The following is a 57,671-nucleotide window of genomic DNA, read 5'->3' as shown; positions in this document are numbered from 1 at the left end:
GGTTGTTTTTAACAAGGTAAAAATAGGATTTTTACTTTAATGGTCTGTTGCAACTTATTTTTTTTTCATTTACTCTATACTTCACTGCCACACAGGCAGCTTAGAAAATCCAGCTTGATATGTCTAAGAATCGCGAGCTCTTCACTGCCACACAGGCAGCTTAGAAAATCAAACAATGTATTCAATGTTAACCCCATATCTTCACTGCCACACAGGCAGCTTAGAAAATTCATGGTGGCGATACCTTCGCGCATATCCCCTTCACTGCCACACAGGCAGCTTAGAAACACCAACTGGCTATCTTCGTAAATCTCAGAGACTTCACTGCCACACAGGCAGCTTAGAAACTGAGCAGGTGCTGCTTCATATGTTCTGTTTTCTTCACTGCCACACAGGCAGCTTAGAAAAACACCATCAGCCATTGAGCGTGTTATAGTTTCTTCACTGCCACACAGGCAGCTTAGAAAAAAAGTGTCAAACGGAGCTGCGGTATCTTCTTCTTCACTGCCACACAGGCAGCTTAGAAATGAACGCGATATTAAACAAAAGTTTCTCTGCTCTTCACTGCCACACAGGCAGCTTAGAAAAGTTTCAACAATGCAGTAAACACTATCTAGAGCTTCACTGCCACACAGGCAGCTTAGAAAGCGATTAACAGTGCGAGGGATGACGTTCTCGTCTTCACTGCCACACAGGCAGCTTAGAAAACCCATCAAACGTTGGTCATTTAATAGAGAGCCTTCACTGCCACACAGGCAGCTTAGAAATTGCTCGTCTTCATCTTCACAACCGTCATAGCCTTCACTGCCACACAGGCAGCTTAGAAATATATCCACTCTCAGGTAGCCATCTGCATTCTCTTCACTGCCACACAGGCAGCTTAGAAAGTTGTAGGTGCTATCGGCTTATCAAAAGTTTTCTTCACTGCCACACAGGCAGCTTAGAAATTCAAGGTATGCGGTAATGCGATGGTTGCAATCTTCACTGCCACACAGGCAGCTTAGAAAGTTATAGCCAGTGGCCATGATGTGAATAGTCCCTTCACTGCCACACAGGCAGCTTAGAAATGTTTTGTACGATATTTCAATAGCTTTTCTTTCTTCACTGCCACACAGGCAGCTTAGAAATGTTTTGTACGATATTTCAATAGCTTTTCTTTCTTCACTGCCACACAGGCAGCTTAGAAATTAGCAAATCTGCACCACTCACCAAAGCTGCACTTCACTGCCACACAGGCAGCTTAGAAAATCCTCGCAAAAGTCGGCAATTTCGATATTTTCTTCACTGCCACACAGGCAGCTTAGAAATGCATCATAAATTCAAAAACAATAGAGAGCAGCTTCACTGCCACACAGGCAGCTTAGAAAACAGGGACTAACGTACCTATTACAGTAGAAACCTTCACTGCCACACAGGCAGCTTAGAAATCACTTACCAGATTTGCATGAGAAAAAAGAAACTTCACTGCCACACAGGCAGCTTAGAAAATTAAAACATGGCCCGAGCACAACTATAGACTCTTCACTGCCACACAGGCAGCTTAGAAATCAGCGCATGATTGTTGGCGGAGATGTTAAGACTTCACTGCCACACAGGCAGCTTAGAAAGAACAAACTGACAACTTAATGATTTTGTCGAGCTTCACTGCCACACAGGCAGCTTAGAAATGTAATTGTATTAATGAGCGCATTAGCTTTAGCTTCACTGCCACACAGGCAGCTTAGAAAATTGCTAGCCTTTTCAATAATTTCAATTAAAGCTTCACTGCCACACAGGCAGCTTAGAAAGAGCTCACCAGATTATGAGCAAAGAACATTTACTTCACTGCCACACAGGCAGCTTAGAAAATCATCTGTGCCACATGGCATGCGGTCAACAACTTCACTGCCACACAGGCAGCTTAGAAAGCACCAGCCACGCCAGCCGCACCAGCCAAAACCTTCACTGCCACACAGGCAGCTTAGAAATAGCCTTATTGTTAAGCTCAACCTCTCTTAACCTTCACTGCCACACAGGCAGCTTAGAAATTAAATCAAATTATAAACCAGCGTAAACACATCCCTGATGACTCTCACCCAGAGAAAGCATCCATGCTTTCTCGTTCAAACCTAGCCAAGCTGCGCGCACTCGCTTGACTCGAGGCGGTTTTCACCCACACAGGCAGCTTAGAAATTAAATCAAATTATAAACCAGCGTAAACACATCTCTGATGACTCTCACCCAGAGAAAGCATCCATGCTTTCTCGTTCAAACCTAGCCAAGCTGCGCGCACTCGCTTGACTCGAGACGGTTTTCACCCACACAGGCAGCTTAGGTGATGAGCGACCGAAACGAAGTTTCGCAGCGCGAGGAGTGAGTCGCTTAGAATAAGGTCATGGATGACCGATGTAACCAAGCTCCATGGAAGGATTTCAGCTCCGAGTTAGCTATGTATTCCGCTTCACTGCCATACAGGCAGCTTAGAAATTGAATCAAATTATACATCAGCGAAAACACATCCCTGATGGCTCTCACCCAGAGAAAGCATCCATGCTTTCTCGTTCAAACCTAGCCAAGCTGTGCGCACTCCCTTGACTCGAGATGGGTTTCAGCTTCGTGCTAGCCAGAGTTTATGTTTGGGTCTATATATCGGTCCCATAAAAATTGTAATGGGGGTTTCCACTTTGGCGCTCATTGATACTCTCTGTCACCTTTTGCATACTTTGTGTCGTGATCTGTCAGTGTGTGGCGTGCTTTGATTGCATATACTGTGTGTCATCAATCAACGGGGTTTATAGAAGGTAAAACAGATGGCAAATACGGCACTAATAACGGGCGCATCGGGCGGCATTGGTTTGGAACTGGCACATCTGCATGCGCAGCAAGGCGGTGATGTGGTATTAGTAGCGCGCTCTGAAGACAAACTCAAGACGTTAGCGAGTGAGATAGAGGTTAAATACAATGTGTCGGCAACGGTGATCAGTGAAGACTTGTCAGACCCACTTTCAGCGCAGCGCATTTTTGATAAAACAGAGGCATTAAATCTGCAAATTGACGTGCTGATCAATAATGCCGGTTTTGGTGGCCATGGTATTTTTTATGAGCGTGAGCGTACGTTGGATCAGCAAATGATCCAAGTTAACATTACAACCTTAACTGATTTAACGCACTTGTTTGTAAAAGGAATGGTAGCGCGTAAGTCGGGCCGTATTTTAAATGTCTCGTCGACCGTCTCATTTTTACCTGGCCCACTGCAAGCGGTATACTATGCGACAAAAGCCTTTGTGACTTCCTATACTCAAGCTATTGCAGAGGAGCTTTCAGGGACTGGGGTGACGGCAACGGCACTTTGCCCAGGTGCTGTGGATACTGGCTTTGTGGCCGCGGGTAATCTAGATGGTGTGGATGTGTGGAAAAACGCCAGATCGGCGCGCTCTGTGGCTGAGTGTGGTTACAAAGCCATGCAACAGGGTAAACTAGTGGCTTTTAACGAGCGCAAACTACAGTTCTTATTAAATTGGGTAACGCCATTTCTACCAAGAAAAATGGTACTTAAATTGTCTCGCCAATCAATGGAAAAGTAACAAGATATGAAAATATCCAGCAAATTTAGTATTTATGCCAACTGTAAAATCTTGCTTAAAGACATGGATATTGATGTGCAAGCTGTTGTGGCTTATTCCAAACTACCAGCGGACATCTTAAATCGTGAAATAGCCTATTTGACCCCACAAGAATACTTTGCGTGGTGGGCTGCTATTGAGCAAGTTGCTGAAGGGCGAGATGTCCCCTTGCTGGTAGCAGAGCATTTATCTGTGGAAGTGTTTGATGCGCCCCTCTTTGCTGCGATGTGTAGCCCGCATTTGCTTACTGCGCTTAAGCGGATTCAGCTCTATAAGCCACTCAGAGGCCCCATGAAAATGAATTTGGACGGTGACGACAAAACCACCAAAATGTCGCTGTATTGTTATGGTTTTGATGGGTTTGTGCCCAATGTGTTGGCGCTGTCTGAAATGGTATTTTTTACCAAACTCGCCAGAATGGCCACGCGTCATCACGTTGTGCCAGTGAAGGTTACACTGCCTGAGCTACCCAAAAATATGGCGGCGTACGAAGCGTTTTTTGGTTGCACTCCTGTGTTGGGTAATGAGCTCTCTATTACCTTTCAAAATGAAGATGTAGAGCGACCATTTTTAACCGCTAATTCAAGCATGTGGGGCTACTTTGAAGAAGGGCTCAAAAAGAAATTGGCAGATCTTTCCGGTACTGCGACTACTGTGGAGCGGGTGCGTGCGGTATTGGTTGAATCACTGCCTGCGGGCGAAAGCGCGATTGATGTGGTAGCCGCTAAGCTTTCCATGAGCAAACGAACTTTGCAGCGAAAACTCTCTGATGAGCAAACCAGCTATCATGAGGTACTCCAACATGTGCGTTCTCAATTGGCCGAACATTATTTGTCTAAATCACACGTGACATTGGGCGAGATCGCCTTTTTGCTTGGTTATCAAGAGTCAAACTCATTTATTCGCGCATTTACTGGGTGGCATGGGGTGTCACCGGGTAGTTATCGCGAGCAATTGGCCTCATAGCCAAAGCTATGTCTGTTTAGAATGAAAGATTTCATTCTAAACATTTGGTTACGTTATACATTTTGTCGTTTAATTCAGAGTGTGCTGCAATAGATTTTGTATCCAAGTGATAGGGGAAGCTATGCAGTTCACGGACAAAGAAATCAGCACCATAGACAAAGTCGTTACCAGCTTTGCACCTAATACGGAGTTGGCGGTAGCCAAGCTTGTGGAAGGTGATAGTCAGTATTATGGCACAAGGTGTGGTGCTCATGGTGCCGAGCCTGTTGAGAATCACAGTTCAGTATTTGAAATTGGTTCTTTGACCAAGTTAATGACTAGCTCGGTGCTTGCTCAAATGGTATGTGAAGGCAAAGTGATGCTAGATGAGCCTATCAATAGCAAGCTTGATATTCCTATCTTAGATAATAAACAAATCACATTTGGGTCTTTGGCTACGCATACGTCAGGGTTACCGCGGTTGCCGCCTGGGTTACTCTGGCAGGCACTATTTAAACGTCGTCACAACCCATATGAAGCTTACCTGCGTGATGACTTGTTACATCACTTAGCACATACCATAAAGCTAGGTAAGACAAATAAAATGCATTATTCCAATTTAGGGGCTGGGATGCTGGGCTATGTGCTGTCTGAATTGGAAGGCTGTAGTTATACGGATCAGATCCAAAATAGGCTATTTAAACCTTTAAATATGCGTTACTCATTTACCAATTGGCGAGATGTAGCCGGTGAGTTGGTCATTGGTATTGGCAAAAATGGGGAACCGACGAACAATTGGGATCTTGGCGTTTTACAAGGGGCGGGAGCGGTACTTTCTTGTGTAAAAGACCTTGTCCAGTATGCCCATGTACAATTTGAACAAACTAGTCCATGGGTTAAATTACAACAGCAAATCGCCTTTGAAAAAGGCTTAGAAAAAGTGGCTTTGGGCTGGTTTGTGCTGGGCAGCAAATCTAAAAATGATCTTTTATATTTTCATGATGGGGGCACCGGTGGGTATAGCTCTGCGATGTTGCTGGACATGGACTCGCAATCTGGCTATATCATTTTATCCAACATTTCTGGGCTGCATAAACTAAAAGGTCAAAAGGTGACAAAGCTGGGTTTTGAACTGATGCGTACACTCAAAGGTTTTTAGTTGTGTACTTTATAAATTTATTTAAAAACAAACAGTAAGAACTTGGTGTAATACAAAAGTAATAGCTTGTAATAGAATAATCTTTATCCAAATCATAAGCTTTTTAACGGCCCAGTGAGGCCTAAACAAATATGATTATTAGTCGATTAAAGAGGATTTTAAAATGGCTAACGAAAGCTTATACCTTGTAAAACTTCAATTCAAATCAGACAACGTGGGTGCAGGCTCAATGGTACTTCAACTAGCTGTTAATCCAGCTACTGGCACACTAAATGGTGGTGCAGAAGGCCATATTTTAGAAGGCACGCAGCACTCTCCAAGTTTTACTGCTCGTGCGTCGGGTCACCTGCATTCTACAGGTTATGGCGGTGTGACAAAAGTTGGGGCGGTTACAGGTCAAGCCGTTGTTTCGTTCTCTGCACCAGCTATTGGGAGTTTTGAAGCGCCTTTTACTGCATCATTTGGTGTTGATAACAGCTGGGAAGGTGAGGGCACCTTCACTGTGGGAGAGCACACATACCCTTGCAAAGTGTCATTACTTGACTAGCACTTAATTGTTGAGTGCCATTTATTCAGGCAAATGAAGTTGCGTTAATCGTATATTTGCCTGAGCTTAATTATTTACTTTTTGATGTCTGTTTTGTCAATACTTCAGCAACAGGTCAGGCTTGTACTGTGCCCCCATTTTAATTTAAATTAGCCGTCTAGACCTTTATTTAGGTGATTGTGCGTTGTAAAACGGCGCAATTTAAACGGGAAACCAGTGTAAACCTGGTGCTGCCCCCGCAACGGTAACTGTGAGCGGTTTATCCACTGTGAAAATGGGAAGGATATACCAACAGCGATGATCAGGAGCCCGGAGACCGGCCTAAATAACTCGAAAACTGCGGTGGGCGGTGAGTTCCGAGTTATTCATGCCTGCTTGAAAATGCTGTTGTGGTGCTTGGGGTCCCCCATCCGTTGAAATTGTTTAACGGATCAAATTATGTCGAAACTAATATATTCCCCTTCTTCTAGGTTGGCTGGTTCTAGCGCTCTTACATGGGGTGTGTTTGCGTTACTTGTGTTGTTGATGATTGCTACCCGCCCTTATCACTTTTCCTCAGCGTTAAACCTGCCCAGTGCCAGTTTAGCGATATTCTTTATCTGTGGTTTATTGCGTAGTTCGCACCGAACTTTTGCCGCTTTTTTTGCACTCAGTGTATTGATTGACTTGGCCAGTAGCTATGCCAGAGGCGCATTTGGTGATTGTATTACGCCGTCTTATCCATTTTTAGTCGTGGGGTATTACGCGATGTGGTGGGCAGGACTCAAAAGCTTTTCGCTGACGCAAGCGATGAGTGGGTTAAAATGGGTACGTCAATACACGCAAACATTGATGATGCTTTGGGGCGCGTCCTCAGTGGCGTTTTTAACTTCAAATGGCAGCTACTACTGGTTGTCTGGCAAATTTGAAGAGCTGTCACTTAGCCAATATTTTGAACGTGTTGCTCAGTATTATACGCCTTATGTGCAAAGTCCTGTTGCTTATGTGGTATTGGCGTTATTTGTTGCAACAGCCTGCCATTATTTAGCGCCAGCACAACGGCATCGTGTGCAAAATGATAAATAACATGCGCCAGTGTCCAGCTTTACTCGTCACTGCACCTAGCTCAGGATCTGGTAAAACCACCATCACCGCCGCCATTGCTCGTTACTTTACGCGGCAAGGTAAAGTTGTGCAGGTGTTTAAAGTTGGCCCTGATTTTATTGATCCCATGATTTTAGAAGCGGCGTCTGGTCGACCTGTTTATCAGTTAGATTTGTGGATGGTGGGCAAAGCGCAGTGCCAGCAAATGCTGTTTGATGCAGCGGGGCAAGCAGATTTAATTTTAATTGAAGGTGTAATGGGGCTATTTGATGGCAGTCCCAACAGTGCTGATGTCAGCCTCGAATTTGGCGTACCAATACTTACAGTGATTGATGGCAGTGCGATGGCACAGACTTTTGGTGCCTTGGTTTTTGGGTTGATGCATTATGCTCCGCAGCTTTGTTTTTATGGTGTTATCGCAAACAAAATTGCCGGGGAGTATCACGCCAACTTAGTGTTAGAGAGCATCAAAGATCCAGATATTAAAACCCACTACTTCACCAGAGATACAGCACTCAGTTTACCTGAGCGCCACTTGGGGCTGATGCAGCCAAGCGAATTGACGGATATCACAGAGCGGCTTGACCTTGTCGCTGATAAAATCACTAGCAGTGATTTTGCGACTTTACCCCCTGAAGTCGTTTTTTGTGCGCCAACATCATCATTATTAGAGGGTGATGAAGTCTCTGGAGCGCTGCTGAATAAGCGTATTATTGTTGCTAAAGATAACGCATTTGGGTTTTTGTATCACGCTAATATCAAGCTACTTGAGCGAGCTGGCGCACAAATAGTGTATACCTCGCCATTACATGACAAGCGGCTACCTGAAGGGGATGCGCTATATCTGCCGGGTGGTTATCCAGAGGTATATGCTCAGCAGCTTAGTAAAAACATGCTTTATATTGAGTCACTTAAGCATTTTGTGACGCAAGATAAGCCAATTTTGGCCGAATGTGGAGGTATGTTGTATTTATTAGATGAGCTAGAGACAGAAAATACCCATTTTAATATGTGTGGTGTATTAGAAGGAAAAGCAGCAATGAATACGCGTCTAAGTGCAGTAGGGCAACAAAGTGCGACAATATTAGCAAACGACACAAATTTTACTGTACGCGGTCATAGCTTTCATTACTCTAGTGCAGATATCGCCTTAAAACCAATTGCGCAAAGTGTATATTATCCCCATAAGCGCCAAGGAGAAAATATATATCAGCGCTCATCAGTACTTGCATCCTATATGCATTGGTATTTCGATAGTTGCCCTGCGTTTTTTATTCATTTTTTCAATCAAACCTTAGAGTTACAATCCAATGAGTGAGCTTGACCAAACCCAATTACAACATAATGATATGGTGGACTTTTCACCGCCAACATGGCCCACGCGCATCATTTGTTTAACCGAAGAGACTACCGAAGCACTATATCTAATGGGAGAAGATGCGCGTATTGTTGGGGTGTCTGCTTATGCTATGCGCCCAGAGCGTGTAAAAAAAGAAAAACCTAAGGTATCGGCATTCGTAGATGCGCGCATTGAAAAGATCCTCGATTTAAAGCCTGATCTGGTCTTGGCTTTTTCTGATATTCAAGGGAATATTGTGCGAGATTTAGTCAAACAAGGTGTGGACGTACACTGTTTTAACCACCGCAGTATAGCTGGGATCATGCAAATGATCCGCACACTCTCTGCACTGATTGGCGAACCCCAAAAAGGCGAAAAACTGGTTGCTGAACTCAATCAGTCACTGGCGCAAATACAGCTCAGTGCCGCGCAATTGAAGATCAAGCCTCGCGTGTATTTTGAAGAGTGGTTTGATCCACTTATTACTGGGATCTCTTGGGTAAGTGAACTGGTTGAACTAGCCGGTGGTATTGATTGCTACAAGGAATTTGCCAGTGAGTCGTTGGCAAAAAATCGTATTATCGCCAATACCGATGAAGTCATAGATAAGCAGCCAGACATCGTTATAGCTTCTTGGTGTGGCAGGCGTTTCAATAAGGGTAAGCTTGTGAGCCGCGCTGGCTGGGATCGGATCCCTGCGATTAAAAGTGATGATGTTTACGAGATAAATTCGGCTGATATTCTGCAACCTGGACCAGCAGCTTTGACTGACGGAGTGAAAGCTATTCATAAAATTATTGCAAATTGGGCGCAAAAACGGCCCGAATCTAACTAAGTTACCCTATCAACCGTCGCCACCTATTCCACGGTGGCAGCTTTTGCTTTGTCTTACCTGTCTACACAGAGAACGTGGCGTCCAGTCATATCACGTTGGTTAATTAAAGGTTAAAAATACGTATACAATAAATGATTTATTGTATACATTATATTCAGTTTGTGATTTCTAAAGAACTATTAATCAAATACTAAGACAAACCTTTAATCAGCCTGTGATAAAGCGGCCTTGTGGTATACCTAGCGCTTATAGCTGTTCACACGTGGATTAAGTAAGACGTGTTTTGTGGCACTTGTCCATTGAGTGCCTACAAATCACTTAATTATGAGCATGTAAGGACAGTCATCATGTACAAAACATATTTGAGTAAAGAATTGCGACTATGCGGTAAGCTATCGATTGTAAAGTTGGGGTTGTTAGGTGCTTTGTTGTCTAATCCAACGTTTGCAGAAGAGCGAGTACAGCGATATATCGTTAAATTGAATGATGAAGTTCTATCTCAGTATATTGGCCTGCAAGGATTACAAGGTGAAGAAGCCGTGGAGGCTAAGAACCAGCTCATGTACAACTTTGCCAGCCAAGTTAACAGCCAAATCATTCGGGCTTTACCTCATCAAAATGCATTTTCTGCAATGCTATCAGCACGTCAATACCACGCGTTATTGAAAAGCCCAAGTACCGATTTTATTGAGTTGGACCCAAAGCGATATTTGGCATCTGAATCTATTCCGTATGGGATTGAAATCGTTCAAGCAAGGCAATTGTCAGATGCACAAGCTGGTAACATCAAAGTGTGCGTGATGGATACGGGCTACACACCAGAACACCCTGATTTACCTGAGCAGGGAGTAACGGGAGATGATGGTCATGGTGATTACGACACGGGAGATTGGTTCCATGATGGGCATGGACATGGGACGCATGTTGCAGGAACCATTGCGGCGCTCGGTGGTAATGGATTGGGTGTTGTTGGGGTGAACCCTTCGGGCAGGCTAGGGTTGCACATTGTTAAGGTATTTGACGACAAAGGACAGTGGACGTACGGATCTGAAATTGCCTATGCCGTAGAACAGTGTGCCGAGGCAGGGGCCGATATCATCAATATGAGTTTAGGGGGAACGTCTTTTTCTGTAGTTGAAAATGAAGTGTTCAATCGCACTTATGCTGAAGGGGTTTTGCATATTGCTGCTGCGGGTAATAATGGTTCTTCAATGGAGCATTACCCTGCCTCATATGACAATGTGATTTCGGTTGCTGCGGTTGATCAGCACCGTAATCGTGCGAGCTTCTCGCAGTTTCATGGGCAGGTAGAACTTGCTGCACCGGGCGTAGAAGTGAATTCAACCCTGCCCGGCAATCGCTATGCAGCGTGGAGCGGAACGTCCATGGCGACACCGCACGTGACTGGTGTTGCAGCATTGGTGTGGAGTAATCATCGTGAGTGCTCTAATGCGCATATTCGCGATGCCTTGGTTTTAAATGCATTGGATCGTGGCAATCTGGGTCGTGACCAATACTATGGCTATGGGATCGTTCAGGCTAAAGCCGCCAGTGATTACCTAACCGTACATGGATGTGAAAGCAATTTAAATCAACAGCCTGTCGCGAGTTTTAGTCATTCATCAGAATCACAAACGGTATCGTTTTTTGATCAGTCCACAGATGACAGCGCTGTAATTAGCCACTATTGGCAGTTTAACGATGCCAATAACCCTAAAAATGATACATCGACAGAGCAAAACCCAACATACACTTATGTGAATGACGGTCGTTATTACGTTACTTTGCTGGCTACCGATGCACAAGGTAAGGCCAGTATCAGTCAGCAGGAAGTAATTGTAGACAGTGGGCTGCCCGATGAGTGTGAGGGCCTACCTATGTTTTCTGTTCATCAATCATATGGCACTGGCGATAGGGTATTTTTCCAAAACTACAAATACGTTGCTAGGCAAGACACCTTTGCAACTTATCCAACGCGATACCCTGATATTTGGCGTAAACAAGGCCGTTGTTATGCTGAAAATGTATCTCCTACGGCGGATTTTAGTGCACAAGCCAATGGGTTGAGTGTGACCTTTATTAACAATTCTTGGGATGACAATGGCATTGTAAGCCATGTATGGGATTTCGGTGATGGCCACACTTCGTCTGCTGCTTCGCCAATCCATACTTATGCCAAAAAGGGAGAGTATGCAGTAACTTTGACAGTACAAGATCAGGCGCTGCTTTCTAGCACTAAAGAGCTCAAAATTTCCATTGATAAAGACGCGCAAACCTGTGGCGGGTTACCCGCTTGGCAAGCCGATAAAACCTACGTGAAAGACGATCAAGTCCATCTAAATAATGTTAAGTACACAGCGAAATGGTCTACCCGTAAAAACCCTGAGCAAAATTCAGGGCGCTGGGACGTTTGGGTCAACAATGGAGTATGTCATTAATTCGGTTTCATTACTTATCAATCAGCAGGTATAGAGGCACAGAAGTGAAAGCAATACACTCTATCTCTTCGTATTGCAGACCTCTTTGTGCAACTGTTCATGCCGTTTGGTATTAGCTAACCAACCTAGGGTGGGTTCGCCCACCTTTTTATTCCAGTTATCTCGGCCACCAATTGTGTGGCCGAGATATTCAATTCAGCGCCATTAAATTGATTGATGAACACTTGCTAGGTAATTCCAAGTGATAAATAGGGAAATAAACACTATGACAATCAGACTTTCTCCAATAATTTTAGCCATATCAGCTCTGTCTAGTTTTATCAGCCTAGCTCAGCCTGACGCCAAGCGGTATATTGTGAAGGTTAAAGATTTCGGGTGGTCGCAGACGGCTTATACACCAATTGATCCCGCACGAGCTGCTAGGTTTGTATCGGCACGCCTAGAACAAATTGCGGCACAATCGGAGTTACATATCCAAAAAAAACTCACGCTGATCAATGCTATGAGTATTAAGTTGACTGAGCAACAGTTTACTGAACTCGCGAGCCAACCTGACATTGAGTTTATTGAGCTCGACCCAATCCGCCTTGCGTACGCTGAAGAGACACCATACGGAGTTGTCATGACGCAAGCTAACCTTGTTAGCCCGCCGCAAACTAGTACCAAAAAAGTATGTGTTATAGACAGTGGTTATAGTTATGGGCATCCTGATTTGCCGACCCACAATGTGACCGGAGCCAGCAACTTTGGTACGTTAGAAACTGGTGATTGGCGTAAAGACGGTCTTGGTCATGGCACGCATGTTGCGGGCACTATTGCAGCACTAGGCAGCAATGATATTGGTGTTGTCGGTATACATGGAAATGCGCCCCTGCAACTGCATATTGCCAAGGTCTTCAATGATGCAGGGCGCGGCGCGTATGGATCGGATATTATCGCTGCAATAGAGGACTGTTTGGCGCAAGGAGGTCTCGTTACCAATATGAGTTTAGGCGGGCCTCACTATTCACAAGCAGAAAATTTAGCGTTTGAAAGAACTTATCAGCAAGGCATGATCCATGTTGCCGCTGCAGGTAACAATGGCACGAGTATAAAAAGCTACCCTGCGTCCTACACAAACGTTATTTCAGTTGCAGCCGTTGACAGCATAGGTGAAAAAGCGCGGTTTTCTCAGTTTAATGAAGCGGTTGAGCTTGCTGCACCTGGTGTACAGGTTAAGTCGACTAGTAATGATTTGAGTTATAAACTGATGAGTGGCACTTCAATGGCCAGTCCCCATGTTGCAGGTATTGCAACACTTCTATGGAATAAACACCCTGATTGTAGCAATGTACAGCTGCGAGATGCCCTACAGTTTAGCGCCACAGATAAAGGAGACATTGGGCGGGACCACGAATATGGATACGGCATCATCCAAGCGCTTGATGCCGACCGCTATTTGCACAGAGTGGGGTGTGGTAGCTCAAATGGGTCATTACCGGTTGTTGATTTTGAGTACGCCATTTCTTTGCGTAGCGTTACTTTTTCTGAACAGAGTTATGATGATAAACAAATAGTCGCTTTCCTCTGGGATTTTGGTGATGGCCAGCAATCAACACGTTCTAATCCAGTGCATGAATACCGTAATGATGGCCAATATAGGGTAAGTCTGATGGTCACAGATTCAGACAATCAAACCCGAATTAGCGTAAAACATATAATCATTGATAGTGGACTTCCACCACAATGTGAAGGGCATGATTTGTGGTTACCAAATGTGAGTTATCAAATCGGTGATGTGGTGTTTTATCAAAATTACAAATATCGAGCTGTGCATTGGGGAGCTGGTATTCGCCCTGACCGTTACCCTCACTTATGGCAAAAGCTAGGACGTTGCTACGTCCAATGATCAAAGGAAATTTTGTGTTGGTATGCTATTTGAGTGCATATTCCTTGAACCAAAGCAAAATTTATAAAGCTAGGTAGTGTGCACACGCGAATAAATCAGATTTTAATTCAGCTACTTTTGGTATTTGGCGCTGCGCAAAACCCTGTGCAGGTTAAGTGTTAAAACCTTCGTAGAACCACCCATTATGTGGGTGGTTTTGGTTACTCGTCATTACGCGGTTTTCCTTGTCAGCATTTTGACTGCGATGGGCATCACTAAATACGAAATGATGGGTACAATTAGCGCTAAGACTACGGCAACGTGAATAAGTTTATTTGCGCCGATAAAAGGTGCTATCAAGTCGGGTATAAAGTACACCAATGGCAGCAACGTAAAATAGTTTATCAACGCAATAACGTGGGTATTTGGGGCTGCGTGTTTCATAATTGAAAATCCTGTCTTAAATCTAATTAGTAGTGAGCTACCACAAGTAATTGTATGTGAGTGCTTGCTACTATTTTTATACCACTATTTCTAAATAAATCCCCTTCTTTTATGGACACAATCTCACCGTTATGTTGTAACTGAGCACTACCTGAAACCACATAGACTAAGGTTTCTTTATCTAGCTCAATATTTTCATCGTTGTCTAAGTGCACTATATCCATAGTGGTACGGCTTGCAAAGGTATCCGTTTGCGTATTGTTACCACCGTAAATACGTGTCTTCCCTTTGGTTTTTGGCGTATAGGACTTGTAGCCCGCAGCTTCTCTAGCGACTTCAGGTAATGCCCATACTTGTAACATGCGGTTGGGTTGGTTATCTGGGTTGATTTCATTATGACTAAACCCCTCTCCTCCGGCACGTTGTACTTGTACGTCGCCAGCGACAAGGTCTTTACCATGCTCCAAAGAACCTTCGTGACTAACACGTCCTTCTAACACAATTGAAATCACGTCAATTTCACTATGTGGGTGCATGCCTGACTCGCCCTTTGGTAAATAACGGGCATCTGCCAAGTACACCATATTGCCAATGCCTTCGAAGGTTTCTGGCTTTTTACGTCCTGCAAATACGCGGCTATCTGTTACAAGTCTGTGCTCTGTGATCCCTGCAAATCCGCCAAGCTGTAGTGATTCTCTTGAAAGTATGTTCATAGTTGTGTCCTTAATAATTTACTGTGTCGATGTGATGAGCTCAGTGTAAGAAATGCATGTTGTTTTATATATACCCATAAATTAGAATTTCTTTTCCATTTACAACAACAATAGGGCGACGCATGCAAAAAAACGATGTGAATACCATGCTGTTATTTTTGGCTGTAGTAGAGGCTGGAAGCTTTACACTCGCAGCAGAGCGACTCAATATGCCAAAGGCAAATCTGAGCCGTAAAATCTCTCAGCTCGAAGCATCTTTGGGGATCACGTTGTTAGAAAGAACGACTCGTTCTCAGCATTTGACTGAAGCTGGGCAAACTTATTTGGCGCACTGTAAGGAGATAAAAGCCCAAGTAGAATTGGCAAATGCAGCTGTCGAGAAGGCTTTAAACATTGTGTCGGGCGAATTGAAAGTTGGCATGTCTGTGGGTATGGGACACGAAATTCTAAAACCTGTGCTCAGTCAGTTTATGCAAACGTATCCGCAAATTAATTTGTCGCTCAATTTGCTTAATCGCCGTGTAGATGTGATTGAAGAAGGGTTTGATTTGGTGATTCGAATTGGTGCACTCGAAGACTCCAGACTGGTGGCTAAGCGGTTGGGAAAAATCACAAGACGCTTATACGCAAGCCCGCATTATCTTAAGAAGCACGCGGTAGTTGAAGCACCCAAAGCAATTTCAGAATTAGACGTACTACTGATGAGCAGCATTCAAAAAGCTCAGACCATGATACTCAAAAATGGCCACCAAGAGTGTGAAGTTGAAATCCAACCGAGAATGCGTATTGACGATTATGTCGTGTTGAAGCAAATGGTAATCGATGGGGTTGGCGTTGCAATATTGCCGGATTACATGAGCCAAAAAGCGCTTGAGGCAGGTCAATTGGTACAAATACTGCCTGATTGGCAATTACCAGAAGTCGAAGTTTATGCGTTATATCCTAAAAATCGTTTGAACATTCCCAAGGTGAAAATGTTTGTTGACTTCATTCAGCAGGTTTTTACAGCTCGTCTTGATATACATTAAAAATGAAATTAATGCTTTACCTCAAGTTTGGTTGAGCTTTTAAAGTGCAATTAACTTAAAAGGAGAAAGCGTATGTATTTAGAACATGTCAATTTAGTCGTAAAGAGTATTCAAGAGTCACTGCTATTTTATGGTGCAGCATTTCCTCATTGGAGAGTGAGAAGTGAGGGGCATAGTGAGTGGTTTGGCAAGCCAAGACATTGGTTACACTTTGGTGATGATTATCATTATTTGGCGTTTAGCGACCATGGTGAAGGAGACAACCGAGTATTATCGGGCCACCAAGTTGGACTGGGGCACTTTGCTTATGTGGTTAATAATATTGAGGCGGTTGTACAAAGACTTACGAAAGTTGGTTATAAAGTGGATAAACAAGGGAGCGAACACCCTCATAGAAAAAATGTGTATTTTATTGACCCCGATGGTTTTGAAGTGGAGTTTGTCCAGTATCTAAGCGATTTACCCGCAGAGCGCAATAGTGACTAAGCATTTGGCTGAATCTTCAAAAATACTTAATTTACTCAACATGGCGAGTGTGAAAAACTAACTAGAGTACCCCTTTAAAAGGGGAAAAGGCACATTTTTTTAAATCAGGAAAAGGATCCTTTTGGTATGTCAGGCATTAAGCTATATAGTTTTAAACTTTCTGGAAACAGCCATAAAATCAGGCATTTTTTGTCTATCCTTGGGCTGGAGTATGAGTTAATTCTGTTAGATCCACATCTCAAAGAGCACAAATCAGCTGAGTTTTTAGCGATTAACCCGCTTGGTCAAGTTCCCGTATTAATTGATTGCGATGACGTGTATTGCGATTCAAATGCGATTTTAGTCTATCTGGCAGAAAAGTATGACATGAGCGGACAGTGGTACCCACAAGGCGCAAAATTACGCTCAGAGGTACAAAAGTTTTTATCTTTGTCCGCAGGTGAAGTGCTAAATGGGCCTAACTTATACCGTGGTATTAAACATATAGGCAAACCGGGTGATCTTGAACTGACATACGATAAGACAATTAACTTTTTTACATATTTAAATAACCATCTCAGTGAAAAAGTTTACTTATTGGGTGAGGCTCCTACTATTGCTGATATCGCCTTGTACACCTATCCAAAGCTTGCGGTAAAAGCTGGAATAAACTTAACTGACTTTCCTTTTATCGCGGCTTGGTTTGAGCGCATAGAATTAGGCCAACATTTTGTCATAGAGCCCGAAAAGTAAAACGTGTCTATAAACAGAGTATGTTGAGTGTACTCTGTTTTAAATCTTCCAATTATTCATCAACATTGATGTTTTCTCGACTATACCGCTGTTGCAAAAACCTTGTAAATTCTTGCGCTTTGCAACTGAGTGTGCTCTCAGTTCATATTTGATATTTATAGATATATTTTTACAGATTATAAAAATATCTATAAATATCAATTATTAAAGATTTATACCTGTATTAGAGAGAAGGCAATTGAGTGCTTGATTTAATAAGTAAAAATAATTGACTTATTATTTTTTACCGTCATTATTGAAATGCACACAGTGAGTATTAAGCCCTCAATTGGGTGCCTCTTAAGAGTGTAAAAAATAGCTATGTGAGCTCAAGTATTGTTTATTTGGAGTTCTTAATTCTCGGGTTTATTGAGCGCCAAACCATGTGATTTGGTGGAAAAGTGCGCTTAAAATAATTAGTAAAAATAATAGACTTATTAAATGTGTATTTTCAAAGGAGACAGTAATGAAACTAGTACACATCATGGCGGCAAGTGCGCTTGTCACGAGCAGTGTTTATGCTTTAGAGCCAATTTACGACGCGGATAGTAGCGCAGGTAGAACCACACAATACAGTTATGGTCCTGTGACTTCAGTGAGCGTGCAGACTAGCTCAGCACATTACTTGGCGGCATTTATTTCGACGAGCGATCAAGCAAGCTGTACTTCAGCTGCACTGTATGATGAAGCTGGAACTACCTTAGTTTCTCAACTTCAAGTGTCTGATAATAAAGCTGTATATGGAAATGTAGAAGCTGGCTTTGAAACTGTATCTAAGGTATTAAAATTGACTTGTCATGACCAAAATCGCAGCTTTATTGTGCACCATAAAGTCCCTTCGGCGCCTAGCATTCATTATGAAAGAGTATTAGAGGCAGCGAATTGGCAAGCGCCAGGCGACAGAACACCAGGGTTCTATGCTGACGTTACCGTTGTACCTCAGTTGGCCATTAACACTTACGCAGCTGATGGACTGTGCAGTATCGTCGAGTTCAATACTGCCGGGCCAAAATTATTCAATGGTGAATCACAACTGGCCAACATCCATAGCGATTTTTTCAGTCACCGAGCAAAGACAGGCTATGACGCGTATAGCTCAAGCTTAGTTTATGGCATAAAGTGCAGTAATGCTGGTGGCACGACGTTATTAGTCGATGAGTGGAGTGTGTTGGAAACAAGCCAAACTGGTAACTTAAGTACGGACTACTATTAATTTAGTTGTAATAGGGTGGCAGTGTAGCCACCCTGAAATCTATCCCAAATGTTTCAAGTTGTAATTTGTGTAAACAAATCCTTAACAAGCTCCTTCAAGTCCATTATGCTAATGGCGAAATTTCACCCTAGAAATTTTAAATTAAATAACGACAAATTTTTATTCTCAGGTAGGAATTATGCTGAAGACCGCCAATAAAGGACAGTGGGTAATTAATCATCGGCAGTTGAGCCTAGAAAATGGTTTTAAAGTTGTGGAGCTGGACCCAAAGCAGTATGCGTTACTTGTGCTACTGCTAAAATTTAAGCACCAAGATGTCAGTAAAACACAAATTCTTTCAGAGGTTTGGGGGCAAAGAGTTGTAAGTGAAGATGCTATATATGTCGCGGTTAATGGGCTTAGAAAGCTCCTTGGGGATGATGCAAAATCACCAAAGTACATAAAAACAATTTCAGGTGTTGGCTATCGCTGGGTGGGGCCGCCCATTTCAGAACCTTTACCTTCTATGCTAGATAGCTATCTGCTAAAAGCGGTGTTCGGCTTGCTTTTGATAGCCTTAATATTGTTCTGGCAGTTACCTCGACAGCCTGTGGGGGGAGAGGTTCCAGAGCATTTAGTGGAGCCATACAATCAAGCGCGTTACATTATCAGTAACCACCCAGAGGAACTAGAAACGGCTATTAGCTTATTGCAGACAGTTACTGTCGACAGGCCCGACCTAATCGAACCGCTTTACTGGTTGGCTAAAGCATATTTTATGCGATTACAACCGCAAAGCGCTAACTTTCACCGTGACAAATTACAGCTCGAAGTGATTCTACAACGTATTTTAGACTCAAATGAGGATCACAAAGGAGCCAACTTATTGTTTGCTAAACTCATTTTTATGGGAGCAATGGATGTTGAGAGTGCTCAGCCCTACTTCTTGAGGTCCCTGCCAAGTAGTGAAGGGCATCATATGTATGGCCAATATCTATTGGCACAGGGCAAAATACAACAAGCCTTGAAGCATATTCAAAACTATCAATCTCTTGATCCTAATGGTTACTCCAGCGAGAGCGTGGCTTGGGTTTATATGATGAGTCAAAATTTCGATGAGGCAAAAAATGTGCTCGAAAAATTGCGTCCTTATTCAAGTAGCAACCGTTTTTATCACGTATGCTTAAGAGCCATTTATGAACAGTTGGGAGAGTATGAATTAGCAGTAAATGAATTACTCTGGGTGATGAGATACGAAGGATACAACCACGAAGAATTAGCTCAAGTCCAAAGTTTGTTTGATCTACATGGTATGAAAGGAGTCTACCGTTGGTTGCTGTTCCATGATACGCGCAAGGCAGATGTAGGGCACTATACTGCTCCTATGTCATTGGCACGCTATGCGACAGCGATTGGTGACAATCAGTTAGCACTACATTATTTAGAACAATCACGTCTAGCTGGTCAATATGCATTTATGTGGGTTGCGGCTGACCCGCACTTTTTATCGCTTAGAGACGACATCCAGTTTAATGAAATGGTGAATAAATATATTTTAAAACTAGATAAATCATAGTCTTAATATTTTTTAAGAATGTTTTAGAGTTATTTCAGGATTTCATTTATATCACTCGATAGTGTGTTTCAAAATATCAAAAGGAGCACACTATGAAATTACACAAATCGCTTTACCTATACCTGATAACACTAATCCTAGCTGTTATGTCATTTCAACCACTAGCCAAAAGCGGCGACTATTTATATAGCTTTCAAACTGGTAGCGAAAACTGGGGCAGTATTTCACTCAAAGGGCACCTTGCCTATTTTGGCAGCGACAATGGCAAGTTGTATGCGTTTGATGTCGACAGAGCCAAGCTTCGATGGTCCTTTTCGACTGCTGATAAAGTTCGCTCTAAACCTTTGATAGATCAGTACCGTGTTTACTTTAGTAGTGACGATGGGCAACTTTATGCTTTAAATCGCTGGACAGGAGCCTTGCTGTGGCAAGCAAGTTTAAATGATGGTGACTATACGCGGATATTGCCAGCCAACCATGCGCCATGGGCGTTTGACTATACAAAATCTAGTCCGATTGCAGATAGAACCAGTATCTATGTTGGCAGCGCTGATGGTTATTTTTACGCATTTGTAAAACGCACTGGAGAGCTGCGTTGGAAGTTCAAAGTTGGTTCAAAGATCCGGTCGACAGCAACAACTTACCAAGGCTTAGTGTACATCACCAGCTGGGAAGGTGCTGTATACGCACTGGACAAGCATACTGGACAAGTCGTATGGCAACATGAGACACAAGGGGCGATACCCTCGAGCCCTGTTGTCGTTGATGATATTTTAGTGGTTGGGTCAAGAGATACTTATTTGTATGGTTTCTCTGCGTTAAATGGTGCTATCGTCTGGAAAAATGCATTGCCTGGGGGATCTTGGGTAGAATCTAGTGCTGCCGCTGACAAAGATAAAGAGCATTTTTATATCGGAAGCTCAGATGCTAAGTTGTTATTCAAGATAGCCACGCAGTCTGGCGAAATAGTTTGGCAAACATCTACGCCGGGTTGGAGTTGGGGAAAGCCAATTGTGCATAAAGGCCATGTTTATATTGGTTCCACGGGTCACGATGAGCCGGGTTGGTATATTACAAAGCGTGGCTTTTTAGCCGTGGACACAGACTCTGGCGAAATCCTTTGGCAATATCAACCGAATAAAATAGCTGGTTTTGTTCATGGTGGAGTTTATGCGTCTCCAGCTGTGAGTAATTCAAAAGTCTTGGTGCCTGATTTAGATGGGTTTATCCACATCTTTGAAAAGTGATGAAAAACTGCGTAAGCAAATCACTAAAGGAGCATCTAAGGATGCTCCAACTCGGGCTGACTAAACACAACCAAGTACTATTAACCGGTTTATATACTTGATGTGTATAAGTGCTTAGTAAACCGTAGTGTAGTTAACCGTTACATCACCTTCTCTGTAAACGCCGTGCTCTTGATTAAACGTGACGTCGATTTTTACTGTGGCGTAGTCTGTTTGAAGAGAGAAGTTGCCACCGCTTGGTGTTGAATAAGTACACTCGGCTTGAGCATAAAGGTATTCAGCTTGCATCGGTGTTACAAAGTAATAGATTACTTGCTGATTGCAGCTATGAAAACGATAGCCAGCATCTGTTAGATGCGATTTTATCGTTTGATACTTACGACCATATTCCAACACTTCGTCAACGCTTGCGTAACCGGCTTGAGGAGAGAGCTCGTCTGCCGACACATGAGCAACAGCAGCAGTAGCAATAAGTGAGAATAATACGCCAGTTTTCATAGTTTTTTCCTTTTCTGAAGAATTAGAGCCTAAATAGCTCAGTTAATAAAAGTGTATGTGCAGTTGTGCCCTTGTCGTGCCATATCCTTCACAACTTGGACTACATGGCTTTTGCCTTGCGTTTGCACACTATTATTAAACGAATTAATGAATATAATATTTATGATTAAAGTCAAAAAAATGAAGAAAAAATTTAAGAAATGAAATTTATGAGCAATATATAGTCAATATATTTTAAATTTGGAATTATTGTTTCAAGCGATTTATTGTGAAATTTTTTACCGTTACGATTTCTGGCAGAAACTGGCTTAAGCTTGCTCAGAAAAAGCGTTGTTAGTTTAAATGTGTAAATTTTATGCTAAGTTGAGTATGGAGGAGAAAATTAGAGGGCGTCATGCGACGTATACTTAGTTTAATTTTTATTTTTTGTGTTGTTTTTGGCGCGCGGGCTGAAACATACACGGTTTTGGTGTACCACGGAGCAAACCCACCATATAACTTTATTGCTAACGGCAGGCAAAGCGGAATATTTAAAGACTTGTTTGGTCGGTTAGGGGAATTGACTGGGCATACCTTTAAGTTAGTGCCTTGGTCTGTAGCAAAAGGGCAAAAACTGTTCGATGAAGGACAAATTGATATCGAACCTGGCGTACATCCAAGCTGGCGTGCGCAAAGAAGAATACCTGGAATATATAGCGATGCATATGCCAGCTCTACTGAGATCATTTTAGGTCATGAAAACGATACGATGGTCACTGAGCCCGTTCAACTTTACGGAAAAGTGATTGGGCGAGTGCGTGGCTACCGCTATGGAGAGTTTGAACACCACTTTGGTAAAGATAAGATTCTAGTGTACGACAATATTTCTGAAAAAGAGTTGCTTTCACAGTTGCGCCATAGGCGTGTCGATTATGTGATGCTGGGTGACACCACAGCTGATTACTACAAGAGTACTGTCAATGCGTATAAAACCTTCAAAGAGGTATATAAAATTAGCACTCTGCCTGTTTATATGAGACTACAGCCAAATTTATCCACGCTGCAAATTCAGCTTAATGCAGCGTTGAGAACAATGCGTAACAACCAAGAAATCAGGGCTATTTATGCACGTTATGGAGCTTCTCTTGAGCCTTAATTTTGAAGGTGTGCCATATGGTCACTCAAAGTGTCAATAAAGTAGCGCACTTTTGGAGAGAGGTGTTTTCTACTTGGATACACCACATAGACGTAAACCGACTTTTGCAAATACTCTTCAAATAACACTTCTAATTCACCGGTTTTGAGCGCATCGTTCAAATAAAACTCAGGTAGCCTGCAGATACCTAAGCCATCAATTGCCATCGATGCCTGCATTTTGCCATTATTGCAGTTGATGCGTTTACGCACATCTACAGTAAAACTTTTGCCATTGGAGTCCGAAAACTCCCAACGTTCTGGATTTTTTAGGTTGCTGTAGCATACACAATGGTGTTTTGCGAGTTCACGAGGGTGATAGGGTCGGCCATACTGCTCTATATATTGAGGGCTGGCAACAACCAAAGTCCGGCATTGATATATGCGTTTACAAATCAAGCTGGACTCCTCCAATTGTGCGGTGGCACGAATCGCCAAATCGTATCCATCCCCCACAACATCAACAGCACGATCACTGATATCCCATTCCAATGACACATTTGGGTATTTCCTTAAGTATTGTGCGATAGCTGGGCGCAGATAATCTAAGCTAAACGCCACAGGGCAACTGATTTTTAGCACACCTTTGGGTTTGTCGTCTTTTTGCGTCAGTAATTGAAGTGTCTGCTGGGCATCACTGACCAATTGAAGACAATGCTGATAATACACTTCTCCGTCAGGTGTTAATGCTAATGTTCTTGTGGTGCGATTAAGTAGCCTTAATCCCACGCGGGATTCTAAACGATTAATAACCTTACTGACATGAGATGGAGAATGACCAAGTTGCTCAGCTGCCAAAGCAAAGCTATTACATTGAACCACCTTGACGAAAACCTGAATGCCTTCAAATAGATTGTAACTCATATGGAAATAGTGACTTTATATTTACCCTATTAATGTTTATTAAAACTTAATCTACACTGTTTGTCATCAAGTCGAGAGACACTTAGCAAGAATTAATCACTTAATATACTTGGAGAACACCATGAAAGTACTAGCATTTGCAGCGAGCAACAGCCGTCAGTCTATTAACCAACAATTAGCGAAATATGCTGCTTCAAAGATTGAAAACGCTGACGTTGAAATATTAGATTTGAATGACTATGAAATGCCGATTTACAGCTCAGATCGTGAAACACAGAGCGGCATCCCAGAGCAGGCACAAAGGTTTTATGACAAAATCGGTGCAGCGGATGTAATTATCATTTCATTTGCAGAGCATAATGGCTCATATACGGCGGCATATAAAAATGTCTTTGATTGGACTTCTCGTATTGATATGAAGGTATACCAAAATACCCCAATGCTATTAATGGCAACATCTCCTGGTCCTGGTGGTGCTCAAAGTGTATTGGGCGCGGCAGTCAACTCAGCACCTTATTTTGCAGCAGATGTAAAAGCAAGTCTGTCAGTGCCTAGCTTCTTTGATAACTTTGATGTAGAAGCAGGTAAATTAACAAACAGTGATATTGAAGCATCTTTAGAAGACGCTCTGAAGCAATTAGCAAACTAGCAGAGTCACTCACTTCCATAGCTTTAAGTGATCACAGGTGTGATGAATAGCATCACACCTCATCTAGGGCTATATGTAAGAGAGCGAACTACATTGGTCACCAAAAAATCACTTTACAAATATAAAAGGTGTAATAAAATCAACGTGTTTTGTTTAGGGGCTATAGCTCAGCTGGGAGAGCGCTTGCATGGCATGCAAGAGGTCGGCGGTTCGATCCCGCCTAGCTCCACCAAACGTCATCTTTTTTCAGGTTGCCGCATACAGCGATAACGCGTCAGCGCTACAGAGGTTCAGCATGAGTCAAAACAAGCAAAATGTTTTTCACGCCATACCTAATAATCTTCAAGACGAGTTTTTTGAGGTGATTGCTGGCAATGATGAGGTTAAGATTGAACGCATTGTCTCAAAGGGCCACACTTCGCCAGATGAAGGCTGGTACGATCAAGCGCAACATGAGTGGGTAATGGTACTTCAAGGAGCTGGGGAACTGACCTTTGAAGATGGACGTATTGTGAAGCTAGAGCCAGGTGAATATATTAATATCCCAGCGCACTGCAAACACAAAGTGAGTTGGACATTACCAGGTGAAGAAACAGTGTGGTTAGCTGTTTTTTACTCTTAGCCACTTACCTAAAACCGATTCTAACTTTTCAATTTCAACTGGTTTACCCACAAAATCATCCATACCCGCGCTGTAATAAGAGGCCACATCTTCTAAAAAAACATTGGCCGTGATAGCTATAATAATTAAATTGCAAAACTCGGGTTGAATTCTAAGTCGCTTGGTTGCTTCAATTCCATCCATATTGGGCATATGAACGTCCATCAAGATCAAGTCAAAACTCGACTTTGAGACCTTTTCTAGTACTTGTAAGCCATCCGTCGCCAACTCGACACTGAGTCCTAATTTTTCCAGCATAGTACATATGACTACTTGGTTGATGGCATTGTCTTCTGCTAATAGTATATGCCCTTGCAACTTTGAACTTTGCGGTTTTACACTTGATTGTGTGACCAAACAGCAAGGTGAAAAAGGCCAACTAAAGTAAAAGGTGGCGCCAATACCTTGAGTCGATTCACAGCTTAATTCACCCCCTGCAAGAGAAACTAATTGTTGGCAAATATTTAACCCTAACCCTGTCCCACCAAAACGCTTTGTGGTGCTATCGTCTTCTTGGCAAAAAGGATCGAAAATTTTAGGCTGTTTGTCTTTGGCAATTCCGATGCCTGTGTCACTGACAGAAAATTGCAAGAAGCTAGGGTTGCTTTTGTGAACTTGAACGTGGACTGTAATTTTACCTTCTTCTGTAAATTTGTATGCGTTGCTTAGCAGGTTTAGTAAAACTTGCTGTAGTCTGTGCTTGTCACTGACTACTTCAGTCGGGGCACTGTCTTCAAAGTAGTAACACATTGTAATGGGTTTACTTTGAGCTTTAGACTGCGTCAATTGCATTAAGTGGCCTACTGCGTCGCGCAGGTCAAATGGCTCTTCGTGCAAACTAATTTGGCCTTGCTCTAATTTAGATACATCAAGAATATCGTTGATTAAAGTGAGCAAATTGCTGCCAGACATACTGGCGATTTTTAATAAGAGCTTTTGCTCTTGATTGAAGTCGGCTTCTTGTTCTAACAATTGAATTGTGCCAAGAATACCGTTCATTGGGGTGCGTATTTCGTGGCTCATATTTGCTAGAAACCGGCTTTTCGCAGAAGCAGCTTGCTCGGCATCATGCTTTGCTTGCGCGAGCGCTTGCGTGCGCTTTTCCACTCGGCTCTCTAAATCGCTTTCACGTTTGGAGATAGTATCTCGCATTGATTCAAAGGTGCGGCTTAATTCAGCTATTTCATCAGCGCCTTTTGCTTTGAGATGAATGTCATATTGTCCTTTGGCTAACGACTGTGCAGCATGGGTCAACTTTGATATTGGATAATAAAGGCGATATGCAATCCACCAAGCAATGGCCATACTGACTAAGGTCGCAATAAATAAAGTCCAAAGTAGTTTGTCTTGAAGCTCATAAACTGAGGCAAATACAACCTGTTCAGGCAATACAACTGCAAGGCTATAATTGGCGGATTTTATCGGCGCGTAAAAAGCAAATGCATCTGAGCTGTCATTTAATGAAAAGCGACCATAACCTTCGAGCCCTGCGATCATTTTTATGCCGATTTCTCTCAATGCAAGCTCTCGCTCTTTTGTGACTCGATAAATTATACTGGTCTTTTCTCCGATTTCATTTAAAACGTGGTGACCATCTACATGTTTGTATTGAATGTTTTTTTCTTTGTTCCAGTGATACATGTATGAACCTATACTGGATACAAGCATAAATTTAGCCTGCTCACCAAACTGTTGTAACACGTGTGCTTGAGTGCGCATGACAAGGCGGTCCACCTCTCTCCAAGGGATACTCCCACCAACCAACCCAGTGACTTGATTGTTACTATCAAAAATGGATGCTGCGACCACAATCTGTGTGACTCCGGTGGTGTATGAAATCATAGGCTCTGAAACATATACCCTCGGTGTTTGATCTATGTTATTGCTTACAGTGTAATGCCAATAATCTCTTTTAGAGATGGTCTTTATTTTGGCGTGGGGGTCTTTATCGTCAAAGGTTCTGCGCATTCCGTGATGTGGGTTACCGCCTTCGGTATTGTGAAAGCTACCATCTGTTCTACCTAATATAAACTTCTCATACTTACCCTCATGGGCTTGTTTTTCATCTATCAAAATTGGCTTAATGTCTGAAAATTGCATAGAGCGAACGACAGAATGGCGTGAGAGCGTGGCTATTTCTGATTTTCGTTGTGAAAAGTAACTGTCAAAAATAGCAGCGCCATTGAGCACTTCTGATTGTGCAGCTCGAATACTCATTTCCTCTGCCTGTTTGGCACTGTGCAGCATCGCAATAAAGAAAATTACGAGCATAGGAACGAGTGCTGTTGTAGCGAGAACAAGCGGTAACCGAGTCTTAAGTTGCATAGGCCAATAATGCTATGTATTTGCAATTAAGTTTAGTCAATAATTAGTGACAGCGACCTTAAATACAATGAGTATTAGGCTAACACTTGATTCAGCTCAGTTTGGGAGGAAGTGAATAATTAATTTTTACCTTCACCTGAATTTACGAGTTTTATTATTCTGAATCAATATTTACGTAAAAGGTTAGTGTTATTTTGATTGTGTAGTAAGTTAGTGAAATTAAAATAGCTATAAAAAACAAAGTGCTAACTTTATTTGTTCAGATACTTATGTTTGGTATGTTAATTCTGCCTATTAAGAATTCAGTGTGGGGAAAGCTTATCATTTTGACAAAGGTGACAGTGCTAAGTTAGTTTTTGGCATTGGGGTATGGCTTAAGCGCGACAATAAATGTGTATTTAGTACATAATGCTGTTGAAGGTCGGCGCTGTTGTATAAAGTGATTTCGCCGTTATCAAGGTAGTAAAAAGCTTTTTGATGGCACCTTTGCGCCATTTTTTGCGCATTAATTAAAGATGTATTGATGGAGACACTAAGTTCTCGATAGGACATATCTTGGTTTCCACCATATAGATATTTTATCTTATTATTTTGGCGAGACATCAAGGATATATATTTTTTAGCCAATGCTCGGTTTTGAATTCTATCGTATGTTTTTCCTTCGGGATTCCATAGACTGATAATTGCACCGTCTAAATAATGATAAGCGGCATTGAATAAACAAAAGTAAACATCCTTATAAATATCCCACAAAGAGGGCGAAATCATATTTTTTGCCAAATTAGTTGCAGTGCTTTTCATTATTTTCATATCAAAATTATATTGCAGTTCTTTCTACAACCCTTTACTTTTTTCTTGGTACTAAAGGATGGTTTTTTAGTACGTCCAATGAGTTTGCGGAACGCAATTTTATTACTTTATTGAGAATAACACTTACAGACAAGCCCCAGCGGTATTTATCAAACTATTGCTGTCAGTGCATCAAGTTGTGTGTTGTGCGGTTTCACATCACTTTCACATCTAACCTTGTACTTTGAAAGTCCCAACCAAGAAGGAAAGATGTTATGAATAAGCTACTTACTTTAACTTGCGCGGCTTTAGTGAGTACCGCGTCGATTGCCAAGGACTCACCTCAAGTACTCATGGTTTTAAGTAGTTACGGAAAATTAGATAAAGAACAAAACTTGGTTCAACCGGGTTATGAATTTGGTGAATTGAGTAAAGCGTATCATGTGTTTCAACGTCATGGGATCGACGTTACGATAGCCTCGCCACAGGGCGGCAAACCTGTGGCTGACAAATATGATAAATCGACACAATACAACCAGCTGTTTCTTCAAGACTCCGAAGCATTGTCTGCGCTTGAAAACACATTGGCGCTTAAAAATATTGAGCCAAGCAAGTTCGACGGCGTGTTTGTTGTCGGGGGAAAAGGACCTATGTTTGATCTCTATAAGCATGCGCCTTTGCAAAATATTATTTCTCAAATTTACGAGAGCAAGGGAGTCGTAGGTGCTGTATGCCATGGGCCAGCTGCATTGGTCGATGTTCAGCTCAGTGATGGTAGTTATTTGGTTGCTGGAAAACGAGTAAATGGCTTTACGAATCAAGAGGAAATGGCATTTGGTAAGAAGTGGCGCGACCAATTTGCATTTCTGCTCGAAGACAAGCTAAAAGAGCGTGGCGCGATATTTGAAAAAGATGGACTTATGCTCAACCAAGTGACCATTGATGGCAATTTAATTACTGGGCAAAACCCATTTTCGACGGTGGACACCGCCAGAGCAATGGTAACCCATTTAGGAGTCGAAGCACTACCACCTATTGAATATCAAGATGACGCAAGCGTTAAGCTTTATGAATTATTTTTGCGAGATGAGGTGCTTGCAAAGAAGACATATGAGTCAAAAAGTGATTCTTATAACTTAAATATGCTAGCTATGATAGGTGTGTTTCAAATTCGACATGCTCAAACTGAGTATCAGGTTGAATCTAGCGCACGCTTTTTATCTTATGTCCTTACGAAGACTTCACACCCAGTGATGGAGCTAACACTTGCTAAGGCATATATTCGTCTTAATCAGCCGGAAAAAGCAATGAACCAGTTGACGAAAAGCGCCAAAAAGTATCCAAAAAACCAACAAATTAAATCTTTCATTGCGTCTCTTTAAAGAAAGTATGAGCCAGTTTTACTGGCTCAAAATAACAAAAACAATAAAAATTTCCTACATCATGAAATTTACTAAAGTGATTGAAACAGCACTAAATTTTGGACTGTCATGATTACCTAAATAAAGAGTGATCGAATAAAATGAAGCGTAGGAATTTTATTCGCTTATGTGTATTTTTTGTATAAATACTGTTTATTTGTAGTTGACTGTTAAGGTTTTTTGTCTCTTTTATAGGCAATTGAGTAAGATGTTGCTATTAACAAAAGTCATGTGAAATAACGCTTAAATTCGTTCCAAATTAAGCTGGTGAACGATAAAATATACGTGCTTTTAAAGTCATATATAAAGGAAGTATATTGTTGATCATGAATTTAAGTGATAAAGAAAATACTGACTTTACCTTTGCGGTATTTGGTCATTATGCACTGAATAAAAGGAAACGTTCGTTAACATTTTGTGGGGAAAGGGTAAAAGTTGAACCTTTAATCTACGACTTGTTAGTTTACTTTATTCAGCACAGAGATCGCGTTATAAGCCGCGATGAATTGTGTCGAGAGATCTGGCAGCAGGAGTATGTTGATAACAATGCGATTAATCGCGCGGTATCAGAGCTTCGCCGTAGTATCTCTAAGCACACACTTGAGGGTGAAGTAATCAGAACTCATTATAAAAAAGGGTATAGTTTCAACTTAGATGTGCAGTTGGATCCTAGGCCTAGTCTATTTAAATGGCTATCTCGACTATTTAGTCAAACCGTATTAAACAAAGGTAAGTTAACGTAATAAAGACCTCCTTGGGGGTGATGAGCGAACAAGCTCATAAAAAATAACAATAAAAATAAATATATTCATTAGTCGTGCTTCGTATCGCGAGTGAGCAAGTAAGTTGCTCACTCTTTAGTCTCTGACAGTCATACACAGTTTATTCAACGTGCTTTTTATCTCCTAAGTTTGCCCCCTTGTGCCGGATTTCACGATCATTTCACGAACCTCCGTGGTAAGCTGTGAACAAATGATTTTGTTCACGGAGAGAGTGTGGCTCAGTATAAGTTGCCCAATGGCGAATCAGAGATGCAGTTTAAGATCTTGGTTATTGAAGATAATCAGGAAATAAGCCGTAATATTGCCGAGTACTTTGAACCTTTTGGCGTCATTATGGACTTTGCTTATGACGGAGAGCAAGGTGTCAGTTTGGCATTGAATCAATATTATGATTGCATCATTCTAGACATCATGCTGCCAAAAATGGATGGACTTGCAGTTTGTAAGTTGCTGCGTGAGCAAGCTAATCGCCATATTCCAATTATTATGTTGACTGCTCGGGATGCCCTTGACGATAAGTTAGTTGGGTTTTCTAATGGTGCAGATGACTATCTTACTAAACCTTTTGCGTTGGAAGAACTGCTAGTACGATGCTTAGCGTTGGCAAAGCGTCATTTACTAAACAGTGAAAGAACACTCAAGCTGGGTGAAGGAAACAAACAACTTAGCCTCAATCTGCAGACCCAGCAAGTAAGCCGCTGTGGTCAATCGATTGTGTTGCAACCTATTCCGTTTAAAATTTTACAGTTGCTCATGGAGCATCATCCCAGACCGCTGAGTCGCAGCGAGATTAGTGACAAAATATGGGGGGATGAACCAACAGATTCCGATGCGCTGCGTTCACATGTTTATCAGCTGCGTAAGTCCATCGACAAACCGTTTGAAGACGCCATTATAAAAACCATTCACAGTGTAGGCCTAGCCTTAGATATTGAGTAGCTCTATGAAAGCACGTCAGCTTCGTACCCGAATCATTGCCTATTTTGTAGGTGTCTCTTTGTTCATAAGTACGTTATTCGGTTTTGTTTGCTTCTTATTTGCATACACGATAGAAGACCACTTGTTTAACTTTTTACTCAAAGATGAAGCAAGTTATATATCACAGCAGATAGAAAGTGGACGCCAACCTGTGCCTAGACTGGAGTTTATAAAATACTTGGAAACTGATACTCAGTTGCCTGAGTTCATTCAGCATGTTTTAAAAGAAGAGCCCCGCGCAAAAGAATTCGCTGGTACAGATGACAAACACTACCATTTGGTAAAAATGGAACAGGGCCTATTATTGGCTGAGGTGAGTGAGCATCTTGTGGTAAGAAAAATTAAAGTGGGGATGCTTAACTTCTTACTGGTTGTTCTGGCGGTGGTATTGGTGGTGGCTGTGATACTGGCTTACTTGTCCTTGGCGATGGCGAAAAAGTTGCTCAAGCCACTAGATCGACTGGTAGAAATTGTTGCACAAGCTCCAGTAGAGAAGCTCCCTCAAAACTTTTCCAGTCAGTTTGTAAATGATGAGATAGGTGGATTTGCGAGTACCTTAGAGCAAGCTTTGGACCGGATACGACAGTTTATAGATCGGGAACAGGCATTTACTCGGGACGCATCTCATGAGCTGCGCACACCTATAGCCATTACACAGGGTGCGCTGACTCTACTTAAACAATCGGAATTAAGCGAAAAACAGCAGCAATTGGTCGACCGTGCAGCGGCTGCACAAGCGCAAATGGCGCAGAGTGTTGAAACTTTACTCGCTCTGGCTCGAGAAGAGACTATCACTCAAAAAGAAGTAAAATTGCTGCCAATTGTTGAAAACTGCGTTTTACAGCAGGCTGAAAAAATTGCGGGTAAGGATATTAGTGTGGACATTCAGGTACCTTCTGAAGTGACATTCGCTATTGGTGAAAGTGCACTAAACTTGATCCTTTGCAACTTGATTGGCAATGCTTTTTCGCATGTTTCATCGGGGCATGTGTGTGTGAAATACGACGATGGAGTTTTGAGTGTGGAAGATACTGGGCCTGGTATCCCCTTTGATATTAAGTCTGAGTTATTTATGTCTGGCGTCAAAGGGAAATACAGTCAAGGGCTGGGGATGGGCCTATCGATTGTTCAGCGGCTGTGCCAAAGGTTGAATATTTCATTGGACTACGAAAGCAGTGAAGCTGGCACTCGATTTATGATCCACTGCCCAGTGCGCAAAAGTTCATTAGATAACAAAAAGTAAGCGACTAAGTGGGTGTTAATGAGTTGAACTCTAGGAGCTCAACTCAACGCGTATATGTTCAAAAGGTGACGGCGTATCAACTACCTAGTTTAACCACTGATTAAACTGTTCAGCCATAAAGTCGCGGATAATAGGTTGTGCTTTTTCATTAGGGTGCAAGTTATCGTTTTGCATTAGGCTCTTATCAACTGCAATGGGCACCATAAAGTAATCCATTAGGTGAGCCCCTGTGGCTTGCGCGACTTTTTGGTAATTGTCAGTAAACATTTTGGTATACCTTGGGCCCAAATTAGGTGGAATTTGAATTTTCATGATGGCGACTTCGGCACCGTTGTTTTTACTTTTCTCCACTAATTGTGTGAGATGGTTTCGAATGAGCTTAATCGGAAACCCTCTGATCCCATCATTGCCACCCAATTCGATTAGAACATGGCTGGGATTATGTGCCTTTAGTTGTGCGTCAATTTTGAGTAGGGCATTGTCTGTGGTTTGGCCTGACACACTCATATTGATAAGTAAGATCGATTTTTTTTCTTCAACGTACTTATTTTGTAACAAATTAACCCAGTCTTGGTCTTGTTTAAGTCCGTAGCCCGCACTTAAGCTATCACCTATGATCATAATTTTAGTCTCGCTTGCATACGCAGCAATAGGTTGGTAAAGGCAGGCGAGTAACACCACAAGTTTTAGGAAAATTCGAATCATGTCAGTACTTTCTCAGTTAAATATTATTCAGGTCAAAGGACTTAATAAGACAGTAAGTACCTTTGAAGGTGACTTAGATATCCTTAGCGATATAAATTTCACTGTCAAGTCAGGAGAGTCTGTGGCTATTGTTGGTACGTCTGGTTCAGGAAAATCAACTTTGCTGAGTTTGTTAGCTGGGCTAGATACAGGATCTGCAGGAGAAGTTTTCCTCGATGGGGAAGCACTTCACACACTCGATGAAGAAGAGCGAGCAAGGTTACGAGCGCAGAAAGTCGGTTTTGTTTTTCAATCATTCATGCTGGTACAGAGCCTGACAGCACTAGAAAACGTGATGCTGCCAGCCGAACTGGCGGGCGATCAATCTGCAAAAGAACAGGCGCTGGCGCTGTTAGAAAAGGTCGGTCTTTCTCATCGTATCGGTCACTATCCATCACAATTGTCAGGTGGTGAGCAGCAACGTGTGGCGATAGCAAGAGCATTTATTGGCTCACCAAAAATCCTATTCGCAGATGAGCCTTCGGCAAATTTAGATAGTAAAAATGGTCATTTGATAGAAAAGCTTTTATTTGATTTGAATAAACAAAATGGCACTACTTTGATTTTGGTGACTCATGACGAAGCTTTAGCGCAGCAGTGTGATCGCATCATCCATATCGAAGGTGGACAACTAGAGAAGATTCGAGACGGTGAAGGAGCAAAAGCTTATGTGGGTTAAGTTAGCGCTTACACTCTTTTGGCGAGAGTTGCGTCGAGGAGAATTAACCATTATTTTTGCTGCCATAGCTCTAGCTGTACTGACCGTTTTTAGTTTGTCTTCTGTGACCGAGCGGATCAGATTAAATATAGAGCAAAAGTCGGCCGACTTTATAGCCGCGGACAGGCGTTTGGCGAGTAACCACCCACTAGAGCAAGCATTTTTAGATGAGGCGCATGAGCTGGGTCTTAAAACGGCTCAGCAAATGTTCTTCGACTCCATGCTATTTGCCAATGATGAGTTAGTGTTAGGTTCTATTAAAGCGGTATCCCAAGGGTACCCATTGCGTGGCAAAGTGACGCTCAAAGATGACTTTTTAGCGGCTGATTACGAGGTTGTTGGAGTACCTAAAGAAGGTGAGGTGTGGCTCAGTGAAGGGTTATTTTACAGCCTAGGTTTATCTGTGGGTGACCAAGTTGAAATCGGTATGGGGATATTTCGAGCTAGCAAAATTTTAGTTAGTGAACCGGATGCACCGTTTTTCTCTTTGGCTGGCAATAAGCGCGTACTTTTGAATTACGTCGATATAGAGACTACACAAGCGGTTCAACCTGGCAGCCGCGTGTTCTATCGCATGCTATTTGCTGGTGAAGAGCAGGCTTTAGGTAACTATTATGGCTGGCTAAAACCACAGCTAAGAGAAAATCAAAATTGGCAGGGAATAAAAGATAGGCAGTCTCCACTGGGTGAAAACTTAGCGCGCTCAGAAAGCTTTTTATTGTTGGCTGGTCTATTCGGCATTATGCTAGCTGCCGTTGCCATGGCGGTTTCTGCGAAACGCTATTGCGAGCGTCAATACGACCCTGTGGCAATGATGAAAACATTAGGTGGTAGTCGCCAAACAATTCGTAATATTTTCTTACTGCACTTGTCGTTGGTGACCTTGTTTTCGTTGCTGATAGGCTTAGTTATTGGCTTTGTTTTGCAATCATTCGCAACGGATTATCTCGCCAATTTTATGAACGCGCAGTTACCTCAAGCAGGGATCAAGCCTTGGGCATTGTCGATTTCTATTGGCGTGGTTTGTGCGTTGATGTTTTCACTTAAGCCTTTGTTAGACTTGTTTGATATCCCACCTTTGCGGGTTTTACGCCGTAACTTAGGGGACAAGTTGGCGATTAGTCGCGTGCATATGGGGCTGTCAGTATTGACCATTTTCTCTCTGATGTGGTTATTTAGCGGTGAGCTGAAAACGACGTTAATGTTATTTGGTGGCACAGCCACTCTCATGCTGGTGTTGTTTGGGCTCTCAAGGTTGTTTTTCAGCGCGGGTAGAAAACTTGGATTGAGCCCTGGTAGCAGTTGGTCATTAGCTATTGCTACGTTACAAAAACGCGCCAATGCCAATGCCGTACAGTTGATTAGCTTTGCCTTGGCAATCAAATTAATGCTGTTCTTATTTGTACTCAAAAACGATTTGATCTCTGACTGGCAAATGCAAGTTCCAGAGGATGCGCCGAATGCATTCCTGATTAATATAAACGAATCGGAAGTGAATAATATCAAGGCGTATTTTGCAGAGAACAACATTGTACATGAAGATCTCTTTCCAATATTCAGCGGCAGAGCGAACGGCCTGAATGGAGAAACTTTCGCGCGCAGAACTTCAAAGCAAGAGGGGGAGGAGCAAGACGAAGATGCTGCACGTGGTGTTGGTCGTGATCTGAATCTAACCTGGATGACCCAGCTGCCATCGAGCAATGAAGTTATTGAAGGTGAATGGTTTAGCCCAGATAGCACAGAACTAGAGGTTTCAGTGTCAAAAGGGCTTGCGGAACGCGTTGAGATCAGCGTTGGTGATACCCTGACATTTTTAGTTAATGAGCAAACATTCGATGCCAAGGTAACCAGTATTCGCAGTGTCGATTGGGGCTCACTCAAGCCAAACTTTGTGATGATTTTTAACCCGCTTGTGGCTGGCAAATTTCCCGTGACCTATTTTACGGCGGCGCAGTTTGGTGAAGATGACGCTAAGCTGGTTAGTGAGCTACTAAAAACGCATCCGACAATGAGCATGATAGATATTAAGAGTCAGCTTGAGCAGGCTCAATCAATGATTGCACAAGTGTCGTTGGCCATTAGTTTCGTATTGGCGATTGTATTAACCAGTGGTGCATTAGTATTGATTTCCCAAGTCCAAGCAAGTCTTGCCGAGCGAATGCAAGAAATTGTGATTCTGCGTACTCTTGGAGCTAAAGGGCGTTTAATCAAGCTTGCGACACTGTATGAGTTTTTACTATTAGGAGCCCTAGCTGGTTTTGTGGCTGCATTGGTGAGTGATGTAACTCTGCTGATTATTCAGCGAGAGTTATTTGATGTTGAGGGTAAACTTCATCCATATATTTGGGCGCTGGGTCCAATCAGTGGGGCTGCGTTTGTTGCGGCAATAGGCTATTTTATGGTGTCGAATACGATGCGTCAGAATACACAAGGGTTGTTACGCAAGCTGGCTTAAAAGCGATTATTAGGAGAGTGACTTTGTCGCTCTCCTAATCCATTAAAGTATATTTAATTTTTCGAGCGTCGCGTGTGCTTTGTTTACGCGCTGTTTAACCATCTCTCTAAACGTTGGTGCATACATGTTAAATGCAAAATAATGTGTGCCTTGTTTATTCTCTATTTTTCCCACGTACCAACCGACATAGGTTTTTTTCGCAATAGGTCCCGTACCTGTTTTTGCGTAAAGCTTGTACTCATCGGTGTGTTCTTTTAAAAAAATTGACGAAAACGTTTGGTAAGTCTGCTCACTCAAACCAAGTGTTTTTTTGTCTAAGCGACGTAAAAAGTCTATTTGCTCAAATGCTGATATTTGCAAACTTGAGTTCAACCAAAAAGCATCAAGTGGGCCTGCAATGTCCCTGTTTCCATAATTAAATGTATCTAAATGGCGCTGAATGTTTGTTTTATTAAGATCGTTTGTCCAAGTTTGATAAAGTGGTAGTGCTGAATAATGAAACGCGTCTTTAAGGTTGATATCGCTTGCAAGCCACGTCTTTGGCCACCACTTTTCTGGTGGGTACTGTTTAGTATTAACCTGATAAGATGACTCAGCGTTGACCTTTTTCTGCTCTAGTAATATGAGGGTATTTGGAATTTTATAGGTTGAAAATGGGCTAAATGCTCGTTCTGCGCGTGCTTTGTTGATGACTTGCCATGTATCTGATTGCTCGCTGTACACCACCATTGTGCAGCGCTCGCCTTTTTGGCAACCAGTTGCTGCGGTGGCAGAATTGGCGGAGGTTATTAAGAGGCTACCAAGTAGCAGTGAGAGTTTGGGGCGCATATTTCACCTGTATGATTATTATTTTCGCAGGCATACTACGTCCTAATATCTGACTCATTGCTGAACTAAATTGGATGTGCTGAGCGCCTCATTTTGATCATTTTAAATGAGCGCTTTGTGCTGTACTCTTGAGCGAAATTGGCTCGGCGTGCATGACTTTATCGCTAGAAATCGACGATTAAAATTAGACAAATTATTGAATCCACATTGGTCACTGATTACTGTAATGGGTGCTTTGGAGTTGATAAGTAACTTGCAGGCTTTGGCTATTCGCAATTGATTAATAAACTCTGTAACGGTTTTTTCTGTTCGTTTTTTGAAGAAGCGATGAAAGTGATTGGTACTCATATGTGCCTGTTCAGCTAATATATCAGCGCTCAATTGTTCTGTATAATTTTCGTAGATAAAGTTGATGACTCTGTCAAATTTGTCTTTGGCGGGATCTTGCTGATTTGCAAAGCTAAACTCTAAACTAGACAGTGTTTGATAGGTATTGCTGGCCATAAGGTTAAGCAGATTAAACAACAACACATAGCGTTCAAGCGGGCTTGCATCGTTCATTTGAATAAAAAGAGTTTCTGCAGCTTTGGCGACTTGTGTATCGAACTTTAATCCACACTTTGCTTCATACAGCAATGAGCGTAGACTATCTAACTCTTTGTTTAGCCTTAACTGTTGCTCTAACCAGAGTGCGGGTATTTGCGCAACGTGGACCTTTTGCATGCTACCGTCTGGATTTGGCTTTGATTGCCAAGTGTGGGGAAGTTCAGGGCCTAACAAAACTAAATCATAGTCACCAAATGAGGCAATGTAATCACCAATATGGCATACACCGTGGCTATTCAAGGTTAAGCAGATTTCGTACTCAGGGTGATAGTGCCAATTAAATGGAATTTCATTGAGCTGATATAAACAGTACCGCCACGAACAGTTTGTGGATGGAATGACCTTTTCACACATAGCCTTCATAATATTATCCTTAATTATTTTTATCTAATAATGACTGCCATTCAATGACTGCACATATTGCCTTTATCTGCATTCTCTCGACATATGATACGTTACAGTTGTTTCTAATTTGGTTTGAAAAGTTACAACTATTTAAAGTTTTCATCATCTTTCAAGGTATAAGTAATATGATTCTCATCGATCATGGTACTTATCAGCCTTATTTAGGAATTACCTGTTACAAATAATGACAGCGTTGTTACTTGATAGATTTGTACCTACATGAGATAGAAATTGCAAACATCAGCGTCGCTGAGACTGCTCAAATAGGACATGGATGAAATTAGAGCTGTGAAGTTTTTGTAGTGAAAACGCCTAATGCTATTTAAGTGACACAGTGCTTTAGCGCGGCAGAACGATCTGGTTACTGAGTGTGAAGTTGTAAAGCCTTCCTCTAATTTTCTTTTCGATAACAGATATAAAAATAATCAGAGAGAACAATGATGAAACATAGACTGTCTCCATTTAAACTGTCCCCGCTTGCGTGTGCGGTTATGGCTAGCGTCATTTCTACGAGTGCCGTAGCACAAACAAAGGACGTGCAAAAAGAGCAAGTTGAAGTAATTGAGGTGAGAGGGATCCGAGCCTCTACAGAGAAAAGCTTAAATACCAAACGCTTTGCTGACGGTGTTGTCGACTCTATTACGGCAGAAGATATTGGTAAATTGCCTGACATCACGATTGCAGATTCATTGCAACGTGTACCAGGTATTCAAATCCGCCGTAGTGCCGGTGAGGGCTCGACTATTAATGTCAGGGGCATGCCGCAAGTGACAACTTTACTCAATGGCGAACAGTTTTTAAGTGCTGGTTCCATTACTAAGGTCCAACCCGATTTCACGGATATTCCATCAAGCTTAGTTGGTTCAATGAATGTCATGAAGTCTCCTACCGCAGATACGCTCGCTGGTGGTATATCAGGTACTGTTGACCTTGTCACACGTAAGCCCTTTGATTTAGAAGATGGCTTCAGTGGTGCTGCTTTAGCTGAGGTATCAAGCGGTTCTTATTCAGAAGAGTCGGATCCAAAAGTAATGGTCTCAGCAGGTTATAACGGCGAACGTTTTGCCATCTTAGCAACCGTTTCACGTGATGAAGTTAACCTTGCAAATTATCGACTTGGCGCTTTGAATGATGGCTGGGCATACGCACCGTATGAAAATGATGAAGGTGCGGATTGTTGGTTTTGTCCTAGACAGGATATGAATGGAGATGGTGATTTTGACGATGCAGAGTTTACGTATGTGAACTATGGGGTGATGAACCGCTTTACGGAGCGCGAACGTACAGGTGCAACCGTAAGTTTTCAAGCACAACTTAGTGATAATTGGGTATTAAGCAGCGACTTCTTTTACACTGATATGGATGATGCTGACCGTCAGATGGGGATCACGGCAGACAATGCATGGGGTGGCCATTGGCATTGGCAAGATCAACACGATCCCGTAGATAGAGGGCAGCTGTCAAATGGCCATACTCTTTATACCGCACAAGATATTACACTCCATTCTCCACGTGTTGTGTCACATTCAGAAAGCCATACCAATCAACGTGAGTCGACCAATATAAACCTCGAGTTGGAATTTAAAGGGGATGGAAACTTCTCGGGTAAAGCTAGGTTTATTACCGCAGAAGCTGAGCGTAGTCATACCGAAAATGTTGCTCAGGGTTATATGACCAATGGTTTGGCACACAGTTTAAAAAGAAATGATGGCTCTGGGCCTACGGCGGTGAACCCTGGCGGTTATGGTCCAGATCCTATTCCAATGCGCTTAAACTTTAACGGTAAACACCCTACGCTAACGGTACCTGGACAGGTGCAAGGGGAAGTGTTTGGCTCCAATATTGACCGCTATGCGATAGTGTCGACTTATTCAGAAAACAATTATGACGAAGATGCTAGCTTGGATATTTTGCGTTTTGACGGGGAGTATCAATTTGACCTTGGGCATTTAGAAAAAATGACCTTTGGTGTACGCGCTAGTCAGCGAGATGTTACCCGAGATCAATATGTGCTACTTGCGCCATTTACCAACCCTGTTGGTGAGGGCAGTGTCAATGTGATGTGGAAAGACCAAGGCCTAGCTGCATTTGACACCGATGGTAGTGGTGGCACGCCAAGTGCCTCAGACGGTGACATCACCATGGGTGCTGATACACCGTATAACTTTAGCGGCTTACCTGAAGGCTGGGTAAAAACCAATAATGATTTTGGACCCGTTAATATAGGGGATTATTATTTTGTCGACCCTCGTCAGCTAGACGATCCCTTTGCCTTCCAAAACAGTTTGTATCCAAACAATATTCGAGGCGGTGTGCCGGGCAGTTCCTACACAGTTGAAGAACAGACTCAATCTGTATATTGGCGAGCTGATTTTTCCAATGACTTTTATCGTGCCAACGTTGGTTTTCAGTATATAAAGACAGAATTGGACATATTGCAAAATAAAGTGGGTGCTTCAATTTGTAGCAATTGCCCTGCAGAAGTCGCACAAGATGACGGTGATATTGTTTCCAATCGTTCATTTAATGATTTTTTGCCTTCTATCAACGCAGCATTTAATTTGCAGGACGACTTAATCCTACGTACATCTTGGGGTAAAACCATGACACGTCTTGATTTGAAGGCGTTGGCAGGTGGTTTAACAATTAGTCGGGCGCGTGCCGGTGATGAGCTAGCTCAGTCTGAAGGAATTAGCCCGGATTTGTTGATTGCAACTAATGCGACTATGCAGGGTAATCCAGATCTTGAGCCATGGCGTGCAGAGAACACTGACGTGACACTCGAGTGGTACTTTTCTCCCAGCGCTTTGGTAAGTGCAGCCGTGTTCAACATTGAACTGGAATCATTTATTGAGTCATCTCAGTGGAGTATTCCGGTTGAAGATGCCGACGGGGTTGTGCGCCGAAACGTAACAGTAAGGGGTCAGGTTAATGGCAACGGCGGTACAATGAAAGGCGCTGAGCTAAGCTACCAGCAAGCTTTCGACTTTTTACCTGGCTTTTGGAGCGGTTTTGGTGCGGCACTTAACTACACCTATTCTAAGAGCGAAAGTGGCAAAACAGGCTTTGGTGGTGAAGCGTTGCCTTTAGAAGATAACTCCAAAGAATCTGGGAATGCGGTATTGTGGTATGAGCGTGATGGTGTCCAATTTAGGTTGGCTGCAAACTATCGCTCTAAACGATTACATACCATCTCGACGCCAGGAGGTATGGGGGATATTGGTGTCTGGACCGAACCGACCACGTATATCGATTTATCAGCCAGTTATGATTTAACTGATAACTTCACCATATATATGTCTGGAAGCAATCTAACTGAAGAGTATGAATCGCAATATGCCCAGTGGAAAGACAACCGCATGGCACAAAATATCTACGAGCGCCGATTAACTTTTGGTATTCGCGGTCGTTGGTAAACGGATAGTATTTCCGAGTTAAGACAAGGCCCACATGGGCCTTTCTTTTTAATCAATTATTCTAAAACCTAAAATACTATAAAATTTCACTTTATGTTTCTAATTGGAATAATTTGACGTTAGAATAGTCCTCTTCAGCGTGTTTATATGAGTTTATTTCACGTCTGTAAATACGCGTTAAAAGCACTTCTCATAGATGTACATTCAGGCGCTATGCTTAAAAAAGTAATCTTTTTTACGCTGTAGTTATTTGATCTCTATTAAATAGTCTTTATTTCTCGTGCGTTTTTAAATTGCGAATTTTAGTACTGATTTTTAGGCCTATATCAGCTTCAAGAGTGAGCTTGAATTGTATTGATAAAGGGTTGAAAAGTGCCGCATAGATCCTCGAATTAGCGGCAAACTAGCCTTATTTGACGAGTTAAGGTGATGGCGGATTCCCCTTGGATCATTTGTCTGCCAACAAACAGATCCTATTTTTTGCCATCACCTTTTTATTTAAATAAGGTGCTCTAAATGAACAAGAATTTACCTGCCGTGAGTATTGTACTCGCGACTTTCTTTGTGATTTCTTTTTTTACTAACATTCTCGGTCCTATCTTTCCTGAGTTGATAAGTAGTTTTGACATTGGGTTGGCCCTTGCCGGCTTTTTTCCATTTGCATTTTTTGCAGCATATGGCGTGATGTCTATTCCTGCCGGATTACTTGTACAACGCACAAGTGAAAAGTTTGTCATGATGCTGGCATTTGCACTGTCAGCGTTTGGTGCGCTTTTATTTGTATTATTTCCCTCTTTTGAACTAGCAATGGTGGCGCTATTTTTAATTGGTAGTGCGATGGCATTGCTACAGGTCTCAATCAATCCTTTGCTGCGGCGATGTGGAGGAAGTCAGCACTTTGCTTTGTTATCTGTGGTGGCACAATTGATGTTTGGTGCCGGCGCAACTTTGTCACCTCTGGTTTATGTTGGCCTTTCTGGAGTCGCAGAAGACTCAAACTCGCTGCTCAATGTGATGGTGCCAGAAAACATGAGTTGGCTCAGTATGTATTGGTTGTTTGCGTTGATGAGTTTATTGATGTTGATATGGATAGCCGTGACTCAGTTAGAGCGTAAACAATCAGATGATGAACAACATTCTTTTTCTTTACAGGATTGTTTTGCGCTATTTAAAAATTCGACGGTAATAAAGTTCTTTTTCGCGATCGCTGCTTATGTAGCCTTAGAGCAAGGAATAGCCAATTCAATTGGGGTGTTTTTGCAGCAAACACATCATATGGATACAAAGGAAGTTGGTGCAAATGTGGTGAGTGAATTTTGGTTAATGTTGACTATAGGGTGCTTTGTAGGGCTTGTATTGATGAAGCTGTATGACGTTAGGAGATTGCTTTGTTGGTTTTGTCTTGGCACAGTTCTGAGCCTTTCTCTAGCAGTTTTGGGGCCTAAGAGTATCGCTGTTTTAGCCTTTCCAATGGCTGGATTCTTTCTCTCTATCATGTGGTCTGGATTGTTTTCTCTGGCATTGAATTCTTTTGAAAAAGGGCACGGTGCGATTGCTGGGATCTTATGTACTGGTATCATTGGTGGCGCTGTTGCATCGCCTATTATTGGACTAGTAGCGCAGGTTTTAGGTTCTTTACAAGTGGCTTTACTGTTACTACTTCTCCCTATTGGATATATATTTTATGTGGCATCTAGTGCACAACCCATTGTGCATAACCACACAGTTCGTTTGTTCTCAAAAAAAGCGTCGGAGCAGGAAGCATAATTAATGGCTGGAAAAATAGTTTGTATTGATTTGGGTGGTACAAAAGCACTTTGTGGTGTAGCGCATCAAGGGGTTGTATCAAATGTGAAGCGCCACCCTGTGCCATCCGCTGCAACAAAACAAGAGGTTACCGACTTTCTGATTGAGGTAATAAGTCACTCCTTCACTGCTGAGTGTAATGGCATTGCAATCGGTATTCCTGGGGTAGTGGATAGTGAGTCGGGTTACGTATTTGAAGTGACTAATATCCCTTCATGGAAGAATATTCACTTGTCTCATATTTTGAAAAAACGCTTTAACGTACCAGTCTTAGTGCACAATGATGTGAATTGCTTTGCCTATGGAGAGTTTAAATATGGGGCGCACTTTGATAGAGGACGGCCATGTCAGACTATATTAGGTGTTTGTCTGGGCACGGGATTGGGTGCCGGTATTGTCATTGCTGGACAGATATATACTGGGAAAAAAGGCCTTGCCGGTGAATTTGGTAGTGCGCCTTATTTGCAGCAAACAATTGAAGATTACTGTAGCGGTCAGTTTTTCCGCAACTTAGGCACAGATGGTGAACATGAGTACCAACTGGCGCTTGCAGGGGATAAACGCGCTTTGAACTTATTTGAGCAGTTGGGCAGTCATTTGGGGGTGGCGATTGCGCATATGCAATTAGCCTATGATCCCGATGTTATTGTGTTGGGTGGATCTGTGTCTAACTCATACCATTTATTTGAATCTTCAATGCGTGCGCGTTTTGCGCAATTTGATCAATGTGATCACTTAACAATTAATATTAGTACCTTGCCTAACTCCCCGTTAGTAGGTGCATGCGAGCTGTTCTATCAACGCTTTGGATCAGAGGTGAAACCTCCTGAACCTGCGTAACGACAAAAACAGGGTATGGCTTATGGCCATACCCAAAGTCGGCAGGAAGTTAACCTTAATCTACTGTGGTGATAACCGTATCAATTAAATGAACTACGCCATTGGCAGTGTAGATATCTGTTTGCGTCACATTACTGCCTTCGACTTGTAATCCCGAAGTGGGTAACGAGACTTGCCACCAAATATTGTTAACACCATTGCCGTTTTTCTGACCCGCTTCAGTGTCACCGCTGAACAAGTAAAGTGGACGTCCCAAATAAGCTGCCTGCATTGTGCCGTCTTGTCTGGCAATTAACGATAGGCCTGGCATGTTTTCTATTTGAGCTTGTGTAGCAATAACAGGTGGCCACGAAGTAGCGCATGCGTCATTGCATTGGCTTTGTGCAAACGTCAAATCGTTGTCAAAAACATACAGTGTGAATCCTGCTTTGGCTTGTGCTTTACCAGCAACCAATCTTTGCATGGAGGTATCATATGCAATGGAATCTGTCTCCGCGTTTGCAGTGCCTGCAAAGTCTACCACTTTGATATCAAGCATATTAGTGGCCAGCGTTTCTATTTGTTTGCCATTCAGTTTGAGTGCGGTCATAGCTGGTGCTTCAATTCCTAGTACGTGCTGAGTGAGCACGGTTGTAAGCGCCGGCACATCAGCTAAAAGCGCATTTAATGTGGCAGCTGGAATTTTCTCAAAGGCACGGTTGGTAGGTGCGAATACAGTGAACGTTTTACTGGTGTCAGATAAAGTATCGACGAGGTTTGCAGTAGTGAGTGCTGTAACGAGCGTGGACAATGAATCTGTTTCTGTTGCAACGTCTACAATTGTTTTCGTAGTCTGTGCTTTATCCACAGGTGGCATGATTACTTTGTCTAAAACGTGTATTACACCGTTATCGGCGCTTACATTCGCTGTTCTTATCACTGCATCGTCAATGAATAGCTTACTGTCTACGATGCTCAACGCAGCACTATCGGAGTTTGCCATTGCGACCATGTTGTTATCTGATGATGCGACGGATGCTGCAGCGTCAGACATGATGCTTTGCCCTGATACGACGTGATACAACAGAATGTCAGACAGCTTCTGTGTGTCAGCTGCAAGCGCATCTAGTGTGGTTTGTCCTAGCGCTGCAAATGCGGCGTCGGTTGGCGCAAATACGGTGAACTTTGTTGTTGGATCCGAAAGGGTCTGGTCAAGCCCCGTTGCACTGAGCAAACTGATCAGAGTGCTAAATGACCCGGCATTTTGGGCGACTTGAGGTATTAAACCCAGTGACTCAGGTACTGTCACGTCAGCGACAATGACAGCATCTATCACATGGATCACGCCATTCGAAGCTGCAATATCGGTCTGTGTCACTGATACACCGGCAAACTTGAGCATGTCTGTAGTGGCATCAATAGACACCGGCAATTGATTATTGAGCAGTGTTGTTGCATTTTTCCCGTTCAATGACATCGCAGTAACAGAGTCAACTCGGCCCGAAATGATATGCTGTTTTAGGATGTCGCCAAGCACATCTGGGTTTGCCAGCAAAGTGTTGATTGTATCGGTACCAAGTGCGGCAAATGCAGCATCAGTCGGTGCAAATACAGTGAGTGGCTCAGAACCTGTCAGGGCACTGCTCAGTCCTGCCGTTTCAACTGCTTTTAACAAGGTCGTAAAAGTGCCAGCACCGGTCGCAACTTCTGCGATATTTTGCGTAGACGTTGTTTGTGCTGGTGGCATCAATACAGCATCGATCACGTGGATAATACCGTTGTCAGTTTTTATATCGGTCTGGGTGACGGTTGCTGTGTTGATTAATAAGTTGTCACCAGAAAGGGACAGTGCGATTTTTGCACCATTGACAGTATCGGCTGTCTGGCCAGCCAAAGACAGCGCAGTTTCAGCGTTCACTTCTGAGCTGAGCACATGATAGGTCAAAATCCCACTCAGTGTGTCCGTATCTGCGAGCAAGCTGTTGATTGTGTCGGTGCCGAGAATCTCAAACGCTGCGTCAGTTGGAGCGAACACGGTAAATTTGTTGTCGGTATTGTCGAGTGTTGCGTCGAGGCCTGTTGCATCTAGTGCTGCCACTAGCGTGGTAAACGAACCTGCTGCTTTCGCAGCATCGTACACCGAGTTTTCTGGTTGTTCTGGTGTTGGTGTGACGACTGGATCATCATCATCAGAGCAAGCTGCTAAAGTGCCTAAAGAAGCGGCGAATGCGAGTTTTGCAATAATATTCACGATCATCTCCGTTGGAGTGGTTAATTTTCCGGCAATACGGCAGGTTTAGAAATTCAGATCATGATTTTTTTAAGAGAGTATTGATTTTTTATTGCAGGTTTTTACATTTTCATCTCAATATTTGATGGAATCATAATATTTAGGTGTATGAATATACTAAATATTTATTGTCTATCTTCTTGATAAAAAGCAATCAGATATTTTCTCGTATCTGATTGCGATTTGGTACTTAAACTTTGATTGTATTGGCTTTGATTCTCTGTAACCAGCTTTCCCTCATGTAATAATCTTTGCAAAAAGATGGAGTTATTTACTCATAACAGAGTATTTGGCCGAAAGCTATGTGATTAGTGGTAGCGAATTTGTCGCACTCTGTAATCGTACAGTTTAGTATTGAAAGGGCAGCCAGCATTCGTTGATCGATATTCAACAATCCATACGCCAATCCCTCTATAGGTGTTCACGTATTGCCAAGTACAGTCTTCAACAACATTGGCAGGTACGGTTTCCCACGCACTTGCGCTACCCGCAAAAGTAAAAAGTGCTGCGCACAGAAGTGATTTAAAGTTGTACATAATTAATCCTTTTTCATAGTGTGAATGTGCTTTTTTTGTTGCGAATACACATTAGAAACTGCCTTTAGTTTGTTCAATACTTGAGCAGTTAATCCGATAGCATTCCACGTAAATCAAGTTGAATCGTATAATTTTTGTACCTTTAACCGATTCTGAATGTGACGTGTTAGAACCACAGATGTATCTGAATTGGCAATGTTCGCTTTACAGGCGGTTGTTATTGGTCACTGTGTAATTCATGTGTGTCCACTACTGTGTCCAACCGCGTGTCACTGTGACACGCTTGGACAGCAGAAGTGTCCATTCGGACACTATAAAAATCACAAAAAATAAAAAGTCCTTTAACTACAGTGGTTTATGGCTTTTCTAAACTTGGCACTGTCCTCGCTTCTATCAACGCATAAAAGTAAAAAGGTGAAAATTATGATTGATGGAACGCAGTCTCAAGATGAGTTGATTACGCCAAACAAAACTAAGCACACGTTAAAGTACGCAATTGTGGCTTTACTTATGACATTGATGACAGTGGTGTCTATACCCGCAATTAGCCAGTGGTATGCAGGGATCAAAACAGTGTCATATGAGCAATTGCTTACTGCGAGAGTGATCAAACAAGATTTGATCCGAGATGTGTCTGTCTCTGGTCGTTTAGTGGCTGCCAACGCGCCACAGGTATATAGTCCGGAGCCCGGCCAAGTAACACTTTTGGTAAAACCTGGTGATACGGTTGAAAAAGATACCCATATAGCGCGTATTGAGAGCCCCGAGCTAGACGCTTTGATAGAGCAGCAGACGTCATTGTTGGCGCAGCTTAAGTTGGATGCGGACAGAGGGTTACTTGCGGATGATGAAGCCCAGCTAGATTTGGAACGTAGTTTAGACGAGGCTGCAGTGCGCTTAAATGCAGCTAAGCGAGAGAAAGCTCGCTCACAAGAGTCTTTTGAAAAACAAGTGATTAGTCAGCTAGATTATGCCCGAAGTCAAGATACGCTGCTAGAAGCCCAGCTAATGCACCAACATGCAAAAAAACGTGTGGACCTCGCAAAAAAGCGACTCACTTTTGAAGCTCAAACCAGAGATTTTGCTGTAAAACGTCAAACTCAAATACTCGAAGAGCTTAAACGACGAAAACGAGCGCTAAAAGTACAAGCGCCTGTCGACGGCATTGTTGGAAATTGGCTGGTACAGCAAAAAGAAGAAGTTGCGGATGCACAGGCTCTGATGACCATCGTAGATTTGTCTGAATACGAAGCTGAACTGCAAGTGCCGGAATTCTATGCCGATGACTTGGGCATTGGGTTAAACGTGGAACTTACGCTCGCGGGTCAGTCTCTCAATGGAGAGATCAGCTCTGTATCACCTGAAATCAAGCAAAACCAGGTTGTTGTAAGGGTCAAAGTGACCAGTAACCGAGATGCTAAGTTGCGTCAAAACCAACGTATTAACGGGCGTATTGAATTTGAGAAAAGGCCACAGGTATTGCAAGTCAAGCGAGGGCCTTTCCTGAATGCATATGGTGGTAAAAAAGCCTTTATTATCGCCGAAAATGTAGCGAATTTACAAGAAATCAAAACTGGGGCATCCAGTGTAGAGTACATCGAACTTGTGGCTGGCGTAAAAGAAGGAGATGAAATTATTATCTCCGATTATGAAGCATTTAGCCAAAGCCAGACATTTAACATTGATAAATAAAAACAGAATTATTAAAGGACAAAATCATGCTTTCAATGAAAAACATTAGCCGCGTATTTAGAAGTGAAACAATTCAAACTCATGCACTTAGGGACTTTAGCTTAGAAGTAGAGAAGGGAGAATTTGTCGCAGTGACTGGCCCGTCAGGGTCGGGCAAGTCAACATTTTTAAACGTTGCTGGCCTGCTAGATAACTTTACCCAAGGTGAATACAGCTTGGATGGCATCAATGTACAAGGATTATCGGATGACGACCTTTCACGCTTACGCAATGAAAAAATAGGGTTTATTTTTCAAAATTACAACTTGATCCCCGATTACAGCATTTTTGACAATGTGGATATGCCATTGCGTTACCGAGGTTTGAGTGCCAAGCAAAGACGCAGCAGAATTGAGCATGCGTTGGAGTTGGTAGGTTTAGCGAGTCGGCATAACTACCTGCCAAGTCAGTTATCGGGTGGTCAGCAGCAGCGAGTAGCAATTGCTCGCGCACTCGCCGGAGAACCAAAAATTCTATTAGCAGATGAACCGACTGGTAATTTGGACTCTTTAATGGCCCGACAAATCATGGATTTACTAAAAGAAATTAACGGAGAAGGCAGCACGATAATCATGGTGACACATGACCCAGATCAGGCACGTGAAGTAAATCGCAATATTCAAATTATTGATGGGCAGATCACCGATTATAGTATTTATGCGCCAATGCAACCAGACTCTAGTGTGGCGCTAGACAAGCAAATGCCAGCATAAGGAGTAGCGTAATCATGGAAATGTTTTTGTACTATATACACTTATTTATACGCAATATTAAACGAACGCCACTGTTCTTTTCGTTGGTGATTCTAACCTTATCCATTGGTATTGGCACTTTATTAGCGAATTTGTCGATGTTGTCGTTGATGTCCAAAGACCCGATCCCAGGAAAGAGTGAACAAATATTCAGTGTTAACATGAATACTTATGCTGGAGCTAACAATACATTCGGTAGTATGCATGTGCTGAGATACAGTGATGCGAAAGCCATTTTGGACTCCAAAGTAGCCAATAATGCAACAATGCACTACTCCAGTATGGTCTACAGTCGCAGGGCAGATGCAGAGGATCTAACTCGTTATGCCAGCCCCACGCGTGCGACGACTGCCTCATTTTTTAATATTATGGGGGCTCAATTCGCACATGGTGAACCTTGGAAAAACGAACATAGCAATAGCATCGTGATTGGTCATGAGCTAAACGTAAAGCTGTTTGGTGGTGCCAATAGTGTTGGTGAAAAACTTGAGTTGCAAGGTAAAATTTACAACATTGTGGGTGTTCTGGCCCCTTGGGAAATGCGCCCGCTATTTTATCATGCGACAGAAGGAAAAGCTTTTGACAAGACGGATGATATCTTTGTTCCGATAGAGGTGGCAATTGACAACAATTGGGCCGTTTTTGCACGCACTATGTCAACAGATAGCTATACCACCCTCAAAGAAACACGTCAGATTAATGCTTATTACGTTCAGGTGTTTGTAGAGTTGCTTGATAAGCAACAACGCCTTGCCTTTCAAACCTTTATTGATAGCTATTCAGAAAAGCTAAAAGAGAAAGGCAACCATCGTCACGAGGTTGATAATAGACTTTATAACGTCAATGAGTGGCTGGCCAAAAATGAGGTAGTTAACAAAGATTTACTGGCATTTACTATCGCTACTGGGTTGTTCTTACTGGTGTGTATTTTCAATGCCAATAGTTTGATGTTGTCTCGTTATCAAGCCGGTCAGTTTGAAGCAAACCTCAGACGTGCTGTGGGAGCAAGTAAGAAGCAGGTATTTTTTCAGGGGGTAATAGAGAGTGTCATACTTGGCCTTATTTGTGCGTTGCTGTCGTTTGTATTGGCATTTAGTCTATTAGCGCTATATCGACAACTTTTTGATGAGTTAGCTCCTGTCGCTGAACTGCCTTTGCATATGCTGGTGATTGGCCTAGGTGTTGCACTGACCTCAAGTCTACTCAGTACGGTTTATCCACTCATTCAAGGCACGCGCACATCGCTTGCAAGCATTTTAAAGTAGGGAGCTATTATGAACATCAAAGCATTATTTAAATCCATGTTGTTGAGAAAGTTTGCTACTGGGTTACTCATTTTTCAATTGATTTTAACGCTAGGTTTGGCATGCAATAGCTTACTATTAAGCATCGAAGCAAATGAAAAGATGTCTCGTGATGTTGGGTTTGAAATGGATAATGTGCTGGCTTTTCAAATCCGACCAACTTCAGAAGCATTTTTAGATGCCGATTTCTTTTTGTCTGTTGTTGAAGAAGATATGGCTGCGCTTAAAAATTTAACCGAAGTAGAACTGGTCTCGTATTCAAATCAACTGCCGTTGATGCGAGGTGGAAATTATCACTCCATTGAAGACGCAAATCACCCTGAAGATGTACCAGTGGACAGCCAATTTAATGGCATTCCAACCTACTACACAGGTCAAGACTTTTTTCGCCTACTTGGAGCAAGTATGCACCAAGGAAGAGACTTTGAAGCAGCAGACAATGCAACTCGAGGTTACTTAGAAAGCATGGATTTTGAGCCAAATATTATTTTAACGCGTTCATTGGCTGAAGCCTTGTACCCAAATAAGTCAGCCATCGGCAAGCAAACAAATGAAGGGCGAATTGTTGGTGTGGTTTCTGATTTGGCAATTACACCATCACGCAGATACTCTCACTATGGGATCTTTAAATTCAGAAATATGGCCCGTGCTCAGGGTAGACTATATTACCTATTAAAAGTTACACCGGGTAGTGAGCAAGAAATCAAGAAAAAGATTATCTCAGCGCTCAAACAAGTTCACCCTGAGCGAGATATTAAAGATATTTTTACCATGAAAGAGCATCACAGCGATTATTATAAAGAAGCCACTAGTTTGGCCACATTGTTCAGCTTACTCACTGCATTTATGTTGTTTGTTACCATGATAAGCAGTTTTGCTCATGCGCATTTTCATGTTTCAAAACAGAAGAAACTAATTGGGATCAGACGCGCTTTGGGGGCTCGTAAAAAAGATGTATTAGTTTATGTAATGAGTGAAAACTGGCTGATTAGTTTGATAGCTGCGGGGTTAGGCGTAGCCAGTGTTATCGCGATTAACATCTTGTTGGGTAAAGTAATTACAATGCCAAAGCCAGATGTAATCAGTTATTTAAGTTGTGTTATGATTGTGTTCATCTCTGGTACGCTCGCAACCTGGTTACCAGCTTGGAAAACAACAAAAATAGCGCCCGTAACGGCTACTCGTACGGTATAGAAAAGGATATGAGCCCCACTCGCATAACTGCGAATGGGGCTAGATATAAGTTATGAATACAATTCTTATTGTTGATGACAACCCCGATATTTTAGATGCTCTGGACCTATTGCTTAGCATACATAACTACAAAGTGATTAGTGCCGCCACAGTCAAAGAAGCTTTGCTAAGTGTCTCGCGGCAAAAGATTGACTTAGTGATCCAAGATATGAACTTCAGTGAAGGCACTACGTCAGGAGAAGAGGGAACGCAGCTCTTTTACGCCATGAAGGAACTGAATCCTTCGCTACCCATCATTATTATTACCGCTTGGAGTCAACTAGAAACAGCCATTACGCTCATTAAATCAGGGGCAGCTGACTATTTACCTAAACCTTGGGACGACCAAAAGCTACTAGCAACAATATCTGAACATATTTCAGTTGCAGCAAAGCCTGTGCCTACAACTGCATTGATTTACCAAAGTAAAGAGATGGCAGAATTGATATTCACAGCAACTAAAGTGGCAGCTGCTGAGATTAATGTGTTGATAACTGGACCAAATGGATCTGGTAAAGAAAAGCTAGCCGACTTTATTCACCAAAAATCCGCAAGAGTAGATGCCCCTTTTATCAAAGTGAATATGGGGGCAATTCCTCAAGAGTTGATGGAGGCAGAGTTATTTGGTGCTGAAAAAGGCGCGTTTACAGGAGCTAACCAAGCTAGAGCTGGACGTTTTGAAGCCGCCGATGGTGGTACTTTGTTCTTGGACGAAATTGGTAATTTGTCTTTGTCTGGGCAAATGAAACTACTTCGAGTATTACAAACTGGTGAGTTTGAGCGTTTGGGATCAAATGTGACACAAAAAGTGGATGTGAGAGTTGTCAGTGCGACCAATGCCAATTTATTGATAGATATTAAGAGCGGAGCTTTTAGAGAAGACTTGTACTACCGCTTGAATGGCATGGAGCTGTCCATTTTACCTTTGAATAAGCGAAAGGGTGATATCTTGGCGCTCGCAAAACACTTTATTGGCGAAGACTATCAGTTTACCAAGGAAGCTGAGCAGTTTTTATTGCAACACAATTGGCCCGGTAATGTACGAGAGCTAGAAAATACCTGCAAACGGGCACTCATTTTTGCAGAAAATGGTTTAGTAACCCTCACTTCTCTTAGTGGACAAGAGCAATCTGCGGTTTTAAGTGAAAAAGAGCATATATTTTCAGTACTGGAAAAACATGATTGGGTTATAGCACATGCCGCTCAGGAGCTTGGGTTGAGTAGACAAACTCTATATCGGCGTATAGAGAAGTTTAACCTTATTAGAGGCGAATAGGATGTTGCTGATAGTCTTTATCGGGCAAGTGATATTTTCTGTTGCAACATATATGTTTGTAGAGCATCACCCATGGTGGATACTTTCGGCTGGCGTTGGTCTTAATATTGGAATTGCTTATGTCTTGTATAAAAAGGACAAGCAGCGCAAAAATGCCGATCGAAGTCTTGAACAAGGCTTGCTTAGTTTAATGGATTCAGATTTTTCAGTCAGTATTCCAATTGATCGCAATGAAAATAGGCAAGCTGTTTTTGAGTTATTCAATCAATGTGCCGATAAGTTACGAAAGGAGCGACAACATCTCTACCAGCGAGAGATGCTATTGGATAAAGTGCTCAATACCTCTCCTGTCATAACATTTTTAGTTGATGTAAATCAGAAGGTTATATTTGCCAACCGTGCGGCTGAATTGATGTTTAATCACGGCAACTCGATTTTAGGTTACCGTTGGTCTGATGTGTGTGCCAATTTAAACGCTGATTTTGTGCAAGCGCTACAGCAAAATGGAGAGAGTATTTTTACACTCAAGGATGCCCATGGAGAAGAGCAAGCATGGCACTTGGCTAAATCGGGAGTGCGGATCCATCAGGCGAATAATACTTTGTATCTACTTAAATCAATTACCAATGAATTGAGCCGCCAGGAAGTTCAGACATGGAAAAAAGTAATTAGAGTAATTAGTCATGAGTTAAACAACTCAATTGCACCTATAAGTTCGATGTGTCATTCGGGGCAACTATTGGCGCAAAATTTGGAGGAGCCAAGATTAGATAGGGTCTTTGGCTCGATTTCGAGACGCGTTGGCCATTTAAATGAATTTATAAAAGGTTACGGCGCTCTATCTAAACTAAAAATGCCCGATAAGCACCCCATTGATTGGCGCATATTGTTAGAGCAGCTTGGTACGTTGTACAAATTCACCTTAGTTACCGAAGTGCCTGAAGTCACAATAAGCGCAGATGAACATCAAATAGAGCAAGTGCTGATTAATGTATTGAAAAACGCGCATGAAGCCTGCACAGATCAGGGAGATGAGCATGTTGTGTTATTGGCGATAAACGTTGATGTACAAAACGGGATTTACATAGAAGTTTCAGACAGTGGTCCGGGCATGGCACCTGAGGTATTGGAAAATGCTCTATTACCATTTTATTCAACAAAGCATTCTGGGACGGGACTTGGACTCGCACTTTGTCGAGAAATCATCGAAGCACATCAAGGAAAGCTGTCCTTTAGAAATCGAAAAACCGGTGGCTTAGCAGTGAGTATATTTTTACCATTTGATTAAGTTGTTTGATTTTAATTCGGGACAGACAAAAGAGAATTTCACAATTAGTTACAAAACATATAGTTAAGGCACTTGTGTGTTTGACTTAAGGGGACTAAATTGTGAGGAAAGGAATAGCCTCAAGTTATAACTGAGTATGCTGAATAATCAGTTATTCAATCTTGCGGTGGCTGTATTCATCGACTAGAGCATGGACTCGCACAGCTGATGAATACTAATGAGCCAAATTCTTTTAAATACAGAGAGTTTTAATGGGGTGAACCATCAGCATTGATAGGTAATACAAGCGTAAATTTACAGTATTTATTGAGTTGTGAGTCTATCAGTAAACTGCCTCCTAACCGTTTACTTAAATTATAGCTGACGGCAAGCCCCAACCCTGTGCCTTCACCTACCGTTTTTGTTGTATAAAAAGGATCAAAAACGCGTTTTTGCTGCTCTAGACTAATACCCGGTCCATTATCTTTGACTGAGATATAAATATTATCGCCTTGCTCTTCAGAGCTTACCTCAATTATCGGTTCTGAAATTTCGTTAATTTCGAGTATTTGATAGGCATTTTTTATCAAATTAGTCAGTATCTGTTGTATGAAGCCTGCATTTGAAATGATTTCACTTTGGTGTGAAAAGGCTGTTTTGATCGGAATATCGCTTGGTTCAGTAGAGCGCAACAGCGTTAAGCTCTGTGCTAAGAGAGTTTTAAGGTCAAGTTGTGATTGTTTTGATTTACCGTGAAAAGACTGCAGATCCTTGATTATTTCACTCACTCGGGAGAGGCCCATTTGAGACTGAGCGACTATCTCACGCATATCATCGTAGATGAAGTCAATTTCAGATTGGCCACGGTAATGGGTGATTTCGTCTTTTATCTCATCTCTTCTGTGTTGATTACCCATCTCAACGGCGCTTAAAAACTGGTCATGTAGGTTTTGTAAGTTCAATATACTGTCGAGATAATTGTCCATCGAGCCGAAATTACTTAAAACAAAGGACAGTGGGTTATTTATTTCATGTGCTATACCAGCTGCAAACTGTCCAACGGTGGCCATTTTTTCACTGTGTGCGAGCTGCTCTTGTGTTTCTTTCAGCTCAATGAGCGCGCTCTTTAATCTTGTACATTGCTTTTTAAGCCGCCTTTCAGATTCTTTTCGTTCCAATAGCATAGTCAGTTGCTCGGCGGCTTTACTGATCACATCAATTTGACGCATTGAGACTGACTCCATCGCACTCTCGTCTATAAAAAATACCATTAGCTCAAGTACTTTACCGTAAACAACGATTGGAAATATGAGGTAGCTACTCAACTTCAAGCTCAGTATTTGACCAAGGAGAGAGAAGGCCTCTGCGCTAGGTAAAAGGTCTATTTGTGGTTTCTTCTCTTTGAGTGCACGGTGTAGATAGGCTGGTAATGTTGGTAACTGAAAAGCTTGCGTTAATGCACTTTCTAGCGTGTTTATATCCGGCGCATAACTGGTCAAGGTTCCTTCACCTTGTGCATTAATTTTGATTCTACACTGCGCAGATGCACATGCAATACTAGACAATGCCTGCATAAACTGGAGCATAACTTCATTCACATTGTTATTGTTGCGATGCAAATGTGCGACGCTCATCAATAAATTGCTTTCAGCTTGATGCTGCTCAGTGACTTGCACAAAGCGTTGCCATGCTTTGATGTTTCGCTCTATTACACTCTGGTTAATAGCTAGCTTTTCTGAAGACAAAGTAATGAAGCTAGCAATGCTGTATTCCTCTATCCAGTTTAAGGCATCAGGCATATGTTGAGGTGGGTGTGCCACAATAAAGGTTGTATCTTTGTCTTGCAGTCCAACTCGTATGTGAGACAAAACCTGGCTCGCCAATTCTTCAGAAGTTGAATCATTAACATGTAAAATTAAAACTCCAGGTCGGTGTTTGCGGAAGGCTTTTTTAAACAGTTTAAAGGTATCAGCTCGGTGCACTTGAATCTGTAATTGTGTGAGTACTTTGTCTAACTCTTCTGATTCGGGACCTACAACGACAACCATTTGATTCACTGAATTTTCCATAACAATGAGCGCCTTACCTTGTATTTTTAATAACTATAGCCAATGATTAAAATTTGGGCGAAAGATAAGCCGCATTAGGCAATTACTAGGAGAGTGATAAAATGAAACTAGTCCGGTTGGTGTATTACAGTCAGGCTTCAAGATCTATGAACCTGTCAGATTTACGTAATATTTTGGAGACTGCTCGTTCAAATAATAGCGAACTAAAAGTATGTGGCATGTTGTGCTTTGAAAATGAATTTTTCTTGCAAGCCCTTGAAGGTGAAAGAGAAACAGTAAATGAGTTATATTTAGATATTGCCGACGACCCTCGCCATGAAGGAGCAACGATTTTAAGTTACGATGAAGTTGAGCAGCCAACTTTTGAGATTTGGAAAATGGGTTATGCTGCAGGATCTGAGTCATTTTACGAGCTGCTACGCAAAAACGGGCAAACCGAATTTGACCCTGAAGAAATGACCAAGGCACAGGCGCTTTCTTTTTTAAAGGACATGGCTGGTTGCCAAACAGACGTTTGAAAAGTACAGCCAAGAAAAGAGGAATGTTTCCTATCAATCAGATCCAAGCTAAAGACCTTGTTTTGGAGGCTGGTTTTGTCATCAGTTTATTACTGATTGTTTGGTTCGCTTTCTCAGTGGCAGGAAAGTCAAAATGAGACGACATTTGCCACGCCGCAGCTATTATTTTGATTTATTGAAACATCATTTATACCCTTTTGACTGCCAGGCAATGGTTTTAGAGATATTCAATGGTGCGCACAA

Annotated in this window: 46 protein-coding genes, 1 tRNA gene, 1 CRISPR repeat array and 1 riboswitch; of the genes, 35 read left to right on the top strand and 12 right to left on the bottom strand. The window is 42.3% G+C overall.

The annotated features are described in order from the left end of the window. Positions 1 to 79: 79 nt before the first annotated feature. Positions 80 to 2,027: direct repeats of the CRISPR family, unit length 28 nt; unit sequence CTTCACTGCCACACAGGCAGCTTAGAAA. A 762-nt stretch (positions 2,028 to 2,789) separates the two neighbouring features. The 9 genes from N475_RS24905 (at position 2,790) to N475_RS24865 (ending at position 13,836) form a co-directional block, all read left to right on the top strand. Continuing rightward, positions 2,790 to 3,563 carry an SDR family NAD(P)-dependent oxidoreductase gene (locus tag N475_RS24905; protein ID WP_063357426.1) on the top strand — a complete coding sequence of 258 codons (774 nt, stop codon included), beginning with the start codon at positions 2,790 to 2,792 and terminating at the stop codon, positions 3,561 to 3,563. Positions 3,564 to 3,569: 6 nt separating this feature from the next. Continuing rightward, positions 3,570 to 4,568, top strand: a complete 999-nt coding sequence (locus N475_RS24900) for an AraC family transcriptional regulator (RefSeq protein ID WP_063357427.1) — start codon at positions 3,570 to 3,572, stop codon at positions 4,566 to 4,568. Positions 4,569 to 4,689: 121 nt separating this feature from the next. Next, a complete protein-coding gene (locus tag N475_RS24895; protein WP_063357428.1) occupies positions 4,690 to 5,706 on the top strand; it encodes a serine hydrolase domain-containing protein in 1,017 nt (338 codons plus the stop codon). Positions 5,707 to 5,869: 163 nt separating this feature from the next. Then, the gene (locus tag N475_RS24890; protein ID WP_063357429.1) at positions 5,870 to 6,253 is read left to right on the top strand and encodes a DUF1842 domain-containing protein; all 384 of its coding nucleotides are present in this window, start codon (positions 5,870 to 5,872) and stop codon (positions 6,251 to 6,253) included. Positions 6,254 to 6,407: 154 nt separating this feature from the next. Then, positions 6,408 to 6,592, top strand: a riboswitch (cobalamin riboswitch). A gap of 99 nt (positions 6,593 to 6,691) precedes the next feature. Then, positions 6,692 to 7,318, top strand: coding sequence for a hypothetical protein (locus N475_RS24885; protein ID WP_063357430.1), 627 nt, complete (start codon positions 6,692 to 6,694; stop codon positions 7,316 to 7,318). Beyond that, positions 7,308 to 8,654, top strand: coding sequence for a cobyrinic acid a,c-diamide synthase CobB (locus tag N475_RS24880; protein WP_155730908.1), 1,347 nt, complete (start codon positions 7,308 to 7,310; stop codon positions 8,652 to 8,654). The genes N475_RS24885 and N475_RS24880 overlap by 11 nt, the downstream gene beginning before the upstream one ends. Then, the gene (locus N475_RS24875) at positions 8,647 to 9,510 is read left to right on the top strand and encodes a cobalamin-binding protein (RefSeq protein ID WP_227008513.1); all 864 of its coding nucleotides are present in this window, start codon (positions 8,647 to 8,649) and stop codon (positions 9,508 to 9,510) included. Before N475_RS24880 ends, N475_RS24875 begins: the two co-directional genes overlap by 8 nt. Positions 9,511 to 9,857: 347 nt before the next feature. Continuing rightward, entirely contained in the window at positions 9,858 to 11,948 is a 2,091-nt protein-coding gene (locus N475_RS24870) for a S8 family serine peptidase (RefSeq protein WP_081215949.1), read from the top strand. A 265-nt stretch (positions 11,949 to 12,213) separates the two neighbouring features. Further along, positions 12,214 to 13,836 carry a S8 family serine peptidase gene (locus N475_RS24865; RefSeq protein ID WP_063357432.1) on the top strand — a complete coding sequence of 541 codons (1,623 nt, stop codon included), beginning with the start codon at positions 12,214 to 12,216 and terminating at the stop codon, positions 13,834 to 13,836. Positions 13,837 to 14,046: 210 nt separating this feature from the next. Here the strand turns inward: N475_RS24865 and N475_RS24860 are convergent, their stop codons facing one another. Together N475_RS24860 and N475_RS24855 are read right to left on the bottom strand one after the other, a co-directional pair. Next, complete coding sequence (locus tag N475_RS24860) at positions 14,047 to 14,259, bottom strand: putative antibiotic biosynthesis monooxygenase (protein ID WP_063357433.1); 213 nt, start codon at positions 14,257 to 14,259, stop codon at positions 14,047 to 14,049. Between the two features lie 26 nt (positions 14,260 to 14,285). Continuing rightward, the gene (locus N475_RS24855; protein ID WP_063357434.1) at positions 14,286 to 14,972 is read right to left on the bottom strand and encodes a pirin family protein; all 687 of its coding nucleotides are present in this window, start codon (positions 14,970 to 14,972) and stop codon (positions 14,286 to 14,288) included. Between the two features lie 122 nt (positions 14,973 to 15,094). Between N475_RS24855 and N475_RS24850 the strand changes: the two genes are divergently transcribed. The 6 genes from N475_RS24850 to N475_RS24825 all read left to right on the top strand — a co-directional run bounded on the left by N475_RS24850 (position 15,095) and on the right by N475_RS24825 (position 21,272). Further along, positions 15,095 to 16,000: a LysR family transcriptional regulator gene (locus N475_RS24850; protein WP_063366135.1), complete on the top strand. Its 906-nt coding sequence runs from the start codon at positions 15,095 to 15,097 to the stop codon at positions 15,998 to 16,000. A gap of 72 nt (positions 16,001 to 16,072) precedes the next feature. Continuing rightward, entirely contained in the window at positions 16,073 to 16,486 is a 414-nt protein-coding gene (locus tag N475_RS24845; protein ID WP_063357436.1) for a VOC family protein, read from the top strand. A 126-nt stretch (positions 16,487 to 16,612) separates the two neighbouring features. Next, positions 16,613 to 17,218, top strand: coding sequence for a glutathione S-transferase family protein (locus N475_RS24840; RefSeq protein ID WP_063357437.1), 606 nt, complete (start codon positions 16,613 to 16,615; stop codon positions 17,216 to 17,218). A 505-nt stretch (positions 17,219 to 17,723) separates the two neighbouring features. Continuing rightward, positions 17,724 to 18,470: a hypothetical protein gene (locus tag N475_RS24835; protein WP_063357438.1), complete on the top strand. Its 747-nt coding sequence runs from the start codon at positions 17,724 to 17,726 to the stop codon at positions 18,468 to 18,470. A 178-nt stretch (positions 18,471 to 18,648) separates the two neighbouring features. After that, positions 18,649 to 20,025, top strand: a complete 1,377-nt coding sequence (locus N475_RS24830) for a winged helix-turn-helix domain-containing protein (RefSeq protein ID WP_063366134.1) — start codon at positions 18,649 to 18,651, stop codon at positions 20,023 to 20,025. 92 nt (positions 20,026 to 20,117) lie between these two features. Further along, positions 20,118 to 21,272 (top strand): outer membrane protein assembly factor BamB family protein, encoded by a 1,155-nt coding sequence (locus N475_RS24825; protein WP_063366133.1) that lies wholly within the window; start codon positions 20,118 to 20,120, stop codon positions 21,270 to 21,272. Between the two features lie 114 nt (positions 21,273 to 21,386). Here the strand turns inward: N475_RS24825 and N475_RS24820 are convergent, their stop codons facing one another. Beyond that, positions 21,387 to 21,770 (bottom strand): hypothetical protein, encoded by a 384-nt coding sequence (locus N475_RS24820; protein WP_063357441.1) that lies wholly within the window; start codon positions 21,768 to 21,770, stop codon positions 21,387 to 21,389. Positions 21,771 to 22,164: 394 nt separating this feature from the next. Here N475_RS24820 and N475_RS24815 point away from each other — a divergent pair, with 394 nt between their 5' ends. Beyond that, positions 22,165 to 22,905 carry a substrate-binding periplasmic protein gene (locus N475_RS24815; protein WP_193343409.1) on the top strand — a complete coding sequence of 247 codons (741 nt, stop codon included), beginning with the start codon at positions 22,165 to 22,167 and terminating at the stop codon, positions 22,903 to 22,905. Here N475_RS24815 and N475_RS24810 read toward each other — a convergent pair. Continuing rightward, positions 22,902 to 23,807: a LysR family transcriptional regulator gene (locus N475_RS24810; RefSeq protein WP_063357442.1), complete on the bottom strand. Its 906-nt coding sequence runs from the start codon at positions 23,805 to 23,807 to the stop codon at positions 22,902 to 22,904. The two genes, N475_RS24815 and N475_RS24810, sit on opposite strands and share 4 nt — an antisense overlap. 121 nt (positions 23,808 to 23,928) lie before the next feature. On the opposite strand from N475_RS24810, the gene N475_RS24805 reads away from it, so the two are divergent. The 3 genes from N475_RS24805 to N475_RS24795 all read left to right on the top strand — a co-directional run bounded on the left by N475_RS24805 (position 23,929) and on the right by N475_RS24795 (position 25,078). Then, positions 23,929 to 24,456, top strand: a complete 528-nt coding sequence (locus N475_RS24805) for an NADPH-dependent FMN reductase (protein WP_063357443.1) — start codon at positions 23,929 to 23,931, stop codon at positions 24,454 to 24,456. Between the two features lie 156 nt (positions 24,457 to 24,612). After that, positions 24,613 to 24,688, top strand: a tRNA-Ala gene (locus N475_RS24800). A 63-nt stretch (positions 24,689 to 24,751) separates the two neighbouring features. Beyond that, the gene (locus N475_RS24795) at positions 24,752 to 25,078 is read left to right on the top strand and encodes a cupin domain-containing protein (protein ID WP_063357444.1); all 327 of its coding nucleotides are present in this window, start codon (positions 24,752 to 24,754) and stop codon (positions 25,076 to 25,078) included. Here the strand turns inward: N475_RS24795 and N475_RS24790 are convergent. Both N475_RS24790 and N475_RS24785 read right to left on the bottom strand, forming a co-directional pair. Continuing rightward, positions 25,058 to 27,442: an ATP-binding protein gene (locus N475_RS24790; protein ID WP_063357445.1), complete on the bottom strand. Its 2,385-nt coding sequence runs from the start codon at positions 27,440 to 27,442 to the stop codon at positions 25,058 to 25,060. The two genes, N475_RS24795 and N475_RS24790, sit on opposite strands and share 21 nt — an antisense overlap. 321 nt (positions 27,443 to 27,763) lie before the next feature. Then, a complete protein-coding gene (locus tag N475_RS24785; protein ID WP_063357446.1) occupies positions 27,764 to 28,243 on the bottom strand; it encodes a DUF3293 domain-containing protein in 480 nt (159 codons plus the stop codon). 263 nt (positions 28,244 to 28,506) lie between these two features. On the opposite strand from N475_RS24785, the gene N475_RS24780 reads away from it, so the two are divergent. The 4 genes from N475_RS24780 (at position 28,507) to N475_RS24765 (ending at position 32,655) form a co-directional block, all read left to right on the top strand. After that, positions 28,507 to 29,613: a type 1 glutamine amidotransferase domain-containing protein gene (locus tag N475_RS24780; protein WP_063357447.1), complete on the top strand. Its 1,107-nt coding sequence runs from the start codon at positions 28,507 to 28,509 to the stop codon at positions 29,611 to 29,613. A gap of 365 nt (positions 29,614 to 29,978) precedes the next feature. After that, positions 29,979 to 30,395 carry a winged helix-turn-helix domain-containing protein gene (locus tag N475_RS24775; protein WP_063357448.1) on the top strand — a complete coding sequence of 139 codons (417 nt, stop codon included), beginning with the start codon at positions 29,979 to 29,981 and terminating at the stop codon, positions 30,393 to 30,395. 288 nt (positions 30,396 to 30,683) lie between these two features. Then, positions 30,684 to 31,373: a response regulator transcription factor gene (locus N475_RS24770; RefSeq protein WP_063357506.1), complete on the top strand. Its 690-nt coding sequence runs from the start codon at positions 30,684 to 30,686 to the stop codon at positions 31,371 to 31,373. A 4-nt stretch (positions 31,374 to 31,377) separates the two neighbouring features. Then, complete coding sequence (locus N475_RS24765) at positions 31,378 to 32,655, top strand: sensor histidine kinase (RefSeq protein ID WP_063366132.1); 1,278 nt, start codon at positions 31,378 to 31,380, stop codon at positions 32,653 to 32,655. Between the two features lie 84 nt (positions 32,656 to 32,739). Here the strand turns inward: N475_RS24765 and N475_RS24760 are convergent, their stop codons facing one another. Next, complete coding sequence (locus N475_RS24760; RefSeq protein WP_063357450.1) at positions 32,740 to 33,360, bottom strand: arylesterase; 621 nt, start codon at positions 33,358 to 33,360, stop codon at positions 32,740 to 32,742. Here N475_RS24760 and N475_RS24755 point away from each other — a divergent pair. Both N475_RS24755 and N475_RS24750 read left to right on the top strand, forming a co-directional pair. Continuing rightward, positions 33,359 to 34,078: an ABC transporter ATP-binding protein gene (locus N475_RS24755; RefSeq protein ID WP_063357451.1), complete on the top strand. Its 720-nt coding sequence runs from the start codon at positions 33,359 to 33,361 to the stop codon at positions 34,076 to 34,078. The two genes, N475_RS24760 and N475_RS24755, sit on opposite strands and share 2 nt — an antisense overlap. Beyond that, positions 34,068 to 36,572: an ABC transporter permease gene (locus tag N475_RS24750; RefSeq protein ID WP_063357452.1), complete on the top strand. Its 2,505-nt coding sequence runs from the start codon at positions 34,068 to 34,070 to the stop codon at positions 36,570 to 36,572. Before N475_RS24755 ends, N475_RS24750 begins: the two co-directional genes overlap by 11 nt. Positions 36,573 to 36,614: 42 nt before the next feature. Here N475_RS24750 and N475_RS24745 read toward each other — a convergent pair whose 3' ends face one another. Then, entirely contained in the window at positions 36,615 to 37,400 is a 786-nt protein-coding gene (locus N475_RS24745) for a penicillin-binding transpeptidase domain-containing protein (protein ID WP_063357453.1), read from the bottom strand. Positions 37,401 to 37,502: 102 nt separating this feature from the next. Beyond that, the gene (locus tag N475_RS24740) at positions 37,503 to 38,369 is read right to left on the bottom strand and encodes an AraC family transcriptional regulator (RefSeq protein ID WP_063357454.1); all 867 of its coding nucleotides are present in this window, start codon (positions 38,367 to 38,369) and stop codon (positions 37,503 to 37,505) included. A 479-nt stretch (positions 38,370 to 38,848) separates the two neighbouring features. On the opposite strand from N475_RS24740, the gene N475_RS24735 reads away from it, so the two are divergent. The 3 genes from N475_RS24735 to N475_RS24725 all read left to right on the top strand — a co-directional run bounded on the left by N475_RS24735 (position 38,849) and on the right by N475_RS24725 (position 44,473). Then, positions 38,849 to 41,827, top strand: a complete 2,979-nt coding sequence (locus tag N475_RS24735; RefSeq protein ID WP_227008514.1) for a TonB-dependent receptor — start codon at positions 38,849 to 38,851, stop codon at positions 41,825 to 41,827. Between the two features lie 516 nt (positions 41,828 to 42,343). Further along, entirely contained in the window at positions 42,344 to 43,594 is a 1,251-nt protein-coding gene (locus N475_RS24730; protein ID WP_063357455.1) for an MFS transporter, read from the top strand. Between the two features lie 3 nt (positions 43,595 to 43,597). After that, complete coding sequence (locus tag N475_RS24725; protein WP_063366131.1) at positions 43,598 to 44,473, top strand: ROK family protein; 876 nt, start codon at positions 43,598 to 43,600, stop codon at positions 44,471 to 44,473. A gap of 55 nt (positions 44,474 to 44,528) precedes the next feature. On the opposite strand, the gene N475_RS24720 is transcribed toward N475_RS24725, so the two are convergent. Further along, entirely contained in the window at positions 44,529 to 46,709 is a 2,181-nt protein-coding gene (locus N475_RS24720; protein WP_155730910.1) for a fasciclin domain-containing protein, read from the bottom strand. Between the two features lie 341 nt (positions 46,710 to 47,050). Further along, positions 47,051 to 47,278 (bottom strand): hypothetical protein, encoded by a 228-nt coding sequence (locus N475_RS24715; RefSeq protein WP_063357458.1) that lies wholly within the window; start codon positions 47,276 to 47,278, stop codon positions 47,051 to 47,053. A gap of 423 nt (positions 47,279 to 47,701) precedes the next feature. On the opposite strand from N475_RS24715, the gene N475_RS24710 reads away from it, so the two are divergent. The 6 genes from N475_RS24710 to N475_RS24685 are packed head-to-tail and all read left to right on the top strand — an operon-like array spanning position 47,702 to position 54,862. Beyond that, the gene (locus tag N475_RS24710) at positions 47,702 to 48,970 is read left to right on the top strand and encodes an efflux RND transporter periplasmic adaptor subunit (protein WP_063357459.1); all 1,269 of its coding nucleotides are present in this window, start codon (positions 47,702 to 47,704) and stop codon (positions 48,968 to 48,970) included. Positions 48,971 to 48,996: 26 nt separating this feature from the next. Continuing rightward, complete coding sequence (locus N475_RS24705; protein ID WP_063357460.1) at positions 48,997 to 49,722, top strand: ABC transporter ATP-binding protein; 726 nt, start codon at positions 48,997 to 48,999, stop codon at positions 49,720 to 49,722. A gap of 14 nt (positions 49,723 to 49,736) precedes the next feature. Continuing rightward, entirely contained in the window at positions 49,737 to 51,026 is a 1,290-nt protein-coding gene (locus tag N475_RS24700; protein WP_063357461.1) for an ABC transporter permease, read from the top strand. Between the two features lie 9 nt (positions 51,027 to 51,035). Further along, complete coding sequence (locus tag N475_RS24695) at positions 51,036 to 52,259, top strand: ABC transporter permease (protein ID WP_063357462.1); 1,224 nt, start codon at positions 51,036 to 51,038, stop codon at positions 52,257 to 52,259. A 52-nt stretch (positions 52,260 to 52,311) separates the two neighbouring features. Continuing rightward, entirely contained in the window at positions 52,312 to 53,574 is a 1,263-nt protein-coding gene (locus tag N475_RS24690; protein WP_063357463.1) for a sigma-54-dependent transcriptional regulator, read from the top strand. Position 53,575: 1 nt separating this feature from the next. Next, positions 53,576 to 54,862, top strand: coding sequence for a sensor histidine kinase (locus N475_RS24685; protein ID WP_063357464.1), 1,287 nt, complete (start codon positions 53,576 to 53,578; stop codon positions 54,860 to 54,862). A gap of 248 nt (positions 54,863 to 55,110) precedes the next feature. Here N475_RS24685 and N475_RS26245 read toward each other — a convergent pair whose 3' ends face one another. Continuing rightward, entirely contained in the window at positions 55,111 to 56,910 is a 1,800-nt protein-coding gene (locus N475_RS26245; protein WP_063366130.1) for a sensor histidine kinase, read from the bottom strand. 101 nt (positions 56,911 to 57,011) lie between these two features. On the opposite strand from N475_RS26245, the gene N475_RS24675 reads away from it, so the two are divergent. Continuing rightward, on the top strand, positions 57,012 to 57,428 hold the full coding sequence (locus N475_RS24675; protein WP_063357466.1) for a BLUF domain-containing protein: 417 nt from the start codon (positions 57,012 to 57,014) through the stop codon (positions 57,426 to 57,428). Positions 57,429 to 57,671 lie beyond the last annotated feature (243 nt).

This window comes from Pseudoalteromonas luteoviolacea DSM 6061 (assembly GCF_001625655.1).
Classification (GTDB): Bacteria; Pseudomonadota; Gammaproteobacteria; order Enterobacterales; family Alteromonadaceae; genus Pseudoalteromonas; species Pseudoalteromonas luteoviolacea.
Note: the sequence above shows the minus strand (reverse complement) of the source record. Positions and strands in the feature narration are given on the sequence as shown.

Coding starts and splice junctions, on each gene's coding strand:
- N475_RS24905 (WP_063357426.1), top strand. CDS start 2,790: ATGGCAAATACGGCACTAATAACGGGCGCATCGGGCGGCATTGGTTTG.
- N475_RS24900 (WP_063357427.1), top strand. CDS start 3,570: ATGAAAATATCCAGCAAATTTAGTATTTATGCCAACTGTAAAATCTTG.
- N475_RS24895 (WP_063357428.1), top strand. CDS start 4,690: ATGCAGTTCACGGACAAAGAAATCAGCACCATAGACAAAGTCGTTACC.
- N475_RS24890 (WP_063357429.1), top strand. CDS start 5,870: ATGGCTAACGAAAGCTTATACCTTGTAAAACTTCAATTCAAATCAGAC.
- N475_RS24885 (WP_063357430.1), top strand. CDS start 6,692: ATGTCGAAACTAATATATTCCCCTTCTTCTAGGTTGGCTGGTTCTAGC.
- N475_RS24880 (WP_155730908.1), top strand. CDS start 7,308: ATGATAAATAACATGCGCCAGTGTCCAGCTTTACTCGTCACTGCACCT.
- N475_RS24875 (WP_227008513.1), top strand. CDS start 8,647: ATGAGTGAGCTTGACCAAACCCAATTACAACATAATGATATGGTGGAC.
- N475_RS24870 (WP_081215949.1), top strand. CDS start 9,858: ATGTACAAAACATATTTGAGTAAAGAATTGCGACTATGCGGTAAGCTA.
- N475_RS24865 (WP_063357432.1), top strand. CDS start 12,214: ATGACAATCAGACTTTCTCCAATAATTTTAGCCATATCAGCTCTGTCT.
- N475_RS24860 (WP_063357433.1), bottom strand. CDS start 14,259: ATGAAACACGCAGCCCCAAATACCCACGTTATTGCGTTGATAAACTAT.
- N475_RS24855 (WP_063357434.1), bottom strand. CDS start 14,972: ATGAACATACTTTCAAGAGAATCACTACAGCTTGGCGGATTTGCAGGG.
- N475_RS24850 (WP_063366135.1), top strand. CDS start 15,095: ATGCAAAAAAACGATGTGAATACCATGCTGTTATTTTTGGCTGTAGTA.
- N475_RS24845 (WP_063357436.1), top strand. CDS start 16,073: ATGTATTTAGAACATGTCAATTTAGTCGTAAAGAGTATTCAAGAGTCA.
- N475_RS24840 (WP_063357437.1), top strand. CDS start 16,613: ATGTCAGGCATTAAGCTATATAGTTTTAAACTTTCTGGAAACAGCCAT.
- N475_RS24835 (WP_063357438.1), top strand. CDS start 17,724: ATGAAACTAGTACACATCATGGCGGCAAGTGCGCTTGTCACGAGCAGT.
- N475_RS24830 (WP_063366134.1), top strand. CDS start 18,649: ATGCTGAAGACCGCCAATAAAGGACAGTGGGTAATTAATCATCGGCAG.
- N475_RS24825 (WP_063366133.1), top strand. CDS start 20,118: ATGAAATTACACAAATCGCTTTACCTATACCTGATAACACTAATCCTA.
- N475_RS24820 (WP_063357441.1), bottom strand. CDS start 21,770: ATGAAAACTGGCGTATTATTCTCACTTATTGCTACTGCTGCTGTTGCT.
- N475_RS24815 (WP_193343409.1), top strand. CDS start 22,165: ATGCGACGTATACTTAGTTTAATTTTTATTTTTTGTGTTGTTTTTGGC.
- N475_RS24810 (WP_063357442.1), bottom strand. CDS start 23,807: ATGAGTTACAATCTATTTGAAGGCATTCAGGTTTTCGTCAAGGTGGTT.
- N475_RS24805 (WP_063357443.1), top strand. CDS start 23,929: ATGAAAGTACTAGCATTTGCAGCGAGCAACAGCCGTCAGTCTATTAAC.
- N475_RS24795 (WP_063357444.1), top strand. CDS start 24,752: ATGAGTCAAAACAAGCAAAATGTTTTTCACGCCATACCTAATAATCTT.
- N475_RS24790 (WP_063357445.1), bottom strand. CDS start 27,442: ATGCAACTTAAGACTCGGTTACCGCTTGTTCTCGCTACAACAGCACTC.
- N475_RS24785 (WP_063357446.1), bottom strand. CDS start 28,243: ATGAAAAGCACTGCAACTAATTTGGCAAAAAATATGATTTCGCCCTCT.
- N475_RS24780 (WP_063357447.1), top strand. CDS start 28,507: ATGAATAAGCTACTTACTTTAACTTGCGCGGCTTTAGTGAGTACCGCG.
- N475_RS24775 (WP_063357448.1), top strand. CDS start 29,979: ATGAATTTAAGTGATAAAGAAAATACTGACTTTACCTTTGCGGTATTT.
- N475_RS24770 (WP_063357506.1), top strand. CDS start 30,684: ATGCAGTTTAAGATCTTGGTTATTGAAGATAATCAGGAAATAAGCCGT.
- N475_RS24765 (WP_063366132.1), top strand. CDS start 31,378: ATGAAAGCACGTCAGCTTCGTACCCGAATCATTGCCTATTTTGTAGGT.
- N475_RS24755 (WP_063357451.1), top strand. CDS start 33,359: ATGTCAGTACTTTCTCAGTTAAATATTATTCAGGTCAAAGGACTTAAT.
- N475_RS24760 (WP_063357450.1), bottom strand. CDS start 33,360: ATGATTCGAATTTTCCTAAAACTTGTGGTGTTACTCGCCTGCCTTTAC.
- N475_RS24750 (WP_063357452.1), top strand. CDS start 34,068: ATGTGGGTTAAGTTAGCGCTTACACTCTTTTGGCGAGAGTTGCGTCGA.
- N475_RS24745 (WP_063357453.1), bottom strand. CDS start 37,400: ATGCGCCCCAAACTCTCACTGCTACTTGGTAGCCTCTTAATAACCTCC.
- N475_RS24740 (WP_063357454.1), bottom strand. CDS start 38,369: ATGAAGGCTATGTGTGAAAAGGTCATTCCATCCACAAACTGTTCGTGG.
- N475_RS24735 (WP_227008514.1), top strand. CDS start 38,849: ATGATGAAACATAGACTGTCTCCATTTAAACTGTCCCCGCTTGCGTGT.
- N475_RS24730 (WP_063357455.1), top strand. CDS start 42,344: ATGAACAAGAATTTACCTGCCGTGAGTATTGTACTCGCGACTTTCTTT.
- N475_RS24725 (WP_063366131.1), top strand. CDS start 43,598: ATGGCTGGAAAAATAGTTTGTATTGATTTGGGTGGTACAAAAGCACTT.
- N475_RS24720 (WP_155730910.1), bottom strand. CDS start 46,709: ATGATCGTGAATATTATTGCAAAACTCGCATTCGCCGCTTCTTTAGGC.
- N475_RS24715 (WP_063357458.1), bottom strand. CDS start 47,278: ATGTACAACTTTAAATCACTTCTGTGCGCAGCACTTTTTACTTTTGCG.
- N475_RS24710 (WP_063357459.1), top strand. CDS start 47,702: ATGATTGATGGAACGCAGTCTCAAGATGAGTTGATTACGCCAAACAAA.
- N475_RS24705 (WP_063357460.1), top strand. CDS start 48,997: ATGCTTTCAATGAAAAACATTAGCCGCGTATTTAGAAGTGAAACAATT.
- N475_RS24700 (WP_063357461.1), top strand. CDS start 49,737: ATGGAAATGTTTTTGTACTATATACACTTATTTATACGCAATATTAAA.
- N475_RS24695 (WP_063357462.1), top strand. CDS start 51,036: ATGAACATCAAAGCATTATTTAAATCCATGTTGTTGAGAAAGTTTGCT.
- N475_RS24690 (WP_063357463.1), top strand. CDS start 52,312: ATGAATACAATTCTTATTGTTGATGACAACCCCGATATTTTAGATGCT.
- N475_RS24685 (WP_063357464.1), top strand. CDS start 53,576: ATGTTGCTGATAGTCTTTATCGGGCAAGTGATATTTTCTGTTGCAACA.
- N475_RS26245 (WP_063366130.1), bottom strand. CDS start 56,910: ATGGAAAATTCAGTGAATCAAATGGTTGTCGTTGTAGGTCCCGAATCA.
- N475_RS24675 (WP_063357466.1), top strand. CDS start 57,012: ATGAAACTAGTCCGGTTGGTGTATTACAGTCAGGCTTCAAGATCTATG.